The sequence below is a fragment of the Actinokineospora sp. genome (assembly GCF_052390155.1).
Taxonomy (GTDB): domain Bacteria; phylum Actinomycetota; class Actinomycetes; order Mycobacteriales; family Pseudonocardiaceae; genus Actinokineospora.
This window is the reverse complement of sequence record NZ_JBQTHF010000026.1, coordinates 1-46,211: the sequence shown is the minus strand read 5'-3', so window position 1 is coordinate 46,211 and position 46,211 is coordinate 1. Positions and strand designations below refer to the sequence as shown.

29 protein-coding genes and 1 riboswitch are annotated in these 46,211 nt (G+C 73.2%); of the genes, 9 read left to right on the top strand and 20 right to left on the bottom strand.

The features are described from left to right. The 3 genes from ACT4N7_RS09765 to ACT4N7_RS09755 form a co-directional block, all read right to left on the bottom strand. A partial coding sequence (locus ACT4N7_RS09765) for an SDR family NAD(P)-dependent oxidoreductase (protein WP_444828310.1) occupies positions 1-7,486 on the bottom strand: 7,486 nt, incomplete at its 3' end. Positions 7,487-7,550: 64 nt separating this feature from the next. Beyond that, complete coding sequence (locus ACT4N7_RS09760; RefSeq protein ID WP_444828309.1) at positions 7,551-8,756, bottom strand: cytochrome P450; 1,206 nt, start codon at positions 8,754-8,756, stop codon at positions 7,551-7,553. 26 nt (positions 8,757-8,782) lie between these two features. Beyond that, positions 8,783-10,087, bottom strand: coding sequence for a nucleotide disphospho-sugar-binding domain-containing protein (locus ACT4N7_RS09755; protein ID WP_444828308.1), 1,305 nt, complete (start codon positions 10,085-10,087; stop codon positions 8,783-8,785). 339 nt (positions 10,088-10,426) lie between these two features. Between ACT4N7_RS09755 and ACT4N7_RS09750 the strand changes: the two genes are divergently transcribed. The 3 genes from ACT4N7_RS09750 to ACT4N7_RS09740 all read left to right on the top strand — a co-directional run bounded on the left by ACT4N7_RS09750 (position 10,427) and on the right by ACT4N7_RS09740 (position 14,223). Next, complete coding sequence (locus tag ACT4N7_RS09750; protein WP_444828307.1) at positions 10,427-11,863, top strand: class-II fumarase/aspartase family protein; 1,437 nt, start codon at positions 10,427-10,429, stop codon at positions 11,861-11,863. Continuing rightward, positions 11,858-12,012: riboswitch (cobalamin riboswitch) on the top strand. It overlaps the preceding gene by 6 nt. Positions 12,013-12,104: 92 nt before the next feature. Then, a complete protein-coding gene (locus ACT4N7_RS09745; RefSeq protein WP_444828306.1) occupies positions 12,105-13,391 on the top strand; it encodes a peptidase in 1,287 nt (428 codons plus the stop codon). Between the two features lie 19 nt (positions 13,392-13,410). Then, positions 13,411-14,223, top strand: a complete 813-nt coding sequence (locus ACT4N7_RS09740; RefSeq protein WP_444828305.1) for a hypothetical protein — start codon at positions 13,411-13,413, stop codon at positions 14,221-14,223. Positions 14,224-14,338: 115 nt separating this feature from the next. Here ACT4N7_RS09740 and ACT4N7_RS09735 read toward each other — a convergent pair whose 3' ends face one another. Beyond that, the gene (locus ACT4N7_RS09735) at positions 14,339-14,896 is read right to left on the bottom strand and encodes an ATP-binding protein (RefSeq protein WP_444828304.1); all 558 of its coding nucleotides are present in this window, start codon (positions 14,894-14,896) and stop codon (positions 14,339-14,341) included. A gap of 208 nt (positions 14,897-15,104) precedes the next feature. Here ACT4N7_RS09735 and ACT4N7_RS09730 point away from each other — a divergent pair, with 208 nt between their 5' ends. Together ACT4N7_RS09730 and ACT4N7_RS09725 are read left to right on the top strand one after the other, a co-directional pair. Further along, the gene (locus ACT4N7_RS09730; RefSeq protein WP_444828303.1) at positions 15,105-17,441 is read left to right on the top strand and encodes an alpha-amylase family glycosyl hydrolase; all 2,337 of its coding nucleotides are present in this window, start codon (positions 15,105-15,107) and stop codon (positions 17,439-17,441) included. Between the two features lie 131 nt (positions 17,442-17,572). Further along, positions 17,573-18,211 (top strand): maleylpyruvate isomerase family mycothiol-dependent enzyme, encoded by a 639-nt coding sequence (locus ACT4N7_RS09725; RefSeq protein WP_444828302.1) that lies wholly within the window; start codon positions 17,573-17,575, stop codon positions 18,209-18,211. Positions 18,212-18,214: 3 nt separating this feature from the next. On the opposite strand, the gene ACT4N7_RS09720 is transcribed toward ACT4N7_RS09725, so the two are convergent. Genes ACT4N7_RS09720 through ACT4N7_RS09680 form a run of 9 tightly spaced genes read right to left on the bottom strand, consistent with a single transcriptional unit; the run spans position 18,215 to position 26,154 of the window. Next, positions 18,215-18,850: a phosphatase PAP2 family protein gene (locus ACT4N7_RS09720; RefSeq protein ID WP_444828301.1), complete on the bottom strand. Its 636-nt coding sequence runs from the start codon at positions 18,848-18,850 to the stop codon at positions 18,215-18,217. After that, positions 18,847-19,851, bottom strand: coding sequence for a hypothetical protein (locus tag ACT4N7_RS09715; protein WP_444828300.1), 1,005 nt, complete (start codon positions 19,849-19,851; stop codon positions 18,847-18,849). The genes ACT4N7_RS09720 and ACT4N7_RS09715 overlap by 4 nt, the downstream gene beginning before the upstream one ends. Further along, positions 19,848-20,879, bottom strand: coding sequence for a class II fructose-bisphosphate aldolase (fbaA, locus tag ACT4N7_RS09710; RefSeq protein ID WP_444828299.1), 1,032 nt, complete (start codon positions 20,877-20,879; stop codon positions 19,848-19,850). Before fbaA ends, ACT4N7_RS09715 begins: the two co-directional genes overlap by 4 nt. Before the next feature lie 12 nt (positions 20,880-20,891). After that, positions 20,892-21,707, bottom strand: coding sequence for a hypothetical protein (locus ACT4N7_RS09705; protein ID WP_444828298.1), 816 nt, complete (start codon positions 21,705-21,707; stop codon positions 20,892-20,894). After that, complete coding sequence (locus ACT4N7_RS09700; protein ID WP_444828297.1) at positions 21,704-22,459, bottom strand: hypothetical protein; 756 nt, start codon at positions 22,457-22,459, stop codon at positions 21,704-21,706. The genes ACT4N7_RS09705 and ACT4N7_RS09700 overlap by 4 nt, the downstream gene beginning before the upstream one ends. After that, entirely contained in the window at positions 22,456-23,358 is a 903-nt protein-coding gene (locus ACT4N7_RS09695; protein WP_444828296.1) for a nucleoside-diphosphate kinase, read from the bottom strand. The genes ACT4N7_RS09700 and ACT4N7_RS09695 overlap by 4 nt, the downstream gene beginning before the upstream one ends. Beyond that, entirely contained in the window at positions 23,355-24,722 is a 1,368-nt protein-coding gene (locus ACT4N7_RS09690; protein WP_444828295.1) for an MFS transporter, read from the bottom strand. The genes ACT4N7_RS09695 and ACT4N7_RS09690 overlap by 4 nt, the downstream gene beginning before the upstream one ends. Further along, positions 24,719-25,207 (bottom strand): hypothetical protein, encoded by a 489-nt coding sequence (locus tag ACT4N7_RS09685; protein WP_444828294.1) that lies wholly within the window; start codon positions 25,205-25,207, stop codon positions 24,719-24,721. Before ACT4N7_RS09685 ends, ACT4N7_RS09690 begins: the two co-directional genes overlap by 4 nt. Continuing rightward, on the bottom strand, positions 25,204-26,154 hold the full coding sequence (locus ACT4N7_RS09680; RefSeq protein ID WP_444828293.1) for a hypothetical protein: 951 nt from the start codon (positions 26,152-26,154) through the stop codon (positions 25,204-25,206). Before ACT4N7_RS09680 ends, ACT4N7_RS09685 begins: the two co-directional genes overlap by 4 nt. Positions 26,155-26,416: 262 nt before the next feature. Here ACT4N7_RS09680 and ACT4N7_RS09675 point away from each other — a divergent pair, with 262 nt between their 5' ends. From ACT4N7_RS09675 to ACT4N7_RS09665, 3 genes are read left to right on the top strand one after another with little or no spacing between them, the layout of a single operon-like run. Then, positions 26,417-27,514, top strand: coding sequence for a CbiQ family ECF transporter T component (locus tag ACT4N7_RS09675; protein ID WP_444828292.1), 1,098 nt, complete (start codon positions 26,417-26,419; stop codon positions 27,512-27,514). After that, on the top strand, positions 27,511-29,244 hold the full coding sequence (locus ACT4N7_RS09670) for an ABC transporter ATP-binding protein (protein ID WP_444828291.1): 1,734 nt from the start codon (positions 27,511-27,513) through the stop codon (positions 29,242-29,244). The genes ACT4N7_RS09675 and ACT4N7_RS09670 overlap by 4 nt, the downstream gene beginning before the upstream one ends. After that, complete coding sequence (locus ACT4N7_RS09665; RefSeq protein WP_444828290.1) at positions 29,241-30,032, top strand: ECF transporter S component; 792 nt, start codon at positions 29,241-29,243, stop codon at positions 30,030-30,032. The genes ACT4N7_RS09670 and ACT4N7_RS09665 overlap by 4 nt, the downstream gene beginning before the upstream one ends. Here ACT4N7_RS09665 and ACT4N7_RS09660 read toward each other — a convergent pair. The 6 genes from ACT4N7_RS09660 to ACT4N7_RS09635 all read right to left on the bottom strand — a co-directional run bounded on the left by ACT4N7_RS09660 (position 30,021) and on the right by ACT4N7_RS09635 (position 43,776). Beyond that, on the bottom strand, positions 30,021-32,048 hold the full coding sequence (locus ACT4N7_RS09660; RefSeq protein WP_444828289.1) for an NACHT domain-containing protein: 2,028 nt from the start codon (positions 32,046-32,048) through the stop codon (positions 30,021-30,023). The two genes, ACT4N7_RS09665 and ACT4N7_RS09660, sit on opposite strands and share 12 nt — an antisense overlap. A 329-nt stretch (positions 32,049-32,377) precedes the next feature. Then, the gene (locus ACT4N7_RS09655; RefSeq protein WP_444828288.1) at positions 32,378-33,070 is read right to left on the bottom strand and encodes a LuxR C-terminal-related transcriptional regulator; all 693 of its coding nucleotides are present in this window, start codon (positions 33,068-33,070) and stop codon (positions 32,378-32,380) included. Positions 33,071-33,677: 607 nt separating this feature from the next. After that, positions 33,678-36,500, bottom strand: coding sequence for an ATP-binding protein (locus tag ACT4N7_RS09650; protein ID WP_444828287.1), 2,823 nt, complete (start codon positions 36,498-36,500; stop codon positions 33,678-33,680). Beyond that, positions 36,478-39,264 carry an AAA family ATPase gene (locus ACT4N7_RS09645; protein WP_444828286.1) on the bottom strand — a complete coding sequence of 929 codons (2,787 nt, stop codon included), beginning with the start codon at positions 39,262-39,264 and terminating at the stop codon, positions 36,478-36,480. Before ACT4N7_RS09645 ends, ACT4N7_RS09650 begins: the two co-directional genes overlap by 23 nt. 530 nt (positions 39,265-39,794) lie before the next feature. Next, positions 39,795-40,553, bottom strand: coding sequence for a thioesterase II family protein (locus tag ACT4N7_RS09640; RefSeq protein ID WP_444828285.1), 759 nt, complete (start codon positions 40,551-40,553; stop codon positions 39,795-39,797). Between the two features lie 301 nt (positions 40,554-40,854). Beyond that, positions 40,855-43,776: an AAA family ATPase gene (locus ACT4N7_RS09635; RefSeq protein ID WP_444828284.1), complete on the bottom strand. Its 2,922-nt coding sequence runs from the start codon at positions 43,774-43,776 to the stop codon at positions 40,855-40,857. A gap of 534 nt (positions 43,777-44,310) precedes the next feature. Here ACT4N7_RS09635 and ACT4N7_RS09630 point away from each other — a divergent pair. After that, on the top strand, positions 44,311-45,576 hold the full coding sequence (locus ACT4N7_RS09630; protein ID WP_444828283.1) for a helix-turn-helix domain-containing protein: 1,266 nt from the start codon (positions 44,311-44,313) through the stop codon (positions 45,574-45,576). Between the two features lie 3 nt (positions 45,577-45,579). Here ACT4N7_RS09630 and ACT4N7_RS09625 read toward each other — a convergent pair. Continuing rightward, positions 45,580-46,211: helix-turn-helix transcriptional regulator (locus ACT4N7_RS09625; RefSeq protein ID WP_444828282.1), on the bottom strand; the 632-nt coding region annotated here is incomplete at its 5' end.

Sequence of the window (46,211 nt, the reverse complement as noted above, 5' to 3'; positions counted from 1 at the left end):
CCGCGCGCTCCAGCGCCTCCCACGCGGTCACCAGCAGCAGCCGCTGCTGCGGATCCATCGCCTCGGCTTCTTTCGGTGTGATGCCGAAGAAGGCGGGGTCGAAGGACTCGATGTCGTCGAGGAAACCACCGTGGCGCGCATAGCACTTGCCGACGGCGTCCGGGTCAGGATCGTAGAGCGCGTCGACATCCCACCGGTCGGCCGGAAACGGGCCCACCGCGTCCCGGCCCTCCGCGACCAACCGCCACAGGCCCTCCGGGTCGGACACCCCACCCGGCAGCCGACACGCCATCGACACCACGGCGATCGGCTCGTCCGAAGTGGACACCCGAGGCCGCTCCACCACGGCGGTGGGTGCGGCCGTCGAGCCCCGCACCAGGTCGGACAGGTGGCTCGCCAGCGCGACGGGTGTCGGGTAGTCGAACACCGCCGTGGCGGGCAGCCGCAGACCCGTCGCGGCGTTGAGTTCGTTGCGGAGTTCCAGCCCCGCAAGGGAGTTGACGCCCAGCTCGCCGAAGGCCAGTTCCTCGTCCACCGAGCCCGATGGTCCCCGGCCGAGCACGATGGCCGTCGTCGTGCGGACGAGCTCCAGCATCGCCCTGGCGTCGAGCGCGGGAGGTGTCGCCGCCTGCCCGCCGAGGGGTGCGCGGGCGATCGGGCGCACGGTGCCGACCAGTTCGGTGAACAGCGGCGACCCCGTGCCGGACCTCGCCGCGTCGCGCAGCGCGGCCAGATCGAGCCGGGCCGCGACCAGCAGCGCCGAGTCCATGGCGAGGCCTGCGTCGAACAGTGCGAGACCCTGGTCGGCGGGCAGCGGCACCAGGCCGTTGCGGGCCATCCTCGACCGGTCGGCCGTGCTCAGGTGCCCGGTCATGCCGGTGTTCCGCGCCCACAGCCCCCAAGCCAGCGTCGTCGCGGGCAGCCCGGCCGCCCTGCGGTGGTGGGCCAACGCGTCCAGGAACGTGTTGGCGGCCGCGTAGTTGGCCTGTCCCGGGTTGCCGATGATCCCGGCGACCGACGAGCACAGCACGAACGCGCGGACGTCGAGCCCCTCGGTGAGGGTGTGCAGGTTCCAGGCACCGTCGGCCTTCGGGCGCAGCACGGTGTCCAGCCGCCCCGGGTCGAGCGACGCGAGCGTGCCGTCGTCGAGGACGCCCGCCGCGTGGATCACGGCGGTCACCGGGTGTTCGGCCGGGATGTCGGCCAGCACGCCCGCAAGCTGCCCGGCGTCGGCGACGTCGCAGGCCGCGATGGTCACCCGCGCGCCGAGACCGGTCAGCTCGGCTTCGAGTTCGGCCGCGCCGTCGGTGTCGCGGCCACGCCTGCCGGTGAGCACCAGGTTCCGCACCCCGTACCGGGTGACCAGGTGCTCGGCGAACAGCCTGCCCAGGGTGCCGATCCCACCGGTGATCAGCGCCGTGCCGAGCGGGTCGAGCACCGGCGGCGTCGCGTCGTCCGGCACGGTCGCCCTGGCCAGGCGCGGGGCGAGCAGGTTCCCGTCCCGCACGGCCAGTTGCGGCTCACCCGCGTCGGCCGCCGCCCGCAGCAGGCCGGGGGCGGGCCCGTCGAGGTCGACGATCACGAAGCGGCCGGGATTCTCCGACTGGGCGGCGCGGACCAGCCCCCAGACCGGCGAGCTGGACAACTCGGGGACCTCGGCGTCGTCGGCGGTGGCGATCGCGCCCCGGGTCACGACGATCAGCCTGCTCGCCGCGAAGGTCTCGTCGGCCAGCCAGTCCTGCAAGACGGCGAGCACGTGGCCGGTGCGGCCGCGCGCGTCGGTTCCGGTGGGGACAGGCACGACCACCACGTCGGGCACCGGCCCGTCCGCCGCGCGCAGCGACGCGGGGCCGTCGTGCACCGGCACACCGAGCCCGAGGTCGTGCCCGTCCCCACTGGCACCGAGCACCGCCCACCGCGCACCGGCCCTCGGGACGGGGGTCGACACCGGTCGCCAGTCGACCCGGTACAGCGAGCGCTGGTGGGCGTGGCCGGTCGAACCGAGCTGCTCCGGTGAGACCGGCCGCAGCGCCAGCGACCGCGCGCTGAACACCGGCGCACCGGTCGCGTCCGCGGCCGTGATCGAGAAGGCCCCGCAGGCGTCGGGCGAGAGCCGTACCCGCAGCACGGCCGCCGCGCGCGCGTGCAGCGACACATCGGCGAAGGAGAACGGCAGCCGCAACTCGTCGGGCGCGGCGACGATGATCGGGTGCAGCGCGGCGTCGAGCAGCGCGGGGTGGATGGCGAACCGCCCGGCGTCCCCGGCCTCGGCGGGCAGCACGATCTCGGCGTACAGCTCGGCACCGCTGCGCCACATCGCCCGCAATCCCCGGAACGCGGGCCCGTACTCGTAGCCGAGGTCGGCGAGCCGCTCGTAGGCGTCGTCCACCGCGACCGGCTCGGCGCCGGGCGGCGGCCACTCGGTGAGCGCGTCCCCCGACCCGCCCGCCGGTGCCAGGGCGCCGGTCGCGTGCCGGGTCCACAGCTCGTCGTCGGACTCGGTGGACAGTCGGGAGTGGACGGTCACGGTCCGGCGGCCGGACGGGTCGGGGCCGCCGACCGCGACCTGGACGTCCACCCCACCCCGCTCGGGAATCCGCAGCGGGGCTTCGAGGGTGAGGTCCTCCAGCACCGCGCAGCCGGTCACCTCGCCCGCGTGCAGTGCCAGCTCCAGGAACCCGGTGCCCGGCAGCAGCACGGTGCCGTCGACGGCGTGGTCGGTCAGCCACGGCTCGGCCTGCCGGGACAACCTGCCGACGCACACCACACCCGCGCTGCCCGCGAGGGGGATCGTGGCGTCGAGCAGCGGGTGGTCCGACGAGCGCGAGCCCGCGGCGGCGGACCCGGTCGGCAGCAGCCAGAACCGCTCCACCTGGAACGAATAACTGGGCAGGTCCACGCGCCTGCCCGTCGGGAACACCGTCGTCCAGTCGACGTCCGCGCCGTGCGCGTGCGCCTCGGCGACGGACAGCAGGAAACGGTCGATCGTGCTCTCGCCGCGCCGCAGAGACCCGATCGCGGCCCCGCCCTTCCGCTCGTCGAGGACCTGCTGCACGCCGACGGTGAGCACCGGGTGCGGGCTGCACTCGACGAACAGCGAATACCGCTCGGCGAGCGAGCGGAGCACCAGGTCGAACTCCACCGGGTTGCGCAGGTTGCGGTACCAGTACTCGGCGTCCAGCTCGGCGGTGTCGATCAGCTCGCCGGTCAGCGTCGAGTGGAACGGCACCTCGCTCGTGCGAGGGGTGATCGGGCCCAGCTCACGCAGCAGGACGTCGCGGAGCCGCTCCACGTGCGCCGAGTGCGACGCGTAGTCCACCGGCAGCCGCTGCACCCGCACGCCGTCGGCCGACAGCGCGTCGGTGAACTCGTCCAATACCGCCGGGTCACCGGAGACCACGGTGGACACCGGTCCGTTCGCCGCGGCGACGGACAGGCGCCGCGACCACGGCCCGATCCGTTCGGCGACCTCGTCGCGGGACAGCGCGACCGACGCCATGCCGCCCTGGCCGGACAGCGCGCGGATCGCCTTGCCGCGCAACGCGACCACCCGCGCACCGTCGGAAAGGGACAGTCCACCCGCGACGGTGGCGGCGGCGATCTCGCCCTGCGAGTGCCCGACGACCGCGGCCGGGAACACCCCGTGCGCCCGCCAGGTCGCGGCGAGCGACACCATCACCGCCCACAGCGCGGGCTGCACCACGTCGACCCTGGCGAGCGCGGCCTCGTCGGCGAGCACGTCGGTCAGGGACCAGTCGACGAACTCCGCCAGCGCCCGCTGGCAGGCCGCCAACTGCTCGCGGAAGGCCGGGCTGGACGCGAGCAGGTCCACCGCCATGCCCGCCCACTGCGTGCCCTGCCCGGGGAACACCAGCACCGGCCTGCTGGTCCGGCCTGCCCGTCCCGTGACGGTGTTCGGGGCGGGCGAGCCTGCGGCGATCGCCCGCAACCCCGCCAGGAGGTCGTCGCGGTCCCGCCCGACGACGACGGCCCGGTGGTCGAACCTGGCCCTGCCGGTCGCCAGCGTGAATCCGGCGTCGGCGAGGTCGAGGCCCGGGTCGCGGTCGAGGTGGTCGCCGAGCCGGGCCGCCTGCGCCCGCACCGCGGCGTCGGTCTTGGCGGACAGCAGCAGCGGCAGCACCGGTCGCGCCTGCCGAGGGTCGGCGGGCGGCTGTTCGATGATCACGTGCGCGTTGGTGCCGCTGATGCCGAACGAGGACACCGCGGCCCGCCGCGGCCGTCGGGACGGCGGCCACGGGGTGTGCTCGGCGAGCGGTGCGACGTGCCCGCTCGCCCAGTCCACGTGCGGGCTCGGCTCGTCGAAGTGCAGGATCTTCGGCAGCATCCCGTGCCGCATGGCCTGCACCATCTTGATCACACCGCCCACCCCGGCGGCGGCCTGGGCGTGCCCGATGTTGGCCTTGAGCGAGCCGAGCAACAGCGGGCGATCGGCGGGCCGGTCCTGGCCGTAGGTGGCGAGCAACGCCTGCGCCTCGATCGGGTCGCCGAGCGGGGTGCCGGTGCCGTGCGCCTCGACCGCGTCGACGTCGACGGGCGCGAGCCCCGCGCTGTCCAGCGCGTCGCGGATGACCCGTTCCTGCGCGGGCCCGCTCGGGGCGGAGAGGCCGTTGGACGCGCCGTCCTGGTTGACCGCGGTGCCGCGGACGATCGCGAGCACGCGGTGCCCGTTGCGCCGGGCGTCGGACAGCCGCTCCAGCACGAGCAGGCCTGCCCCCTCCGCCCACGCGGTGCCGTTGGCCGCCGCGGCGAACGGCTTGCACCTGCCGTCCGGCGCGAGGCCCCGCATCCGGGAGAACTCGACGAACATCTCCGGGGTCGCCATCACCGTGACGCCACCGGCCAGCGCCAGCGTGCACTCCCCGCGCAGCAGCGAGTCGGCAGCCAGGTGCAGGGCTACCAGCGACGACGAGCACGCCGAGTCCACGGTGATCGCGGGCCCCCGCAAGTCGAAGACGTAGGAGACCCGACCGGACAGCACGCTGGAGGTGTTGCCGGTGATCAGGTGGCCTTCCAGGCCCTTGGGCACGGTGTGCACCCGCGGGGAGTAGTCGTGGTTCAGGGTGCCCGCGAACACCGCGGTTCGGCTGCCCCTGATCGACGCCGGGTCGATGCCCGCGTTCTCGAACGCCTCCCACGCCGTGGTCAGCAGCAGTCGCTGCTGCGGGTCGGTGGTCAGTGCCTCCCGCGGGGAGATGCCGAAGAAGCCCGCGTCGAAGTCCGCCGCGTCGTACAGGAAACCGCCGTGGCGGGTGTAGGACGTGCCGCGCCGGTCCGGGTCCGGGTCGTAGAGCGAGTCGAGGTCCCAGCCGCGGTCGGTCGGGAAGTCGCCGATCGCGTCGACCCCGCGGGCCGCCACCCGCCACAGGTCCGCAGGCGTGGCGATGCCGCCGGGGTACCGGCAGGCCATGCCGACGATCGCCACCGACTCGTCCCTCGGGTCCGCCGGCACCCGCGCGGCACCCGGCGTCTCCGGGGTCGAGCGCAGGTGGCCCGCCAGCGCCCTGGGGGTCGGATGGTTCAGGAACGCCGTGCGGGACACCGACGTGCCGACCAGGGGTGCGAGCCGCTCGTGGAGTTCCACCCCCATCAGCGAGGTGAACCCGAGGTCGGCGAAGGAGCGGTCCGGGTCGACGTCGCCAAAGTCGGCGTGCCCCAGCACCAGCGCCGCCTGCTCCCGCACCATCCGCAGCGGCTCGCTGCCGTCGTCCACGCGCGGGGTAGTGCGCACCGACGTCGGGCGAGCCGGTTGGCCTGCCCCGTCGAGCCAGTGCCGGGTCCGCTGGAAGGCGTAGGTCGGCAGCCGCACCGCGCGGGCGCCGCTGCCGTCGAACACCGAGTCCCAGTCGGGCCGTCCGCCGCCGACGAACTCCAGGTCCACGGTGGCAGGAGCCTGCTCCGCACCACGGCTCGGCGCGACCACCAGTCCGGGCGCGTCCTGGTTCCCGGCGAGCGCGTGCAGTCCGGCCAGCAGGGCGTCCCGGTCGGGCACGGTGAGCGCGGCACGGTGCTCGAACGCCGCGCGGGTGGTCGCCAGCGAGTAGGCGAGGTCGGCCAGGGCGATCTCCTGGTGCCGCTCGACGAAGTCGCGCAGTCGGTTCGCCTGGTCGCACAGTGCCGCCCGCGTCCGCCCGGACAGGACGAACGGCAGCCCGACCACGGCGCCCGGGGGCGTGTCCCGGGGTGGTGCCGGTGGCGGGTCGGTGAGCACGAGGTGGCAGTTGGTCCCACCGAGGCCGAACGAACTCACCCCGGCGACCCGCGGTCCGTCCGCCCAACTCTGGGGCCGCGCGCACACCCGGAGCCGGAGCGAGTCCAGCGGGATCTCCGGGTTCGGGGTGGCGAAGTTCAGGCTGGCCGGGATCTGCCGGTGCCGGATCGCCAGCACGACCTTCACCAGGCCCGCGATGCCCGCGGCGGCCTCAAGGTGCCCGAGGTTGGTCTTCACCGATCCGACCGGCAGCGGGTCGTCCGACGACCGGACGGCGCCGAGCACGGTACCGAGGGCGGCGGCCTCGACCGGATCGCCGACCCTGGTACCGGAACCGTGCAACTCGACGTAGCCGACCTGTGCCGGGTCGACGCCGCTGTGCTCGTACGCCGACCGCAGCACCTGCTCCTGCGCCTCGCGGCTCGGCACGGTGAGACCGTCGCCGCCGCCGTTGTTGACCGCGCCACCGCTGATCACGCTGTAGATCCGGTCGCCGTCGGCCAGCGCGGCGGCCAACGGCTTGAGCACGACCACCGCCCCGCCCTCGCCGCGCACGAAACCGTTGGCCCGCGCGTCGAAGGTGTAGCACCGCCCGTCCGGCGACAGTCCACCGAACCGCGCGGCGTCCCGCGCGCTCGCGGCGGCGAGGTTGAGGTTGATCCCGCCCGCCAGCGCGATCTCGGACTCTCCGGCGAGCAGGCTCTGGCAGGCCAGGTGGACCGCGACCAACGACGAGGACTGGCCGGTGTCCACGACCATGCTCGGGCCGCGCAGGCCGCAGAAATAGGACACCCGGTTGGCGATGTTGGCGCGCTGCACACCTGCGAAGGTGTGCTGATTGCTGTCCCCCTGGGCCAACCTGGCGTAGTCGTCGCGGCCCGCACCGACGAAAACGCCACCCCGGGTGTCCCGGATCGACTCGGGGACGATGCCCGCGTCCTCCAGAGCTTCCCAGCTCAGTTCGAGGACCAGCCGCTGCTGCGGATCGATCGCGGCCGCTTCCTTCGGCGAGACGCCGAAGAAACCGGCATCGAACTCCCCCACCCCGGCAACGAACGAGCCCCACCGGGCGCCGGTCTCGCCGTAGGTCGAATAGTCGCCTTCGCGGCGCTCCGCCGGGATCTCGGTAATGGTGTTCGCGCCCGAACTGAGCACCGCCCAGAATCCGCGGTGATCGGCCGCCCGCGCGAAGCGACACGAAATTCCGACCACTGCGATTGGCTGACCGAGACCGGATTGTCGTGATATCGCCGACATGGGTCGAAAACTCCTCATTGCAGGGCGCATGACAGAAATGACTCGATCAGGGAATCGCGGGTCGTTACCAGGTGACCGGCAGGGTTTGCGGGCTGCGGGTCATCTGGCCACCGCGCCAGACTATGTCCTCGGGCGCCACGTCCAGCCGCAGCCCCGGCAGCCGGTTCGGCAGCCGGTGCAGCGTCAGTTCCATCTCCAGCTTCGCCAGCCACGCACCGAGGCAGAAGTGCGGGCCCGCGCCGAGGCCGAGGTGCGGGGTGCTCTGCGCGCTGAAGGGGTGGTCCCTCGGGTCCTTCGGGTAGACGTCGGGGTCGAGGTTGGCCACCTGCACGTCCGCCGCGATCAGGTCTCCCTTCTTGATCAGCACCCCGCCCAGCTCGACGTCCTCCCGCGCCCGGCGCACGAACCCGGGCAGGTCTTCGCCGCCGATCGAGATGCCGCGCAGCATGTTCTCCGCCGCGATCGGCGCGAGGCTCTCGTCGCTGCCCAGTTCGCGCCATGCGTCGCCGCCGTCGGTGAGCAGGTACACGATCGCGTTGGCGATGACGGTGGCCATGACCTCGTGCCCGGCCACCGTCAACAGGGTGATCAGGCCGACGATCTGCTCCTCCGGCAGCCCGCCGTCCTCGTCCGCGGCCATGATCAGCGAGCTGACCAGGTCGTCCCCCGGCTCGGCGCGCCGCCGCACGACGACCTCGGCGCCGAACGCGGCGAACTCCGCCAGGGCCGCGCGGACCTGTTCCGGCGGGAATGCCGTGGTGGAGAAGGCGTGGTCGCACCAGTAGGCGAGGCGTTCGCTGTCGTACTCGTCGAGGCCCATCAGCCTGCTGAGCACCGCGCTGGGCAGCGAACTGGCGAAGCCGGCGATGAGGTCGGCGGGGCGGGGTCCGTCGGCGATCCGGTCGATCAGCCCCTCCACGACCGACGCGACCCAGGGACGCCAGCGGGCGATGGCCCTGGGGGCGAACGCCCTGCTCACCGTGCGGCGTAGCCGTCGGTGCTCCTCCCCGTCGAGATTGTTGAGGATGTTGGGGTCGGTCAGCAGGTTCGGGTACCGCGTGAGCGCGGGCGCGTCGGGGGCGAACAGGGACGCGCGGTCGAACCGCGGATCCGTCAGCACCTGCCGGGCCTCCGGGTGCCGCTGCACCACCCACACCGGGGCGCCGGTCTCCATGGCGGCCAGGAAGGGCGGGCCGAGCGGCTCGTCGACCCGGTGGGTGTGCAACATCAGCTCTGTCTTGGCAGCCGGGCAGCCGTTGTCCAGGGACACTGTTCCTCCAGTAGGTCGTTGTCCGCTCAGCGGGACCGGTGTTCCGCGGTGAGTTGCTCCAACGTCGCGATGACCTCGGGATAGCCGGGCATCGCCATCAGGTCCTGGTGGACGCGGGCGGTCCCCTCGCGGAACGACGGATCGGCGAGCACCTGCTCGATCTGCTGACGCATCGTCTCCGTCGACGGGTTCCTGATGTCCACGCGCAACCCGGCGCCGCGCGAGGTGACGTAGGTGGCCGTGGCCGTGGACGCGGGGTACCGCTCGATGATCGGGGCGTCGGAGTCGGTGATGAGCTGCGGCACCTGGTGGTGGGCCGCGCTGACGAACGTGCTCACCCCGCCGTGCGAGATCAGCGCGGTGCACGTGGGCAACAGTTGGTCGAGCGGCACATAGTCGACGATCCGCACGTTCGACGGGATGCTGTCGACCCCGCTGAGCTGGATCTGGTTCAGCGTGGCGACGACCTCGACGTCGAGGCGGGCGACGGCGTCGAACAGGTGCGGGACGTGTTCCCACACGACCTTGTGGTCCGGCAACAGTTGTCGCAGCGACAGGCCCATGGTCATGGCGATCCGCGGCCGCCGCGGTGGTTCGCGCAGCCAGTCCGGGGTGGGGACGGACGCCGAGTAGTGGCTGGGCCGCGCGAGCACGGTCTTCACCGACGTCGGCAGGCGGAAGCCGGCGGGCAGCGAGTCGACGGTCCACTGGCCGAGCAGCAACTCGCGATCCAGTTCGACCCCGAACCGCTCGGCGATCGGCCGCACGGTCTCGGCGAGCAGGTGGTCCGCCAGCGGTTTGCCGGTGCGTTCGGCGTACTTGTCCACGCTCCAGCCGAAGTAGTCCTGCCACGGCGTGAACCGTGCGTGCGCGGCCCCGCTCAGCCTGGCGGCGATCGCCGCGGCCGGGGCGCAGTGGTCCCACAGGACCAGGTCCGGCTGCCACTGACCGGTGAACTCCACCAGGTCGTCCACGCCGGGCCGGTACTGGTCGGCCGGTGCGCCCGGCGGCAGGAACTCCCAAGCCGTGGTGAGCATGACCAGGGCGAAGATGTCCCACGGGTCACGGACGCCGTCGGGCATGTCCAGTTCGGCGGAGGCGGTCAGGAGCTGCCCGATCGCGGCCGCCGGATACTGCCGGGTGGCGCCCATCGGAACGACATCAGGATCTCCGATGCGAACGGGCGTCAGTCCGGCCGAGGTAATGGCGTCGGCCATTGTCTGGTGCGACGCAATCCGCACCTCGTGCCCGGCGTCCCGCAGCGCCCTGGCGAGTGGAATCATCGGATACAAGTGCGCTGGCGCGGGCCAGATGACGAAGAGTACGCGCATGACGCTCCCCCACTGCCGATGTGTTGACGCGAAGATCCTTACCTAATCATTCATACAGGCACGGCCACTCCCGCCGTTCTTCGGTCATGCTTCGTTGACACCCGGAAGCGCACTACGAGATGTCCATGAATTCGTCACGCCGATTTCGTTAGTCGCGCACTCCGCGTCCGGGCGATAATTACGCGGCGTTTGATGCAGCGGAAGATCCAATTAATCCGCACGTCGCGGGAAGGCGGGTGCGGAACTCGGCTAATATCCGCGCGGTGAGTGAGATGAACCTCGGCCTCGCGGTCACGCCGCCGCTGCCCGCGGCCCACTGAAGCACTACGGAGACGCAGAATGACCCACCCCGCCGGTACCGACTCGGGGCTGCTCGCCCCCACCTGGGCGGGCTGCCCGGTCGAGGCCGAGGTCACCGACGAAGCCTTCCTGCAGGCGATGCTGGACGTCGAGGCGGCGCTGGCCCGCGCACAGGCAGGCTTGGGTCTGCTGCCCGAGTCGGCCGCGCGGGCGATCAGCGCCGCGGCGCGCGCGGAGCGGCTGGACCTGGTCGACCTGGCCCGCCGGGCGCGGGCGGCGGCGAATCCGGTGGTGGCGTTCGTGACCGCGTTCACCGCGGTGGTCGCCGCCGACGCCCCCGCCGCGGCCGAGTACGTCCACCGCGGCTCGACCAGCCAGGACGTCCTCGACTCGGCGTGCATGCTGATCGCCCGGCGCGTCCTCGACCTGATCGCGGCCGACCTGGACCGGATCGTCCGCGCACTGGCGAAACTGGCCGACGAGCACCGCGCGACTGTCCAAGCAGGACGGACGCTCACCCAGCACGCGGTGCCGATCACCTTCGGCCTCAAGGCGGCGAGTTGGCTGCAGCTCGTGCTGGACGCGCTGGACCGGGTCCGCGCGACCACGCTGCCCGCCGAACTCGGTGGCGCGGCGGGCACTCTGGCCGCGTACGCGGAGTACGCCGCGCTCGACGCCCCCGGCGGCCGGTTCGACGGCACGGAGCTGATCGCGCCGTTCGCCGCCGAACTCGGGCTCGCCGAGCCGGTGCTGCCCTGGCACACCGTGCGCACCCCGATCGCCGACCTCGGCGCGGTCCTGCAGTTCGTCACCGGGGCCCTGGGCAAGGTGGCCCTCGACGTGCAAACGTTGTCCCGCACCGAGATCGGCGAATTGTCCGAGCCCGCCGCGCCCGGCCGCGGCGCGTCTTCGGCGATGCCGCAGAAGCGCAACCCCGTGCTGGCAACGCTGATCGTCACCGCCGCGCGCCAGGTTCCCGCGCACTCGTTGGTGCTGGCCCAGTCCATGCTGGCCGAGGACGAACGCCCGGCCGGCGCCTGGCACGCCGAGTGGCAGCCGCTGCGCGAAGCGTTGCGCCTCGCGGGCGGTGCCGCGCACCTCGCGGCCGAACTCACGGAGGGCCTGCGCGTGCACCCGGACCGGATGCTCGACAACGTCCGGCTCACTCGCGGCGAGATCGTCACCGAGCGGCTGAACGTGGTGCTCGCCCCCGCCATCGGCAAGGCGACCGCGAAACGACTGCTGGCCGAGGCGTCACTTGCCGCCGACACCACGGGAAAGCCGCTGATCGAGATCCTCGCCGCGCGGGACGAACTCACCGGACTGCTCACCCCGGCCCAACTCTCCGACCTGCTCGACCCCGCCCGGTATACCGGCGCCGCGAGCCCGCTGATCGACCGCGTGCTGGCCAGGGCCGGTCAGCGCGGGCGTGGTTGCGCCAGTTTCCCTACGCATCAACCACCGGCGGCGGATTGACACCGCGCGGCCAGTGGTCGAGCATGCGGGGCGACAACTGCATCCGCGTCCATGCGGGGGAAGACCGGTCCGATTCCGGCGCTGACCCGCAACGGTAGGTCGCCTCCACGGCGACGAGCCCGAACACCCGCCGGGCGCGGTGGCTCCACATACCCGTCGAGGTCCGCGGGTCGGAATGCCGGACGCCGTGCGCCCCTGGTCCGGTCAGCCGTTCGCGCCTTGACCGAGAAAGGCGTGTCCGGTGACCCGTTCGTCCCTCACCCGTAGAAGCTGTGCCGCGGCGTTATCCGCGGTGGCCGTCGTCCTCGCCGGTCCGGTGTCAGCGGTGGCCGACACCCCGCCCACGACGACGGTGCCCGCCGAGGCGGCCGCCGGGTGGCTGGCGCGGCAGTTGGTCGACGGCGAGCGCATGGAGACCGTGTTCGACGGCGTGGCCTACCCGGACCAGGGGTTGACCGCCGACACCGTGCTGGCCTTGGACGCCGCCGGTGTGGCGCAAGAGTTCGCGGCCAAGGCCACGGCCTGGCTGGCGAAGCCGGACATCCTGGCGGGCTACCTCGGCGGTACCGACTCCTACGCCGGTCCGCACGCGAAGCTCGCGCTGGTCGCCGCGGCGCAGGGGGTGGACCCGACCGCGTTCGGCGGGGTCGATCTCGTCGCGGGGCTGACCGCGCTGCAGGCGCCATCGGGCCGGTTCAGCGACAAGTCCGGCTTCGGCGACTTCAGCAACGGCATCACCCAGTCGCTCGCGGTGATCGCGCTGGAACGCCACGCCACGGCGCCGGTCGCGGCGGTGGACTACTTGGTGGGCACCCAGTGCGCGGACGGCGGATTCCCCCTGTACCTGGAGCAGACCCCGTGTATGTCCGATGTGGACACCACCGGGTTCGCCGTGCAGGCGCTGCTCGCGGCGGCCCGGACCGCGGCCGCGGGCGAGGCGCTCGACTGGCTGGAAACCGTGCAGCAGACTGACGGCGGGTTCGCGGGCAGCGGCCCGACCACCGTGGTGAACGCCAACAGCACCGGGCTCGCGGCGCAGGCGCTGCACGCGGGCCAGCGCACTGTCGGAGCCGACAACGCGGTCGAATTCCTTGCCTCCCTTCAGGTCGGCTGCACGGGCGCCGGTGCGGACCGGGGCGCGATCGCGTACGACGAGACCGGTTTCTCCGCGGCCAACGCGATCCGCTCGACCACCCAGGCCATCCTGGGCATCACCGGGGTGGGCCTGACCGAGGTGTCCGCCGAGGGCGCCGTCGCCCCCGCCCCGGTCCTCGACTGCGCCACCCCGACCACCACGCCGACCACCACCACGACCACGGTCACCACCACGTCGGCTACGACGCCGGGGACGACCACGTCGGACACCACCCCGGTCACCACGACCACACCGGTCGCGGGCGGCACGACCCCCACGGACCTGGCGTCGACCGGCGCGAACGTCGGCCCGGCGGTCGGCCTGGGCGCGATGCTGCTGATCGGCGGACTGGCGGTCGTCCTGCTGGCCCGACAGCGCCGTACCCGGCGATGACCGACGAGACGGCCGGGCCGTGACGGCGCTGTGGCGGCGGGGCCTGGCGGCGCTGGCCGTCGCCGGGCTCGGTGTCGCGGGGTTGTTCGTCGCGCCGACCCCCGCGCGGGCCGCCTGCGCGGGGGTGACCGTGGTGGTGGACTTCGGTCCACTCGGCGGCGGGGTCCAGACAGGCTGCGCGGGCGGCGACCCGGGCAGCGGCCTGGCCGCGCTCTCCGGCGCCGGGTACGGCTACACGTTCGCGTCGCGCCAGCCCGGATTCGTCTGTCGGATCAACGGAAAGCCGACCGCGGCGGCCGACGCCTGCGTGTTCACCTCCCCGACCACGGCGTACTGGTCCTACTGGCACGGCCAGGGCGGCTCGTGGTCCTACGGCAGTTCGGGCGCGGGGGCCTACAACCCGGCGCCCGGCGGCGTCGAGGGGTGGGCGTTCGGCGCGGGCAGGCAGCCGGGCGTCGCGCCCCCGGTGGCGCCCCCGCCGCCACCTCCGCCGCCGCCACCGAAGCCGACCACCACGGTCGCCCCGCCTGGCGCACCCGGACCGACCACGACAGCCGCGCGGCCACCCGCCACCTCGATAGCGCCTGGTCAGCCCGCGACAACCACCGCGGACACCGCGCCGCCACCGACCTCCACAGCGTCGACATCCGGGGCGCCGACCACGTCCTCGCCGACACAGACAAGCGGTTCCACCGCGAGCCCGGACCCGGTCGCCGCCACGCGACCCGCCGACAGTGGCGGAAACCTGGGCCTGGTGATCGGGATCGTGGTGATCGCCGCCATCGCCGCCCTCGGGCTGTGGACCGCGCGCAGACGCGCCACTGACTCGTAGGGCACACAGGGTGAGGTCCGCTCCACCGGGCGGGTTGGTGGAGCGGACCTCGGTCGGACCGGCCGGGTGTCGCCGCACCCTGCCCGCGTGGTCAGGCGAAGGAGCCCGACGACAATCACCCCCGAATCGTGGCGGTCGGCGGCCCCGCCCAGCGCCTGCCGTGTGGGTGATCTCTGTCCACTACCGAGTGAGTCACGTGCTCGCTGTCCGGGGCGGAACGCACCGGAATTCGGGTGCGCAGCACGAGCGCCGTGCGGCCGTCCGCGGTGCGCGCGACCTCGACGCTGTCCATGGCCTGGCGGATGAGGAACAGGCCCCGGCCGCCGGACCCCCGGTCCACCCCCGAGCCGGGATCGATGACCTCGACAACCAGATCGTCGCCATCGACCGAGAGGGTGACCTCGACCGTGCCGCCCGTGCGCGCGCCGTTGCCGTGCCGGATGGTGTCGGCCACCGCCTCGTGCACGGCCAGCGCGACGCGCTCGGCGGTGGGGCCGTCTGGACACCATCGGCGCACCACCGGGTCGATCACCGCCGAGACGACCGCAAGCGGGTCGTAGCCGCGGCCGATCCTGATGTCGATCAACGGAAGGGGCGCCAGATCGGCGGCGCGCGCGGTCGCCGCGACCCCGGCCGGGGGACGGGCGGGCAGCGGGCGGAGATCGACAGTCACCCCCGCATCGTGGCCGTCGGCACCGCCGGTCAGCGCCGACCGTGCGGGTGGTGTCCAGGCCCCGACCGAGTGAGTCACACCATCACTGTCCGAATTGTCAGGTCAGGTTTCACCTGATCCTTGAGTAACCGGTTGGACTCTGGCGGACCGCACGCCGCGTCCCCGATACTCACGACGCTGGCGACAACGGCGACGCTGGGGGCACGGCATGGGACTCGACCGAACTCGACGCTTCGGCCGGGCGCTGGCCGCCGTGGTGATCGCGGCGGCAGGGCTGGCGGTGGCGAATCCGGTCACCCACGCGCCAGCGCTCGCGGGCATCGACACGAACGCGCTCGGCGCGCGGTATGACGGCACCGGGTCCGCCATCTCGTTCCGGGTGTACTCGTCGCGGGCCACGCGGATCGCGCTGTACGTCTACGGCGCGCCCAGCGGTGCGCAGGAGAAGGTGAGCTACCTCCTCGCGAAAGACAGCGCCACCGCAGTGTTCTCGACAACGGTCAGTGTCGCCGAACTGCGCGACACCCACGGGATAACCGGTGCCGTCTACTACGGATACCGGTCCTGGGGACCGAATTGGCCCTACACAACGGGATGGACCAAGGGCTCGTCGGCGGGCTTCGTGACCGATGTCGACGCGAGCGGGAATCGGTTCAACCCCAACAAACTGCTGCTCGACCCGTACGCGCTGGAGGTCAGTCACGATCCGCGAACGCCGACGGTGAGCAGCGAGGGCGGCTACCAGAGCGGTCCCGCCACGCGCACTGTCGACAGTGGACCGCAGGCGCCCAAGGGAATCGTGCTGGCGGCGGGCACCGGCGGTATCGGCGCCAAGCCGACCCGGGCGCTCAAGGACGACCTGGTGTACGAGGTCCACGTGCGCGGTTTCACCAAGAACGACACCTCGATCCCCGCCGCGTACCGCGGCACCTACCGGGGCGCGGGCCTCAAGGCCGGGTACCTGGCCGCGCTCGGCGTCACCGCCGTGGAGTTCCTGCCGGTCCAGGAAAGCCAGAACGACGCCAACGACGTCGACCCCACCGGCACGGCGGACGACAACTACTGGGGATACGCGACGCTGAACTACTTCGCGCCCGACCGGCGCTACGCCGCCGACAAGTCCGCGGGCGGTCCGACCGCCGAGTTCAAGGCAATGGTGCGCGCGTTCCACGACGCGGGCATCAAGGTGTTCACCGACGTGGTCTACAACCACACGGGCGAGGGCTACCAGATGGGCGCGGACAAGCGCGTCTACAACCTGCTTTCCTGGCGTGGCTTGGACAATCCGACCTATCACTCGCTCACCGGCGACCTGCAGAACTCGTGGGACAACACCGGGGTCGGCGGGAACTTCAACACCTTCAACCCGATCGCGCAGAACCTCATCGTGGACTCGTTGGCGTACTGGAAGAACACCCTCGGCGTCGACGGCTTCCGGCACGATCTCGCGTCGGTGCTGGGCAACACCTGCCAGCACGGCTGTTTCGCCTACGACAAGGTGAATCCGGGCACCGCGCTGAACCGGATCACCCGCGAGCTGCCGCCGCGACCGGCGGGCGGCGGTACCGGTGTCGACTGGATCGCCGAGCCGTGGGCCATCGGCGCGGGCACCTACCAGGTCGGCAACTTCCCGTCCGGCTGGTCGGAGTGGAACGGTGTCTACCGCGACAGCCTGCGCCGCGACCAGAACCAACTCGGCGTCACCGCCGTGACCCCCGGCGAGCTGGCCACCCGGTTCGCGGGCTCGTCGGACCTCTACGCCGACGACGGTCGCAGGCCGTGGAACTCGGTCAACTTCATCGTCGCGCACGACGGCTTCACGCTCGGCGACCTGTATTCCTGCAACGGCAAGAACAACGGGCAGCCGTGGCCGTACGGCCCGTCCGACGGCGGCAGTGACGACAACATCTCGTGGGACCAGGGCGGCAATCCAGCCGACCAGCGCAAGGCCGCGCGCACCGGGCTGGCGTTCCTGCTGCTGTCCGCGGGCACCCCCATGCTCACCGGCGGCGACGAGAACCTGCGCGGCGTGCGGTGCAACAACAATCCGTACAATGTGGACTCCAGCGCCAACTGGCAGAGCTGGTCGCCCACCGCGGATCAGGCCAACTTCAAGACCTACGCCCAGCGGCTGGCCGCCTACCGGATGGCGCATCCGGCGCTGCGGCCCGTGAACTTCTACACCGCCGCAGACACCAACGGCAACGGCCTCGGCCAACTCCAGTGGTTCACCCCGGCGGGCGTCGCGCCCGACGCGGGCTATTGGGGCAACCCGAACAACCACGCCATCGCCTGGCGGCTGGACGGCAGCGAACTCGGCGACCCGGCCACCCACTACATCGCCTACAACGGCTGGTCCGGTGATGTCACGTTCACGCTGCCCGCGCCGCCCGTGGGCAAGCAGTGGTACCGGGTGACGGACACCTCCGGGTGGGCCGAAGGTCCCGGCCAGGTCGCCACTCCTGGCACGGAGGCACTCATCGGCGGCACGTCGACCCAGTACGTCCTGCGCGGCCGCGCCTTGCTGCTGCTGATCGCCAAGTAGTCGCCGACCTCCGTCGGGCGTCGGGCACCGGAACCTCCGCGATAGTGCGGAGTTCCGGCGCGACGTAGCCGCCCGGGGACGGTGCCTCGTAGGCTTGTGCGGCACGGCTGCCCCGAACAGTAGGGATTCCCATGGACGACGCGCGGGTGTGGAGCGAGGTCGAGGCAGGCAGGCTGCGGCTGGCCGACCTGCTGGAGGACCTCTCGGCAGCCGAGTGGGAGCAGCCGTCGCTGTGCGCGGGGTGGCGGGTGCGCGACGTCGCGGCGCACCTGACGTTGCCGCCGCAGGTCGGGAACGGCACCTGGCTGGTCGAGTTCGTGCGCGCCAGGGGCAGCTTCGACCGGATGATCCGGCAGACCGCCCGCACCCACGCCGAACTGCCCACCTCGGAGATCATCGCGCAGTTGCGCAAGTACGCGGGCTCGCGGCGCATCCCGCCCGCGCCGGGAACCGGTTCGGGCACCACGGTCATGGACGTGCTGACGCACACCCAGGACATCACGATCCCGCTCGGCCGGACGATCGCCCTGCCGCCGGACGCCGCCCGCGCGGGCGTCGAGGGCCTGTGGTCGCTGCGCGTGCCGTTCAACCCGCGCAGGCGGTTCCGCGGATTCCGACTGGTGGCCGAGGATTCCGGCTGGACCGCGGGCGACGGCCCTGAGATCCGCGGCGCGACGGCCGCGTTTCTGCTGCTGCTCACCAACCGTCCCGCGGCGTTCGACCAGCTCCACGGTGCGGGCGTGGACCTGTTGCGCGCCAAGGCGGTCTGAGCCTCAGCAGGCCGAATCCACCGTCCGCCACCAGGGTGCGGCCGCGGCGAACGGGATCAGCACGCCCGCGATCGCCAGCAGCCAGCCGCCGAGCACGTCGGTCGGCCAGTGTGCGGCGAGGGCGAGTCTGCTCAGGCTGACCAGGGTGATCATCAGCGCGGCGCAGCCGAACAGCCACTGGCGCGCGTCGCCGGACAGGTAGGGCCACAGTCCTATTGAGACGATGAGTGCCGTGGTGGTCGAGGTCGTCGCGTGGCCGCTGGGGAACGAGAAGTCGGTGGAGTCGACGAACTTGCGCGCGGGCCGCGGCCGCTCGATGTGCCTGCGCAGCAAGGCCGCGAGCTGCGGCACCGGGGTCGCGACGATGACCGCCGCCGCCCGCCCCCAGTCGCGGCGCGCGATCAGGCCGCCCGCCAGCGCCCCGCCCACGACGAAGCCGACCCCGTGGTCGCCGAGGCGCGTGATCGTCCGCATCGCCCCGACCCACCCTGGCCGCGACCGGCCGAACCGGTACGCCGCCGACGCGACCGCAGCCTCGGGCCGCGCGGGCGCTCCGGGCACGACGGCGGTGAGCACCGCCAGACCGCCGAGTGCCGCGACTCCGCCACGAGCCAGCAGCCGTGCGCGGGTGTCCTTCACCGGACCATCAACCCCTCGCCCGCCAGCCACCGCCGCCTGCCGGTCTCCCGGATCAGGGTCTTGGCGTCCGGCAGGTCGTGCTGGATGTGGTGGCTGGCGACCAGCGTGGGAATCCAGTCGGTGACGTCGATCCCGCAGCGTCGGACATCGGCCGACCACGCCCGCCAGTCCAGCGGTGGCCCGGACAGCGCGTCCAGCACGCGCGCCGCGGCGGCCTGGCCGTCCGCGTCCCCGGCGCGCCCGCGCCGGGCAATGTCCACAGTGAACTCGGCGACGGCGTCGGCAACCGAGAGGCTGACGGCCTCGGTGCCCGCGTAGAGCTTGTCGATGTCGCCGGACAGGTCGGCCGGGGTGCCGGTGCGCAGCGCGCGCCCCAGCGCGGCGTAGATCCGGGTCAGCGACTCGGTGTCGAAGACCACGCCCAGTTCCCGGACGATGTCGGCGGGCTCGTCGGGGCAGTGCACGAGCACCATGACCCGGTTGGGCGCGCCGAGTTGGTACCGCAGGTGGAATTCCTCGCGGTCGGCCGGAAACGCGGAGCCCTTCAGCCGGGTCAGCCGGGGCGCGGCGGGGATGTCGAGCGGGTCCGAGGTGTCCAGCAGGAAAACCGTCATGGCGTCGGTGCGGTAGTGCACCAGGTCGCTGACCTCGATGCGGTCCAGCGTGGCCACGTTCCACTGGTTGCGCCACAGGTCGCGGGTCGTGGACCTGGTGTAGCGGAACGTTTCGGCGTGCACCGGGAGGAAACCGTGGTCGAGCAGGTAGTCGAGAACCGCGTCCGCCTTCCTGGACAGGACGGCGTCGGGCTTCAGCGTCAGGATCGCGAGGCGTTGGAACAGCGGCAATGCGGCACCGCCGAGGACGTCGACGGCCGTGCGCCAACTCTCCCGGAACGGGGTTTCGGTCTGGAACCGCGCGAACTTCTCGGGCAGTGTCGTCAGGGCGCGCCAGGTGCCGTCCTCGTCGAGGCCGGACACGTAGCGGTCGAGGATCTCGGTCATCCGCGGCCCACCATCGTGTTGCCCGCCGATCCGAGGTCCACACAGGCTTGGGCCACTCGGGCGGCCATGCCTTCCTCCGCGCGCTCCAGGTACGCGCGCGGGTCGTAGACCTTCTTGCTGCCGAGTTCGCCGTCGACCTTGAGCACCTTGGCATAGTTGGTGAACATGTAGTCCGCGATCGGCCGGGTGAAGGCGTACTGCGTGTCGGTATCGATGTTCATCTTGACGACGCCGTAGGACACCGCTTCGGCGATATCGGCGGGCCGCGACCCGGAACCGCCGTGGAACACCAGATCCAGCGGCTTGTCCCGGCCGAGGCGCTGACCGACCGCGGTCTGGATGTCGCGCAGGATCGAGGGTGTCAACGTGACGTTGCCCGGTTTGTACACCCCGTGCACGTTCCCGAACGTCGCCGCGACGAGATAGCGGCCGCGCTCGCCCGCGCCCAGCCGCCGCACCGCGCGCAGGGCGTCTTCCGGTGTGGAGAACAGTTTCTCGCCGCCTTCGCCGGAAAGTCCCTCCTCCTCGCCGCCGACCACGCCGATCTCGATCTCCAGGATCGCGCGGGCCTTGTCGCAGGCGGCCAAGAGGTCTTCGGCGATGGTCAGGTTCTCCGCCAACGGAAGCGCGGAGCCGTCCCACATGTGCGACTGGAAGAACGGTTCCCGCCCGCACGCGACCCGTTCGTGCGACGCCCCGATCAGCGGCCGCAGGAAGGTGTCGACGTCCTCGCGCGGGCAGTGGTCGGTGTGCAGCGCGATGTTGACCGGATACCCCACCGCGACCGCCCTGGCGAAGTCGGCGAACGCGGTGGCGCCGATGAGCTGGTCCTTGACATAGCTGCCCGACCAGAATTCCGTGCTCCGCACGGTGAGCTGGACGATGCCGTCACTGCCCGCCTCGGCGAAGCCGCGCAGCGCCGCGTGCAGGGCCACCGACGAGCGGACATTCACCGCCGGATAGGCGAATTGGCCGTGCTTGGCCCGATCCAACATCTCGCCGTACTCTTCCAGCGCGACGACTGGCATGTGTCCTCCCCGTCAGCTCATACCCCGGTGGGTCGAAAATGTGATCGCAGGAACGTGTAGGTCGCCTCGGCGACCCGGACTGGTCGACCGAACGACGGTGAATCCCGGTACGTCGGGCGCGGTATCGCCCGCGCAGAACACGGTGGCGGGCCGCAGCGCCGGACGCAACAGATCCAGATCGGCCTGGCCGGGGCCGAACGAGTCGCCCGCGATCACCACGTCCGCCGGGAGCGGCCCGCGGCTCGCGAGGTGTTCGGCCGCGAAAGCCTTGGTGGAGCGGACCAGGGTGATGTCGATGGACTTGCGGCCCGCGGCGCGGACCAGCAGGCGCTCGCCCAGGGTTCGGGTCAGCGCGCCCACCAACTCCGGCCGGTGGTGCGCCAAACCGCGCAGTGTCACCGTGGTCTGGCTTTCCCGGTCCTCGACGCACACCCGCCCGCTCGGCGCGAGCTTGCCGGGCACCCGGCCGACGTCGCCGAGTCCCTTGTCCTGTGCGCACTTCGTCACGGCGGCGTGGACTTCGGCGCGGTGGCGGGAGAACTCCGCGGCGTGGTTGTAGGCGTAGACCTGGCCGAGATCGTCGTCGACCTGGAAGCAGCAGCCGCCATTGTTGGCGTACAACAGAAAACCGGACCGGTGGACCCGATCGATCCGGGCACAGACCCGCGCGCCGATGTCCGCGGCCGACGAGCCGCTGACCACGGCGATGAGCACACCGTCGGCGACGAGTGCGGTCAGCAACCGCGCCCGGGCCGCGGTCAGCGGCTCGTGCGGGTCGGTGATCGTGCCGTCGAGGTCGGCCACGAGCACGCCGCGGTACGGCGTCATCGGGCCGCCTCGCCGTAGCGGTGGTGCCAGTCCACGTCCAGATCGTCCTCGACGCGGACCTTCGACCACACTGACGTCGCGGCCTTGTGCACGATCGAGGTCAACGACGCGAAGCGCTTGACCGCGGTCGAGTCGATGAACGCGTCCCGCCGCGCGGTGTCCGGGAGCTGCTTGATCTCCTGCCACACCGAGCGACCCGCGACGAACCCCGAGCAGCCCGCCGCGCAGGCGCGCCGGAGTGCCGCCTCGAACACGTCGAAGTCGGCGCCGCCGGAAAGCATCGCCCAGGGCGCGCCGATGATTCCGTCGATCTCGCCGACCAGCTCCGGCCCCGGGTACTCGACCTTGAAGATGGACTCCGTGCGCGGATCGAGGTGCAGCAACAGTTTCACGCCCGCCGCGCCGATCCGCTTCGCCTTGCCGACGGTCCAGCCATCCAGCAACGCGCTCTCCGGGACTCCATTGTGGACGGTGTGCCCGGGTGCCTCCAGGGTCACGATCAGCCCGGTGTGCCCGTCGTCGAGCAGGATGCCGTAGTTCGGGTCGAGCAGGACGCCGGACGCCTGGCCAGCGAACGCGTCGATCAGCCGCCGCTTGAGCGTGCGGACGCCCCGATACCCGAGCGTTCCGCCGTACAGCGCGGCGAACGACCTGCGGTGGTCCAACGCCGCGATGGACAGCAGCCCGTCGGTGGTGATGGCCTTGAGCCCGCGGGCCTTGCCCGGGTGCGCGTCGAGCCGGTAGGTGATCATCGGGCCGCCCGGATGGTCGGGAGGCGCCGGGTTCGCCCGGGCACTTCGGCGGTGGTCAGGTAAGTCGCGAACACCATGAACGGAAAGCTCTCGGCGAGTTCCGGGTCCACCTCGCTGAGCGCGGAACGGACGTCGCGCCAGTCGCCGTCCCAGCCGTCCGCGCCCGCGGCGCGGATCTCCTCGGCGATCGCCGCACCGCCCGACCGCCCGCACCGGGCAGCCAGGTACCGCACGGCATCGGCCAAGCCCAGACCGCAGGAGGTCGACTCGACCGTGCGCACGGTCGAGACCACCTGATGGCGTGGCATGACCGGCAAGTCGTCGCGCAGCAAGGAGGTCCTGGTGTCCGCGGCGAACAGGACGCCCAGTTCGCGGAGGAAGTCCGCGGCCTCGTCCGGCGAGTGCACGCAGTTGAGGTAGGCGTTGGGCGCGCCGAGCCGGGCGCGGAGTTGCCCGGCGAGCCGGTTGTCGGGATTGGCGGGTCCCTTGCCCGCGGCCAACCGCCGCGTGGCACCGTCTTCGTCGGCCGCGGTCGACCGCAGCAGCAGAACCAGCGAGTCCGACTGCCGGAACAGCAGGTCGACCACGTCTTTGTGCTGCCGGGTCACGGCATTCCAGTGATAGCGCCACAGTCCGCGCAGCGTGTGCCTGCACAGCGGCATCCGCCGGGCCGCCACGACGTCCCACTGGTCGTCTTCCAGCCAGTCGAGGACGCCGGTCAGCCTGCCCGTCAGGAGGGCCTCGGGTTTGACGACCAGGAACGTGTGCCGGGTGCAGTAGTCGCGCAGTCTGTCGCCGAGCAGGTGTTCGGCGTCGGACCAGGTTTCGGCGAAGTAGGTGTCCTCTGTGAACAGTCGGGCCTTGTCCGGCAGGCAGGTGGCCCAGGTCGGCGGCGTCATTGCTCGACCACCCGCAGCCTGCGCGTGAGCAGCATGGTGACGAGCATCCCGCCCGCGAAGCAGCCGATGACCAGCACGGCGGCGTCCGCGGCGGGCCTGCCGGTGCCACCCGAGGTCGCGAGCACCAGCCCGGCGATGGCGACCATCACCGCGTTGCCGACCGAGTCCGTGATCCGCATCGCGGCGGACGCGGAGCCGCGCCGCGCGGGCTCGGCCTGGTCGAGCACGAACACGTTGAGCGCGGTGATCCCGCTGCCCAGCCCGAGTCCCGCGATACCCCAGCCCACATAGGCCAGGACGGAGGGGAACCCCGGGGAAAGACCCACCGCGGTCGCGGCCATCCCGACCGTGAGCAGCCCGAGGCTGATCCTCATCAGCACGGTGAACCGCAACCGCCGCACCAGGTCGCGGCCCTGCAGCAGCCCGCCGACGCTGAAACCGACCACGCTGCACGACAACGCGAGCCCGGCGCCCGCGACCGAGTAGCCGCGGCCCTCGATCAGCGCCAGCGGCACGAGGAACTGGGCGCCGAAGAAGAACCCGGCGACGAACCCGCGCAGCATGATCCCGGCGGGCAGCCCGGACGCCATCCGCAGCGCCCCCGCGGGGAGTAGCGGCCGCACGCCGACCACAACCACCACAATGGACACGCCGAGCACCGGCCAGGCGAGGTCGGTGGGCAGCAGCCGCAGGGACATGATCGTGACCACGCCCGCGGCCAGCAGCGCCACCGCGAGCAGGCGCCTGCCGACCGGTTCGGTGGCCGGGCGCCGCACACTCCGCCGCTCGATGACCCGCAGGGTCGGCCACACCGCGATCAGCGCGACCACCTCGAACACCGGGATGGCGAGGAACACCGCGCGCCAGTCCCACGCCTGCGCCAGCGCGCCGCCCGCCACCGGGCCGAGCAGCCCGGGGATGGCCCACGCGCTGGCCATCACCGCGAAGATCCCGGCCCGCTCGCGGTCGGTGTAGCACTGGGCGATCAGCACGTAGACCGACACCGTCACCAGGCCGCTGCCCGCGCCCTGCAACACCCGCCCGCCGAGCAGCCAGCCGAATTCCGGCGCCGTGCCCGCGGCCAGCAGACCGGCCAGGTGCAGCGCGGCGCCGGACTGCAGCGACCGGACCGGCCCCATCGTGTCGCACACCCGGGCGCCGATCACCAGGGCGACCAGTTCCGCGAGCGTGAAAAGACCGAACACCAGCGCGTAGGTGGACCGGCCGCCGATCTCGGCGGTGATCGTCGGCAGCAGTGCCGAAGTCGAGGTGGATTCGAAGGCCGCGACGGCGACGATGACGACCAGTGCCCCGGTCAGTACCGGAAGTCGGATCTCGGCGGTGGTCCGCGGCTGCGCGGTCACAGCCAGGACATCCAGTCCAGTGGCGCCAGCCCCAGGCTCTTGCGCACTGCCTCCAGGTCCGCGCCGATCCGAACGCTCGGGAAATAGCCTTTCGCGGTGCGGATGAGCGGGAGCTGGATGGGCAGGTCGCCTTCGAGGTCGGCGGCGGCCAGCCGGACCGCCACGGCGGCCTCGGTCGCCGCCCGCTCGTCGGCGGTGTAGCTGGTCGGCAGGGCGCGCAGGCAGTCCGCGATGGCGCCGTCGTCCAGGGCGATGAGCACGTCCAGCTCCCCCTCGACGCACCGCCGCCGCAGCCCCCCGAGCACGAGCCCGCACAGGAACATCGACCGCAGCGCCGCGGCGCACGACTCGACCGCGGTGGGCCAGTCGGCCTCGGCGATCGCCGCGTCCACGTCGCCGAGCGAACTCTGCACGTCGTTGAGGTAGACCAGGGACGCGGGCGCGACCCGCGACACGAGCCAGAGCGCGTCCTGCGACGTCGTCACGCGATCAGCCCCTTGGTGAGCGAGTCGTCGTCGAGCTCCAGGCGCAGCAACCCAGTCCTGAGCAGCTCGACCGCCTCCTCGGCGCCGACCCGCTCGACAACCTCGTGCCACGGTCCCCCGGCGACCGGCGCGCGATCCTCCAACCGGCCGAACCGCGTCAGGACGAACCGCTGTCTGCCGATTCGGACGACCTCGGCATCGGGGTCGGGCCGCAGCACGGCCAAGTCGAGCGGCTCCGCCACGGCCACCCCGAGCCGATCGAGCAGGGCGACGAGACCACGCTGATCGCGCACGCCGTCGGCCGCTTCGACCTGCTCGGCCGCGATCCCGGCCCGGCGGACCCGCGCGGGCAGCCACTTGTCGCCGATCGGTGGCCACCCGCGCGCGGCGCACATGAGGTCGAGCACGCCCGCCCCGCACCGCCGCCAGGCGTACGGGTCGAGCCGTCCCGCCGCGGCGGCGATCGCCCCGCGGATCAGCGTGCGCGTGAGCGCGTGCCGCATCAGGTGCGCTTCGACCACCGCCCGCCTGCCCGCGTCGAGCAGCGGCGGCCCGGCGGTGAGGGGCATGGCCGTGAGCCAGCGGGTGAGCCGCGCGCGGACCGTCCGGTCGAGCCGCGGCGCCACCGCGATCGGCCCGATGCCCGCGGCCACGAATTCGGTGTCCAGCGCGTCGGACAATTCGCGGGGCAGCGTCGCCGGGAAATGCTCGATATCGACCGGCACACTGCCGATGAAACACAGAAAGGGCGGCGTCGCGCGGGCCAGGTCGGGGACGAACAGGTGGATGTCGACGTCGCTGCCGCGATTCCCGAACCCCTGGGCCAGCGACCCGACCAGATACGGGGTGCCGGTGTCCAGGATGCTCCCGCACACGTCGACAACGTCGCCGACGGACGTCCCGACCCGCCCGAGCGCGGCCGTGATCAAGTCATGGTGATCAGTCAACGCGATGCCCCCCGGAACCACTCAACCCCTCGTGAGACCCGGCACGCTAGCAGCCACAACGGAACCGGTACGCGCAATGGCCGTGACCTGTATCACGCCTGATCTAGAACATCCAACAGTCTCGCGAATCCCTGGGCGCGCGGCTCAGGTCACAGGCCGCTGGATTGACATCCGGCGCGCGGGTGGTCGACGATCGGCGGTCGATGAAGAGAGGCGTGTCCATGGCTTCGCCGTCCCGTTCCGCCGCGCCCGACCGGGACCGATGAACGACACCCTGCACCCCGGCGCGTGGTGGCTGTGGGCGCTGGGCTTGGCGGCCGTGGCGAGCCGGACGACCAATCCGCTGCTGTTGGGGCTGATCATCGTCGTGGCAGGCTTTGTCGCGGTGCGGTGTCGGCACGACACGCCGTGGGCGGCGTCGTACGGGATGTTCCTCAAGCTCGGCCTCATCGTGATCGGCATCCGGGTGCTCTTCCACATCCTGCTCGGCGGCATCACCGGCCCGACCGTGCTGTTCACCCTGCCCCAGCTCTCCCTGGCGGGCTGGGCGCAGGGCATCCGGCTCGGCGGGCCGGTCAGCGCCGAGGGCCTGGTCTTCGCGCTCAACCAGGGCTTGCAGCTCGCCACCCTGCTCGGCTGCGTCGGCGCGGCGAACGCCCTGGCCAACCCGAAACGGCTGCTGCGGTCGCTGCCCGCGGCGCTGTACGAGGTGAGTGTGGCCGTGGTGGTGGCCATGACCGTCGCGCCGCAGTTGGTGGCCAGCGCGCGGGCCGTGCGGCGGGCGCGGCAGTTGCGGGGCGACGTCGCGCGGGGCTGGCGGGCGGTCCGCACCCTGCTCGTGCCGGTCCTGGAGGACGCGCTGGAACGCTCGCTGGTGTTGGCCGCGGCGATGGACTCGCGTGGCTACGGGCGCACCGCCGGAGTCTCCGCCCCGACCCGGCGGCTGACGGGGGCGCTGGTGCTGGGCGGCCTGATCGGGTTGAGCGTCGGCGCCTACGGCCTGCTCGACGCGGGTGCGCCCGGGGTCGTGGGGGCGCCGATGCTCGGTATCGGCATCGTGCTCGCGGTGGCCGGACTGCTCGTCGGCTCGCGGCGGGTGCGGCGCAGCCGGTACCGCCCGGACCGGTGGCGGCGGCCGGAATTCCTCGTGCTGGCAAGCGGATTGCTCGCCACGACGGTGACCGTGGTGACCGAGTCGCTCGGGTCGGCCGCGCTGGGCGGCCTGGCGCTGATCCCGTCGACGGTGCCGCTGCTCGCGCCGGAACTGCCGCTGCTGCCCGCCGCGGGTGTGCTGATCGCGCTGGCCCCGGTGTTCATCGCGCCGAACAAGATCGCGCCGAACAAGGAGGTCGCCGCATGATCCGGTTCGAGCACGTGAGCATCACCTACGCGGCAGCCGCGGCGCCGACACTGTCCGATGTGGACCTCACGGTGCCGGAGGGCGAGCTGTGCCTGGTGGTCGGCCGGACCGGGTCGGGCAAGTCGACGCTGTTGCGCGCGGTCAACGGCCTGGTTCCGCACTTCACCGGCGGCACGGTGGCCGGGCGGGTGCTGGTCGACGGACGCGACACCCGCGACCACCCGCCGCGCGAGTTGGCCGACGTGGTGGGCATGGTCGGGCAGGACCCGGTGGCCGGGTTCGTCACCGATTCCGTCGAGGAGGAACTGGCCTACTCGATGGAGTCGTTGGGGCTGACCAATCCGGTGATGCGCAAGCGGGTCGAGGAGACCCTCGACCTGCTCGGGCTGGCCGAACTGCGCAACCGGGCGCTGGCAACCCTGTCCGGCGGCCAACAGCAGCGCGTCGCGATCGGCGCGGCGCTGACCGCGCACCCCCGCGTGCTGGTGCTCGACGAGCCGACCTCCGCGCTCGATCCCGGTGCGGCGGAAGACGTCCTGGCCGCACTGCACCGGCTGGTGCACGACCTCGGCGTGACCGTGCTGATCTCGGAACACCGTCTGGAGCGCGTCGCGCAGTACGCCGACCGCGTCGTGTGGCTGCCCGGGCACGCGCGGCCCGCGGTGGTCGGCGATCCCGGCACGGTGCTGGCCGAGGCCCCCGTGGCGCCGCCAGTGGTGCGCCTGGGCCAGTTGGCGGGCTGGTCGCCGAGCCCGGTGTCCATTCGAGACGCCCGACGCCTCGCGGGCCCGCTACGGGACCAACTCGCCACCGCACCGCCCCCGCCACCCCCGCCGTCCCCGCCGTCCAGTTGTCCACACCCCCCGAATCCATCCACAGCAAACGCCACCCCCCTTCCCACCCCCACCACAACCGATAGACTGGAGCAGGGCCGCCCCCCAGGGAGGGTGGGGGATTGCCTAGGGGAGTTGCTGCGGGCCAAAGAGTTGCGGGTGCGGTACGGGAGCACGGTCGCGCTGCGTGGGGTGGATCTCGCGGTGGCGGGTGGCGAGCGGGTGGCTGTGATGGGGCGCAACGGGTCGGGGAAGTCCAGTCTGCTGTGGGCGTTGCAGGGCACCGGAAAGCGGTCCGGCGGCGAGGTCACGGTGGCCGGCGTCGATCCGGCGGGGCGCAAACCCGGGCCGCGGCGCCGGGAGATCGGGCTCGTGCCGCAGCAGCCTGGCGACCTGTTGTACCTGGAGTCCGTGCGCGCCGAGTGCGCCCAGGCCGACAGTGAGTCCAAGCGGCCGCCGGGCACGTGCCGCGAGATCCTCGACGGCATCGCCCCCGCCATCGCCGACGACAGCCATCCCCGGGACCTCTCCGAAGGCCAGCGGTTGGCGCTGGTGCTGGCTATCGCGCTCACCCCGGCGCCGAGGGTCATGCTGCTCGACGAACCCACCCGGGGCCTGGACTACCCGGCCAAGTCGAACCTGGCGGACTCGCTGCGCGCACTCGCCTGCGACGGCCGCGCCGTGCTGCTGGCCACCCACGACGTCGAGTTCGTCGCCGAGTTCGCGAGCCGCGTGATCGTGTTGGCGGATGGGGAGATCGTCGCCGATGGGCCGACCGCCGAGGTGATCACTTCGTCGCCGGTGTTCGCCCCGCAGGTGGCGAAAGTGCTTGCGCCGCAACAATGGCTCACCGTCGCCGACGTGCGGACCGCGCTGCGCGAGCGGAGCGTCCGATGATCGGTGTGGTGACGATCCGGCCCCGCGCCACCCTCGCCCTGTTGGTCGCGGCCACCATCAGCGTCGCCGCGTTCGGCTGGCCGCTGCTGGTCAGCCCGGACGCGGGCATCGCCCACGGCGGCGACGCGCCGTGGACCTTCGCGCTGCTGCTCCCGCTCGTCCTCGCGGTGGTGCTCGCCGAGATCAGTGACCGCGGCATGGACGCCAAGGCGGTGGCGATGCTCGGCGTGCTCTCCGCGCTCGGCGCCGCGGTGCGGCCGCTGGGCGCGGGGACGGCGGGCATCGAGACGGTGTTCTTTCTGATGGTCCTCGGCGGCCGGGTGTTCGGCCCCGGATTCGGCTTCGTCCTGGGAAACACGACGCTGTTCGCGTCCGCGCTGCTGACCGGCGGCGTCGGCCCGTGGCTGCCGTACCAGATGCTCGGGGCCGCGTGGGTCGCGCTCGGCGCTGGGCTGCTGCCCCCGCTGCGCGGCCGCGCCGAACTGCTGATGCTGGCCGCATACGGCAGTGTCGCCGCCCTCGCCTACGGCCTGCTGCTGAACCTGTCCTTCTGGCCCTACACCCTGGGCGCGGGCACGAGCCTGTCCTTCCAGGCGGGCGCGCCGATCGCGGACAACCTGGTCCGGCTGATCACCTTCAGCCTCGCCACGTCGCTGGGCTGGGACATCGGGCGCGCGGTCACCACGGCCCTGCTCACCCTCGCCGCCGGGCCGGTCCTGCTGCGCGCCCTGCGCCGCGCCGCGCGCCGGGCCGCCTTCACCGGCGAGCGGCAGCCCTCACCGGGCTAGGCGGTCCTGGATGAGCCGGTGCGGGAACATGTACCCACCGCCGACTCGGCGCAGCAGCATTCGGCTGTCCGCGTAGTCGAGGAACGGCAACAACCGCCAGGGCAGTGTCCCCGCTCGGTGCAGTTCCCGGCGGGCGAGGAGATAGCCGACATACGCGCCGCCGCCGGAGCGCAAGGCGACCACCGCGCCCACGACGACGCCGATCGCGCCGCCGACGCTGTAGGCGTCGGCGACGTCCTGGGCCTCGCGCAGGTCGAACACGACCAGGAACGCCGACCCGAGGACGAACCCCGCGACCGGTCCGAGCAGCACGCCGACGACGAGGTTGCGCCGGGACGACCGCACTGTCGACAGTGGACGGTCCGGCGGCTCGCCGCGGCTGCCGCGCAGGCCCGCGACCAGCCCGGTGAGCAGCCCGAGCGGGGCGCCGATCAGCATCGGCAGCGCGACGACGGTGACGAGCTGGCGCAGCGGGGACACGCCCGCGATCGGCAGGCCCCACGACTCCCACGCCCGCACCGGGCCGCGCTCGACGAGGTCCCCGACGAACCCGTACGCGGAGCCGATCAGCAGCACCCCGCTGACGAACCAGGCGCCGCGCAGGAAGATCATCATCCACCGGATCGCGGGCTCTCGGGCCCAGTGCAGCCGACCGGCGAGCCCGCTGCCCGGATCATGGCCGCGGTACACGACAAACCCGCCCGCGGCGCTGACGAACGCGGCGCCCAGCCAGGCGTCGCCGCCGAACTCCTGGCCGCCGAAGATCGCCGTGGCGCCGAGGATGACGGCGAGCACGCCGAGCGCGGCGACGACCGCCGCGCCGAACCGGATAGCGCGGTCGCGTGGACGGGCGTAGGAGGCGATCTCGTCGGGGTAGAAGATGCCGCCCGGCCGCACGGTTCCGGCGAGAAACCGCACGGTCGCGCGCAATCGGTCCTCGGAGAGTGGTTCGGTCAGCGGCGCGCGGGGCCGCGCCATCAGTTCGGCGATATAGGCGTCGATCAGGTCGTGTCCGCGCTCTTCTGCCGTCGCGCCGGGGCGAGCGGGCAGCCGGTCGACCGCGTGCAGGTTCCGGCCGACGGTGCTCAGCAGCAGCGGCGTCGCGAGCAGCGCGCGCAGGTCCGCGTCGGCGTCGATGTCCACAAAGGCCGGATCGACCTGCCGCAGGTACCGCTCGACGGTCTCGTCGGACAGCGGCTGGACGGTCACGGTGGCGTCGAGCCGAACGCCGACTTCGAGTCCACTGTGGACTTCCTGGCGGCAGCACACGACGATACCCGCGTGCGTGTCGACGGCGGCGAAGGCGTTGACGGCCTTGACGCAGCGGGCGAGCCGCTCGGTAGCCACCTCGTCGAGGCCGTCGAGCAGCACGACGATCCGACCCGCGGGCAGCCAGCGTGCCGCGGCCTTGGCCGACAGCCCGGCCCGCGCGTAGTGCACGCCGATCTCGGCGGCGACCCACGCTGCCAGCGGCCCACCGTCCCAAGAGGACAGATGGAGTACCACCGGAACCGGCTCGTCGGCGTCGGCGGCTCGATCGAGCAGGACCCGGGCGAGGTCGAGCAGCAGAATGGTCTTGCCGGAGCCCGCGCCGCCGAGGATGAGCAGCCTGCCGTCCGCGTCGTCGAAGGCGGTGTCGATCGACTGGTCGGGGGGCGGGTCGGCCTGCCGGACCGGCGGGGCGAGTCGGAACGAGTGCTCGGCCTGCCGGTGCGCGCGCAGCGGCACCACGAACCGCGTCGCCGGGTCGACCGCGCGTTGCAGCACGTCCTGAATCCACGCGCGGTGGACCAGCGCGCGCAGCTTCTTGCGCGCTCTGGTCGGGCCCTGCCCTGGCGCGCTGTCGGTGCGGATGGCCGTGAGCACGGCGATCGCCACCGCGGCCAGCACGCCCGCCGCGAACCCCGCCCACAGCCAGGCGGGCACCGGGTCGCCCGAGGTGACCAGTTCGGTGGCGACCCCGACGAGCACGGTGAACACCACCGCCAGCGCGGCGAGCAGCGCCTTCACGGCCATCGGAACCCCGCGCGGGGCCCGGCAAAGAACGAATCGGCCACAGCAGTGTCATCTCCGCCGACGCGGTAGGCGTTTCAGTGCGGAGCGGCCGGACTCACCCCGTGGTCGACTCCCGCCTACGGCAGTAGAGAGTTGGTCGGGTACCCGGTGTCGGTCGAACGACCCACAGTCCGCGGCGCGATCTTGCGGGAATTCCCGCGAATCCGAAGTGGTACAAAGACACGAGGCCGCGTGTCGGGTGCAGACCACCCGGTGCGCGGCCGTTCCATGTGGACACAAAACGCGCTCTGCTCCACAGTGGAGCAGAGCGCGGCGCGCCTGACACGGTGCTACTTGATGAACTCGGGCTCCACCTGGGGCGGCCAGGTGCCCGCGTTGAGCACACCCATGGCGTACGCGCGCGACACCAGCGCCGCGCGGTTGGTGGCCTTGAGCTTCTTCAGCATGGTGCCGACGTGGTACTCGACGCCCTGCCTGCTGAGATAGAGCTTGGCCGCCAGGTTGACCGTCGACATGCCCATGGCGACGCCCTCCAGGATGCGGGCGTCGAGGTCGGTGAGCACCTTGCGCCGGGCGGTGCGGGCCGCGATGTCGCCCGCCGACTCGTCCCACTGGAGCATCACCAGAATGGTCGAGACCATCGGCGAGCGCTCGCGCACGGCGACGGCCGTCAACTGGGCCGGGAACAGGTACTCGCCCGAGCGCAGGCCGAGCACCCGCTCGGTCACCCGCTCGCAGCGACCCTCGATCAGCCGCACGAACAGCCTGCGCAGGTGGACCTGCGCGCCCTGATGCAGGAAGTCGAACAGTTCGTGCCCGACCACGCCGCCGGTGGATCTGGCCAGATCCCTGGTGAACTGGTCGTTGGCTTCCTGGACCTTGAGGGCCAGGTCGACCGAGGCCATGCAGATGCCCGACCGGTCGAACAGGGACTGGTAGACGTCCGCCTGCTTGTGTGCCTGCCCGACGCCCGGGTAGCCGATCGTCTCCTCGAATACCGGTGCGATCAACGCTCTAGTCACGCGACCATTCCTCTCGTTCGGACTGCCCCAGGGGATTCCGCAGGCGACGCTGGAAAGGAATCCCGCAGCGAACAACCAAGAGTGTTCACATCACCGCCATGGCCAACGATAAGAAGGCGTGCGGAGCAGTGTCAACGAATGCCGGGGGACCCGGCACAAATCCTGCGGTGGCACCCCCGGACAGGTGCGGTCGGGCGGGCGGGTTCGGTGGGCCGGTTCGGTCCGGTCGGACCGCGATCACGCTCAGCGGCGCCGACGGTTGCCTGTTAAACATCTATGACCTGCGCAGATGGCGGACCACCCGAGATACCGAACCGAAGTACGGGGCTGACCGTTGCCCCTGCAAACGTTCGGTCCGATAGGACAGAACTTCGGCGGGAGCACCGCACCCGAGCCTCCGACCGGGGTGCCGTAACCCGATGTTCACCCCTATCGTCCGAGCGCCGCGCCGCGGTTACCCCAAATGCAGAGCCGGACCTCAAGTAAACATCAAACCCACTGCGGACGCCGATCACGCTAACCTCAAGAAAGCCTCAAATGTCGCCGTCGGATCCGATGTTCGAGCGGGTGCACCCAATGCAACCTTAAGAAAACATCAACAAATGCGTCAGCCCGCGGCCACCGTCGCCCGCGCGGCACCGAGGGTGGCGCGCAGTTCCGCGCGGCCCGCGACGTTGAGCTTCCGGTAGGAGTTCGTCAGGTGCTTCTCGACCGCCCGGCTGCTCACCCCGAGCTCGTCGGCGACGGCCCGGTTGGTGTGCCCGGCGGCGACCAGCTCGACCACCCGCCGCTCGGCGGGGGTGAGCGCCGGGGCGGTCGCGGCGGCGGGCAGCCGCTGTCCGCCGTTCGCCCGCTCGGCCAGCCACCCGGCGCCGCAGGCCAGCGCCAGCGACCGGCCGTGGCCGAGGTGCTCGGCGGCGTCCCCGTCGCCGCGGGCGAGCAGCCTGCCGCCGAGCAGCACGTGGGCGCGGGCCCGTTCCAGCTCGTTCTGCGATCCTGACAGCACGTCCACGGCCGCGCGCAGCAGCCGGATGCCCGCCTCGCCGGGGGTGAACGCGCCGCGCAGCCGCAGCGTGCGGCCCACCGCGGCGGGCGCGCCCCAGGCCAGCGCCAGCTCGTGTTCGGCCGCGACGTACTCGCGGGCCGCCGCGGTGTCGCCGAGCCGGTGCCGCAGCACGGCGACCATCGATCGCCACGGGAACACCGCGGGGTTGCGCCAGCCCGCGCGCTCGACCTGGCGGCCGCAGTCGAGCAGCCGGGTCAGCGCCGTCGCGAGGTCGCCGTCCCGCGCGGCCAGGACACCGCGGGCGAACTGGGCGAGCGCGATCAGCACCGGGTGGTCGGTGCGGTCGCCGCAGCCGCGCAGCACCCGCCCGGCGAACTCCGCGTCGTGCACGTCCAGGGTCATCGCGGCGAGCAGCGCGCCCGACGCGGTGACCGGGTCGGCCACGGCACCGCCGAGGCCCGCGACCGCCGCCGCTTTGGCCGCGCCGAGGTGGCCGCGGCCCGCGAGCACCAGCGCCTGGTGCAGCTCGACCACGGCCGCCGCGACCGGGTCGCGGGCCGCCCGCACCTGCTCGCGCGCGGTGTCCAGCCACGCCTGCGCGGCCACCGGCCGATCGGCGACGGTCAGCGCGGTGACGGCCAGCGGCAGGCACGAGTGCACGGCGTCGGGACCCGGCACCGTCAGCGCGAGCAGCATCTCGGCGGGCGCGATCACGTCGTGCGCGGGCACCTGCCCGGTGAGCGCGGCGGTGTGCAGCAGCACGGCGAGCAGCTCCCGGCCCGCGGGCGAGCCGAGGTGCCGGTCGCCGTCGAGGGTCCGCAGCCGGTGCACGGCGTCGCCGAGGGACAGGGCGTCGGCGTCGGCGAGGTGGCGCACCCGGGCCTCCACGCGCAGCGCCAACTCCCGGTCGGCGCCGGTCAACCGGTCGGGATCGCCCAGCCGGGCCGCCACCTCGCGCACCACCGCGCCGACGCCGACCGGCGCGGTGCCCAGCGACATCGGCGAGAGCCGGACCACCGCGGCGGCCCGCTCGCGCGGCGACCGCAGCAGCGACACCGCCTCCAGCACGTGGCCGACCGACGCCGCGGGATCGACGGCGCGCCCGACTGTCGCGAGCGCCACCAGCAGCACCGCGCGGGCCGGGCCCCCGGACGGGGTGTCGAGCAGGGCGCGGCGCAGGTACCGCGAGGCGAGGTCGGGCGCACCGCGGGCCGCGGCGGACTCGGCGGCCGCGGTCAGCACGTCGGTGGCCCACTCCGGCTGCGGGGACGGCACCGCCAGCAGGTGCTCGGCGATCTCCTCGGCCTGCTTGCCCGCGCGGCGCAACACCGCGGCGGCCGCGAGGTGCAGCCGGTCGCCGTCCTCGGCTGCCACCAGTTCGTCGACGGCCGCGCCGACCACGGGGTGCACGAACGTGGGCGGCCTGCCGGGCAGCACGAGCCCCTGGCGGGTCAGCGACCGCAGGATCTCCAGACACTCGATGTTGTCCAGCCCGGCGAGATCGGCCACCAGGTCGAGGTCGCCAGCCGCGCCCAGCAGGCCCATCGCCTGCAGGAACCCGCGGGTGGCGGCGGGCTGGCCGCGCAGCCGGGAGACGAACCGGTCGCGCAGGGCGGCGGGCCTGCACCCGGCGACGGCGTCGGCGAGGTCCGCGCCAGGCCCGCGCCCGGTCAGCGCCAGCTCGGCGAGGATCGACCGCAGCAGCAACGGGTTCCCGTGCGAGCCCGCGTGGCACGCGTGGATGAACGGCTCCGCGCCCGGCCTGCCGAAGTGCAGGCGGACGAGGGTGCCGGTGTCCGCGCGGGAGAGCCTGCCAGGGTGCAGCACGTGCGCGGCGTGGTTGGTGATGTAGCGGACCGGCGGGGCCTCGCTCGCCTGCTCGCCGCCGCGGACGGTGACGACCAGCACGACCCCGATCCCGGTGAGCCGGTTGACCAGATAACCCAGGCAGCGCAACGATTCCTCGTCGGCCAGCGGCAAGTCGTCGACCACCAGCACGACCGGCCTGCGCTCGCTCGCCACCGCCAGCAGGTGCCGCACGCCGTGCAGGAGTTCCTGCTGCGCGGGCTGCACGCCCGCCTCCGTGGCGACGTCGCCGGTGCAGCTCCGGGCGGCGAACATCGGCCGGACGACGGCGGCGACGCCGTCGACCACCTTGTCCCGCTCGTCGTCGGTCAGCTCGGCCATCACCGGCTCGCAGAGCTGACGCACCACGCCGAACGGGAACTGTCGGTCCAATGTGGACGCCGCGGCGCGCAGCACCAGCGCGCCCGCTTCCTCGGCCATCGTGGCGATCGCGTGCGCCAAGGCGGTTCTGCCCATCCCCAGCGGGCTCTCCACCACGACCAGCGAGCCGATGCGCTCCGCGGCGGCCCGCAGCGCGTCCCTGGCCCGCGCGAGGTCAGTCTCCCGGTCGAGCAGCACGGGGCCGGTCCGGTCGGTCGCGCGACACCAGCAGTGCGGCGAGTTCGGTCCGGTCCGCGACGGCGAGCTTGCGGTACGCGCTGCTCAGGTGCAGTTCGACCGTGCGGCGGGTCACCGCGAGGGTGTCGGCGATCGCCGGGTTGCTGAGCCCGGACGCGGCGAGGTCGGCCACCCTGGACTCGGCCGCGGACAGCCCGGCGTGCGGGCCGATCCGCGCCTGCCCGCCGCCCGGGCGCTTGGCCGCCTCGTCGGCGGCGCGCCGCAGCAGCACGTCGGCCTGACCGGCCAGGGCCCGGGCGCCCAGGACGCGGGCGCTGTGCGCGGCGCGCTCCAGCAGCAGCACGGCCTCCGCCGCAGCGCCCTGTTCACGCTTGACGTCGGCGAGCGCGACCAGGCAGTGCGCGTACAGCAGCCGCGGCGGCGCGTCGCGCAGGGTCCGCTCGGCCCGCGCGATCCGGCCGGTGCCGATCCCGTCCGCGCCGTCGAGCAGCACCCCGCCGACCAGGTCGGTGGCACCGGCGACGCTCGCCGAGCCCCACGCGGCGGCGGCGCGCTGGTCCTGGGCCAGCAGGGTCCGCGCGGCGACGGTCTCCCCCAGCACGCACAGCGCCTCGGCGGCGAGGTGCCGCCAGCGCAGCAGCCCGGGGTTGTCCCACTGCCTGCCGGTGAGCCTGCGCCCGCATTCGACCAGCTCCTGGCGGGCGGCGGCAGGCTTGCCCATGGCGAGGTACACCGCGCCCCGCGCGTAGAGCAGGTAGGTCCAGCCGAGGCCGCGCTCGGCGGCGGCGGGCAGGTCGACGGTGACCCGGCGCTCGGCCTCGTCGATGTGACCGCGTTCGAGGTCGACGAGCGCCTGGCAGGCAGGCACGAACGGGCGCATGACCGGGTCCCACGCGTCCGTCGACAGCTCCTCTTGCGCGGCGGCGAGGTGGTGGGCGGCCTCGTCGAGCCTGCCGCGGCGCAGGGCGAGCCCGCCGAGCCTGCGCAGCGCCGCCGCCGCGATGACCCGCACGCCGCGGGCGCGGGCGTCGGTCAGCACCGCGGCCAGCCCGGCCTCGGCCTCCTCGACGTCGTCGGCCAGTTCCAGCGCACCGCACGCGGCGATCCGCGGCATCGCCAGCGGCTGCTCGTCCGACGACGCGGCGAGCGCGGCCTTGGCCAGCATCCTGGTGCGTTCGAGGTCGACCCCGCGCACCGCGAGCCGCCACGCCGCGACGCCCGCGGCCACCGCGTCGAGCGGGGTGTCGGGCAGTTCGGGCACCCGGTCCGCACTGGGGTGCGCGGCGTCCGGGCCGAGGTCGACGGCGAGCGCGTGCAGGGCGGCCAGGGCGTCGCGCTCCAGCCGGACCGCCGGGGAGTCCGCGGCGTCGCGGGCGGCCAGCGCGGCGAGCCTGCCGGTAACGGCGCGCCGGGTGGCGGTGCACGCGCCGCGGCCGAGCAGCCGGTCGGCCGCGCGCAGCCTGCGGGTGTCCAGCCCCGGCCCGTCGCCGATGCCGACGACCCCGGTCAGCGCCCGGTCGCCCGCCTCGGGCCGGTCGCCCACCACGGCGGCGGCCAGGTCGATGAGCAGGTCGGCGCGGTCCACCGGCAGCACGGTGTCGCCCAGCGCGCACTCCAGCAGGGCGACGGCGTCCAGGTCGCGGCCCGCGAGCCGGGCCCGCTGCGCCGCCTGCCGCAGCACCCGGGGCGCCCAGGCCGCGCCAACAGGTCGGGCGCCGAGCAGGATGCGGCCGACGACCTCGTCGGACGCCGCGGTCCGGTGGGCCAGTTCGGCCGCCTCGGCGTGCAGCGTGCGCCGCTCCCGGGTGGTCATCCCGGCGAGCACGCGCTCGCGGGTGACCGCGTCGGCGGGCCGAAGCCGGTCGCCGCCGACGACCAGACCGCTGTCGCGCACCCGGTCCAGGGCGCCGCGCTGGGTGCCGACCATCGCCGCGACCAGCCGGTACTCCAGGTCACCCGCGGTGACCGCGACGGCCCGCAGCAGGTCGAGCGCGTCCCCGGGCAGCCCGGCCAGCACGCGGGCGACCTGCTCGGCGCGGTGTTCGGCGGCCACCGCGGCGAACCGCGCGGCCATCGTGGCGCACGGCCTGCCGCCCGCGCGGGCGAACTCCCGCAGGGCGGGCACCAGCACCCCGGGGTTGCCGCCGGTGGCCGCACCGGCCTCGCGCGCGAACCGCGGGTCCGGGCGGACGGCGAAGACGTCCTGGCAGAGCAGGCGGACCCCGGCCTCGGACAGCGGCGCGGGCCGCAGCACGGTGACGCTGTCCGGGCCCGCCGCGGCGACGTCGGCCAGCGGACCGTGCGGGTGGGTCGTGGTGAGCACGACGAGCAGCGGGGCGTGGTGCACCCGGTCGAGCAGCATGCGCAGCACCCGGCCGGACTCCCGGTCGATCCAGTGCGCGTCGTCCACGGCCAGCACCAGCGGCCTGCCGCGGGCGGCGGCGAGCAGCGCCGAGCACGGCCCGATCGGGTCGTCGGGGCCGACGTCGGGGGTGCGGGCGTGGGCGGGGACGAGGTCGTCGGGCAGCGCCTCCAGGAGCCTGCCGACCACGCCGTAGCGCAGGTCGCCCTCGATCGCGCTCGCCTGGGCGCTGGCCACGGTCAGCCCGGCGTGCCGGGCCGCGGCGAGGCCCGCTTCGAGCAGCGCGGTGCGCCCGGTTCCCGGTCCACTGTGGATGATCACGGCGGCGGAGTGGCCCGCGCCGAGCCGGTGCACCGCCTGGTGCGCCACGGCGAATTCATCCGCGCGTTCGATGAGCGTCATCTGGCGTTCATCTGCCGGGATCGGGTCGGCTGTCATTCGCGGGCCGCCCGGTCCGCAATTACCGTCAGTTGCCAAGATGACCGCCCCATCGGTCACCTCCCACTCGCCTGATCCGTCGAATGCCGCCGCTCGATGACAAGAGATGACAAATTGTGACTAGTGGCGTCGGCTCACTCGAAAGCATGATAGCCAACTCACCCGTCTTGGTGAAGCCGAGTTGGGAAGGTGTGACCCCGGTCCTGGCCCACCCCGCGACCGTCCTGGGTCGGCCGGACCTCGGACAACCCGCCCAACCGCCGTCTGACACGAACTTGACACGCGAAGACTTGAGGTTGATTTAACATTTCCCGGCGGTTTCCAGCGCAGACCAATAGCCGACAGGCCGCTGGGGCCGCTATGCGGACAAACAAATTGATTGCTCAAACACAATGGCTCAGCCCGTGCCGCCGAACGGCGCAATGACGCCCACCGCCCGGCCGGGGCCGGTCGGTCCGCGCGACTTTAGGGATTTCCCTAGTAACGCGGCCGCGCTACGGGCCGTCGAGGGCGGCGAGCCGCTCGGTGAGCAGGGTGATCACCGCGGGCTGGTTGTCCACGAAGAAGTAGTGCCCGCCGGGGAACACCCGCAGGTCGAACGAGCCGGTCGTCACCTCGGCCCACGCGCGGGCCTCGCCGATGCTCGTCTTCGCGTCGTCGTCGCCGATGAGCGCGGTGACCGGACACGCCAGCGGCACACCGGGTGAGCACCGGTAGGTCTCCAGCGCGCGGTAGTCGGCCCGCAGCACCGGCAGCAACCCGAGGTCGCGGCGCGCGCACCCGCGCCGCAGCCTGCCCCCGAGCAGCTCCACCTCGGCCAGCAGCCCCTGGTCGTCGCGCTGGTGCACCCGCTCGTCGCGGAACCGGGTCGGGCCCCGCCTGCCCGCGACGAACAGGTGCGCCGGACCGTCGGCGCCCCGCGCCGCGAACGCGCGCGCGACCTCGAAGGCGACCACCGCGCCGAAGCTGTGCCCCCAGAACACCATCGGCCCGGCCACGGTGCGCGTGAGCACGTCGGCGATCCGGCCCGCCAGACCGACGATGTCGGCCTCCGCGGGCTCCGCGCGCCGGTCCTGCCGACCGGGGTACTGCACCGTGCGCATGTCCGCCCGGGGCGCCAGGATCGCCGAGATCGGGTGATAGGAGCTGGCCGAGCCGCCGGTGTGCGGGAAGCACACCACGCTCGGCGCGCCCGCCCTGGCCGGGTGGAACCGGCGCAGCCACAGCTCGGCATCCACAGTGGACATGCTCATCCGGTGTTCGTCGTCCTTCCGCCGAACCTCGATCTCTCGGCGGGCCGTCGGCGCTGCCGCGGCAATGCAACCAGGACCGGGTCCAGGAAGTCCCTAGGGCCTGCAGTTACCGGCCACACGACACTAGGGTTATTTCCAGCACAGCCGGGGATACCGTGACCGCGATTGCCGCAGACCCCCCTCCTGCGGTCAATCGAGTCACTGGTGACCCGAGCGGTCCCGCGGCCATCCCCCTTTGCCGCGGGGCCGCCCCGGTTCCGATCAGTCCACAATGGTCGTTGGACAGTCCACAATGGACTGACTAGCGAGTGGGCCGCGGTACCCGGTGCCCTTCGACGAGATCGCACGCCCGCCGGGTCTCGTACCCGTCATCGAGCGCGGGCGCCAGTTCGACCCGGCCGCCGATCCCCAGCTTGCGGTACGCGTTGGTCAGATGGACCTCGACGGTGCGCGAGGTGACGAACAGCGCCTCGGCGATCTCGCGGTTGGTCGACCCGGCCGCGGCCATCCCGGCGACCCGGCGTTCGCTGCCGGTCAGCACGTCCGCGCGCGCCCCGGTGACCTGGCGCATCCGGCCGCCCGCCATCAGCAGCAGCTCGCGCGCGCCGACGGCGGCGGCCCGGGCGCCGCACCGGGCGGCCATGTCGACCGCGGCGCGCAGATGCTCGCGCGCGGGCCGGGTGTCGCCGCGGCGCAGCAGTTCGCGGCCGAGCAGGAACTGCGCCCGCTGGCGATCCAGCAGCGCGCCGGAGTCGGCCAGCACCCGCACGGCCTCGGTCAGCAGGTCGATCGCGGCCGCGCCCTCGGTGACCACCGCGCGCGTGGTGAGCCCGAGGCCCCTGGCGCGCGGCACCGGCCAGCCCGCGGCCAGCTCCTCGCCCAGCTCGACCAGCGGCACGGCCTCCCGAAGTCGGTGGCCGTCGGCCAGCAGGAACACCGCTTCGGCCCACCAGGGCAGGAAGAGCGGGTTGGCGATCCGGTCCTCGGCGAGGCTGGCGCCGCACTGTCGCAAGTGGACCAACGCGCGTTCGACGTCGCCCTGCTGCGCGCTGGCCGTGCCGCGGGCGAACAGATAGTTGTGGCCCTGCCAGGGCACGTCGCGCACCTGGTCGACCTCGACGGTGTCGAGCACCGCCTGCGCGCGGTCGATCTCGCCCAGCGGAACCAGGGCCGTCGCGAACGCCACTGCCGCCTGCGCCTCGCTGGTCTGCCACCCCTCGCGGTGGGCGAGGTCGAGGGCCAACTGGGCGTCGGCGGCGGACTCGGTGGGCTCCCCCGCGCACTGCAGCACGAACGCCCGCACCCCCAGGGCGTGGCAGGCGGTCCAGGCGCCGCCGCGCTCGCCGCAGAGCGCGAGCAGCCGGTCGAGCACGCCGAGGGCCTCGGGCACCTCGTCGGCCAGGGCCAGCACCATCGAGGAGAGGGTCACCGACCACCCGCCGATGTCGACGTCGTCGAGCCGCAGCGACCGGCGGGCCCGCGCGGTCACCCGCTCCAGCGAGACGCCGCCCGCGGCGCCGGCGAGCGCCTTCACCGCGAGCAGGTGGCGCTCGGCGGGGGTGCCGCCCGGCGGGTCCGGCACCCGGTCCAACCGATCGCGGACCAGCCCGATGGTCGACTTGTGGTCGAACCCCACCAGCACCAGCGTCGCCTCGACCATGGTGCGCAGGTCGCGGTCGGCGGACCCGGCCCCGGCACCGATCTCCGCGTCGAGGGCGGCCAGCGCCTTGGTGAGCACGGTCATCGCCTCGGGCGAGCGCCGCACAGCGAGCGCGGTCATGCCGAACTGCACGGCGAGCCCGGCCCGGGTGCGCGGGTCGGCCGCGGCGTCGAGCGCGACCCGCAGGTGCCGCAGGGCGCGCGGCGGGTCGGTCTGCACGAGCAGGCCGGCGACCTGGCCGCGCAGGACCACGTCGTCGGGGTCGCGCTCCAGCAGCGGCGACAGGTGGCGCAGGGCGGCCTCGGGCGCGCCGCGGCGGCACGCCTCGGCGGCGGCGTCGCGCAGCACCGTGCGCATCCAGGGCTGCGGGGTCGCGAGCAGCGGCAGCAGGTGCGCCGCGACCGTCTCGGCGGGCCTGCCCGCGTCGTTGAGCAGCCGGGCCGCGCGGTCGCGCATCCGGTCGACCTCGCCGGGGCGCAGTTCGCCCAGCAGCCCGGCGCGGATCTGGTCGTCGATCGCGTCCTCGCCGGGTTGTCCGAGAATGTCGTTGTCGCGCAACAACTGCACGGTGGCCGCGACCAGGCGCAGCGGTACCCCGGACAGCACGGACACCGGGTCCGGGTCGGCGCAGCCGAGCACGGCGACCGCGCGGGCGACCCGGCGCACGTGCTCGGGCTGGGCCCGCAGCCTGCCCAGCACCGACGCGGCCCGGATGTCGCGGCCGAGCACGCGCAGCCGGTCCACCGCGGTGTCGTCGGGCGGCAGTCCGCGCAGGCACGCCTCGTCCAGCAGCCGGGACAGCACCTGCGGGTGGCCGCCGGACAGGCCGCGGCAGGCGGCGAGGAAGGCCCGGTCCGGCGCGGCACCCAGCCTGGCCGCGACGGCCGCGCGGACCCCGTCGGCGTCGAGCGGGCCGAGGGCGACCACGGTGGCCGCGTCGGTGCCGAGGTGCTCTGCGAGCACGTCGAGGACCGCGGGCGGCGCGGGGGTGCGCACGGCGGCCACCACGGCCAGCGACCGACCGTCGGCCCGGCGGAACAGGTAGTCGAGCCAGCGCAGCGACAGTTCGTCGCACCAGTGCAGGTCGTCGACGGCGAGGACGAGTGGACCGGCTTCCGCGATGTTGACCGCGAGCCAGTACAGGCCGTGCAGCACGGCGTAGGCACTCCCGGGCTCCGTGCGGGGTTCCGCGCTGCCCGGTTCCGACAGGGCGGGCAGCGCCCATCGCGCGCCCGAGCGCAGCAGCGGCGACTCGGCGGCGTCCGGTCCGGTGAGGCCCAGCGGCGCGACGAGCGCGCGCACCAGGGCGTACGGGGCGGGCGGGCGCGGGGTGTCGGGGCAGCGGGCGCGCAGGACGGTCGTCCCGTCGGCAGCCGCTTCGGCGAGCGCGGCGTCGAGCAGGGTCGTCTTGCCGATCCCCGTCTGCCCCTGGATCAGGACGAGCGCCCGAGCACCCGCGCGGGCCGCCGCGACCGCGCGCGCCACCCGCGCCACCTCCCGGCGACGGCCGACCGGCTCCGGGTCGGCGGCCGACAGGCCGCTGATCGCCGGTTCCACGGACATGGTCGCGCCCCCTGGTGAACGAAAACCGGTCGGGGTGACCCGATCGGAAAATCACCGACAGTGACAGTAGGTCGGGTCGACCCTAGCCGAATCACTGAGATGTTGGAACCCCCAGCCGATCACTGGTGACCGAACGTAGTCATCAGCCAAGGCCGAGATCGGACCGGCGTACCGGTGGACCGGCATTTCGAGGAACGTCAACCAAAAGGTGGCTGGTGCGGCCGGAATAGTTATGATAATGCCGGACGAATGGGTCGTCGCGGTCTGTGGTCCGAATTGTGCCGATGAATCCCCGGCACACCGAGATTCGGCCGCGGTCGACACCCCGCCAATACCAAAGTCCGGCTCCTACCAGCAGACCTGGCCCACGGTAGGGGCTAGCGAATCCTTTGTAGGGAAATCCCGCGGATGCCGTACCGGCGCCTCGCCCGGGGCGCACCGAGGGGATATCCTGGGGCGGCGAGATCCGACGCGCCAGTTCGGCGATTCGAAAATCGGCACCGCACGAGCGACGACGGTCAGGGGGCAGCGGTCGTGCACAAACGCACCGAGTCGACGGTCGCGCACGTCGCGGAGAGCGTCACCCGACCGGGGTTCGGCACCCGGCTGCGCGCCGCGCGGCGGGAACGCGGCCTCGCCCAGAAGGACCTGGCGGGCCCCGGCGTCTCGATGAGCTACGTCTCCCGGCTGGAATCCGGCGACCGCGTGCCGTCGCTGGCTGTCGTCGCGCACTTGGCCGACATCCTGGGGGTCGAGCCGAACGAGCTGACCGGCGACCCGGCGGGCCGCTCGGTCGAGCGCGACGCGCTGCGCTGGTGCGAGGCCACCCTGGCCTACATCGACGGCGACGCCGACACCGCGATCGACCTGCTCGGCTCACTCGGCGCGGACGACAACACCGGCCTGTTCGCCTGGTCGGCCCACTGGCTGCGCGCCGTCCTGCTCTCGGGCCGCGGCGACGCGGGCCCGCTGCTCGACGCCGCCGACGAGCTGCGGGCGGGCTGGTCGCCCGGCCCCGCGGTGACCGCGCTGGTGGAGATCCTGCGGGCGCGGGCGCTGTGGAAGCTGGCCCACACCGGGGACGCGGTCCGCGCGGCCCGGGCGGGCGTCGACTTCGCGACGAGCTCCACGGACGAGCTGGCCGGGCGGGTCCGGGTGCGGGCGATGACGCTGCTGTGCTCGTACCTGGTGCGCACCGGCAGGCTCACCGAGGCCGAGCAGACCGTCGCGCTGCTGAGCGAGGAACTCGACGCCGTCGGCGGCGGCCTGCTGGTCTCCGCGTGGTGGGTCCAGGCCCAGGTGAAGGACCGCGTCGGCGAACACGACGCGGCGCGGGCGTCGATCCAGCGGGCCTGCACCCTGGTCGACGGTCTCGGCCAGACGGGACCGCTGCGGGCGCGGGTGCTGCTCGCGGCCACGTCCATCGCGCTGCGCTCGCCGGTGGTCGACCTGGCCCAGGCCCAGCACACCCTGGACCGGGTCGAGGCCGACCCCGCCGCCGCGGCCCCGCTGATCGGCGCCCAGATCGAGGTGCTGCGCGGCGAACTGGCCCTGCACCGCCACGACCCGCTGGACGCGTGGCTCCACGCCGAGCGGGCGTTGGCCGCGGAGCTGCTGGACCGCGAGGACACCCTGCGCTGCCTGCTGCTGCGCGCCAAGGCCGCGGGCCTCGCGGGCGACCCCGCACGCCTCGCCACCGCCAGGGAGTCCCTGCGCGCCGTCCTCGACCACACCGGCCCCAACGCGCTGGACCCCGTCCTCTGGCGCGACATCGCCCAACTCGCCCTCAGCAGCCCCTGACGATCACCTTCTGGACACCGTGGCCGCCTGCCAGGCATCTCGGAGCTGAGGCCGGCCCGCGACGCTGAGCTTGCGGTACGCGCTGGTCAAGTGCTTCTCCACCACCCGACTCCCCACCCCCAGCTCGTCCGCGATCGCCTGGTTCGTCCGACCAGTGACCGCCAGTTCCACCACCCGACGCTCGGCACGGGTGAGCGACCCGCCCGCGGGCGGGTCCGGCAGGCCGGTCGGGTTGGCGATGGCGCCGAGTTCCCGTTCGGCGAGCCACCGGGCCGCGCACACCTCGACCAGCGCGCGGCCGCGGCGCAGGTGCGGCTCGGCGTCGGCCTGCGGCAGTCGGCCGCCGAGCAGCAGGTGGACGCGGGCGCGTTCGAGCTGGTTCTCCGAGTCGTCCAGGACGTCGAGGGCCTCGCGCAGGAGGCGGAGGCCCGCGGGGCCGGGGGTGAGGGTGCCGCGGACCCGCAGCACGCGGCCAACCGTGGCGGGCGCGCCCCAGGCCAGGGCGAGTTCCTGCTCGGTCTCGGCGAGCCGCAGCGCCGCCTCGGTGTCGCCGAGCCGGGGGCGCACCCACGCGGCGCGGGTGCCCCCCCGCCGCCCCGCGGGGGTGGGCCACCCCGCCCCGGCCACCCGCCCCC

Coding starts and splice junctions, on each gene's coding strand:
- ACT4N7_RS09755 (WP_444828308.1), bottom strand. CDS start 10,087: ATGCGCGTACTCTTCGTCATCTGGCCCGCGCCAGCGCACTTGTATCCG.
- ACT4N7_RS09750 (WP_444828307.1), top strand. CDS start 10,427: ATGACCCACCCCGCCGGTACCGACTCGGGGCTGCTCGCCCCCACCTGG.
- ACT4N7_RS09730 (WP_444828303.1), top strand. CDS start 15,105: ATGGGACTCGACCGAACTCGACGCTTCGGCCGGGCGCTGGCCGCCGTG.
- ACT4N7_RS09725 (WP_444828302.1), top strand. CDS start 17,573: ATGGACGACGCGCGGGTGTGGAGCGAGGTCGAGGCAGGCAGGCTGCGG.
- ACT4N7_RS09715 (WP_444828300.1), bottom strand. CDS start 19,851: ATGACCGAGATCCTCGACCGCTACGTGTCCGGCCTCGACGAGGACGGC.
- fbaA (WP_444828299.1), bottom strand. CDS start 20,879: ATGCCAGTCGTCGCGCTGGAAGAGTACGGCGAGATGTTGGATCGGGCC.
- ACT4N7_RS09705 (WP_444828298.1), bottom strand. CDS start 21,707: ATGACGCCGTACCGCGGCGTGCTCGTGGCCGACCTCGACGGCACGATC.
- ACT4N7_RS09700 (WP_444828297.1), bottom strand. CDS start 22,459: ATGATCACCTACCGGCTCGACGCGCACCCGGGCAAGGCCCGCGGGCTC.
- ACT4N7_RS09695 (WP_444828296.1), bottom strand. CDS start 23,358: ATGACGCCGCCGACCTGGGCCACCTGCCTGCCGGACAAGGCCCGACTG.
- ACT4N7_RS09675 (WP_444828292.1), top strand. CDS start 26,417: ATGAACGACACCCTGCACCCCGGCGCGTGGTGGCTGTGGGCGCTGGGC.
- ACT4N7_RS09670 (WP_444828291.1), top strand. CDS start 27,511: ATGATCCGGTTCGAGCACGTGAGCATCACCTACGCGGCAGCCGCGGCG.
- ACT4N7_RS09665 (WP_444828290.1), top strand. CDS start 29,241: ATGATCGGTGTGGTGACGATCCGGCCCCGCGCCACCCTCGCCCTGTTG.
- ACT4N7_RS09660 (WP_444828289.1), bottom strand. CDS start 32,048: ATGGCCGTGAAGGCGCTGCTCGCCGCGCTGGCGGTGGTGTTCACCGTG.
- ACT4N7_RS09645 (WP_444828286.1), bottom strand. CDS start 39,264: ATGACGCTCATCGAACGCGCGGATGAATTCGCCGTGGCGCACCAGGCG.
- ACT4N7_RS09640 (WP_444828285.1), bottom strand. CDS start 40,553: ATGAGCATGTCCACTGTGGATGCCGAGCTGTGGCTGCGCCGGTTCCAC.
- ACT4N7_RS09635 (WP_444828284.1), bottom strand. CDS start 43,776: ATGTCCGTGGAACCGGCGATCAGCGGCCTGTCGGCCGCCGACCCGGAG.